The sequence below is a fragment of the Streptococcus sp. SG1 genome (assembly GCF_030439935.1).
Taxonomy (GTDB): domain Bacteria; phylum Bacillota; class Bacilli; order Lactobacillales; family Streptococcaceae; genus Streptococcus; species Streptococcus gordonii.
In genome coordinates this window covers 230687-286655 of record NZ_JAQFJC010000002.1, presented here as the reverse complement: position 1 = coordinate 286655, position 55969 = coordinate 230687, and the positions used below count along the sequence as shown (strand labels likewise).

The window sequence follows — 55969 nt, the reverse complement described above, 5'->3', positions numbered from 1 at the left end:
GTGGGATTTTGAAAATAACAAGGTGGCGAAAGCTATTAATTCCTCTGATTGGATTAGAGTAAATCCAAATTTTCTTGTTAGAGAGCGCCAAAAATTAAGACGAGCGACTGCTAGTAAAAAAATGAAGTCAGATGAATACGCCTATCTAGATATCTTTGATTTAACCAATAAAAAAGCTACTAAAAAAGAAGTTGACGTTTGGAAATTGATGGTCAACTATTTGAAAAATGACAATATTGAGCTACATGGGACCTTACCAACCCTTAGAAGAATAGGTGCCAACGACTATATTGTACTTTCAATAACCGAACAGAAAAAATATCGTTATTTTTTACTAAATCTAAAAACCCTTAAAATAGATGCAGAAAAAACAGAGCAAGAGTTGAATGAGAAAAATAAAATAGATCTCTTGTTGGATACGAAAGAGGCTCTTAGAGCAGGTGTGGAACCTTTTGATAATGGATTTTGGAAATCAGAAGATTATAAAGGGGGCATCAATTTAAAACGTTCAAACTCGTCAGCTTTCACGCTTTTTTCTAAAAAGAATAGTTTTGCTTATAAAGTAATTAATTCGGAGAATGGGATTATTATAAACAGTAAGGATCTCATCAATCTTGAGACAGAATTTTTGAAAACAGGAGCATCTGTTTATGATGGATTATACTTGCCGGGTAAGTGGAGTACTGAAGGGCAGGATACAAAAATCACGAGTTACGAAGATATTCAAAAATATTATAATGGCAAGTTGGTGTCAGAGTAATGAGTATAATCTTGAGCAACATTTCATATCCTAAGCAGAGAACTAAACTACACAAGAGCCATCATCGGCTAAACTCACTACTAATGCCCAGTAATAAATTATAAGTAAATATCAATAGATAAAAGGAGAAAACCATGACATTTGAAGAAATTTTACCAGGTCTTAAGGCCAAGAAAAAATATGTGCGTACAGGCTGGGGCGGGGCAGAAAACTACGTCCAGCTCTTTGACACGATTGAGCAGAATGGGGTGGCTCTAGAAGTGACACCTTATTTCCTCATCAATGTTTCAGGCGAAGGGGAGGGCTTCTCCATGTGGAGTCCGACTCCTTGTGATGTGCTCGCTACTGATTGGGTGGAAGTAGATGACTAAGACAGTACTGGTGACGGGAGCTAGCTCAGGCATCGGCCGAGCTCAGGCTCTGACCTTTTTGGAAAATGGCTACCGGGTTTATGGGGTGGACAAGGATGAAAATCCAGGCTTTCTCAATGAACTACGCTTTATCAAGTTGGATTTGACAGGGGATTTGACGCCACTCTTCACCAGCTTGCCTGAGGTGGATATCCTCTGTAATACAGCAGGTGTCTTGGATGACTATCGTCCCCTGCACGAGACAAGAGACGAGGACTGGGAGCAGCTTTTTGCGCTCAATCTGACCGCGACTATGAAAATCACTCGCTTTTACCTGCAGAAAATGCTGGAGAAAAAGTCTGGTATCATCATTAATATGTGCTCGATTGCTAGCTTTCTGGCTGGTGGCGGCGGTGTTGCCTATACAGCCTCTAAGCATGCTCTGGCTGGCCTGACCAAGCAGATAGCCTTAGACTATGCGGATAAAAATATCCAAGTCTTTGGCCTAGCCCCGGGCGCTGTCAAGACAGCCATGACTGCCACAGATTTTGAGCCAGGCGGACTAGCAGACTGGGTTGCTGAGGAAACGCCGATCAAGCGCTGGCTGGATCCTCAGGAAGTGGCAGACATCAGCCTCTTTCTAGCCAGTGGTAAGGCATCTGCTATGCAGGGCGAGATTATCAAAATCGACGGCGGCTGGAGTTTGAAGTAAGTGAATGAAGGATACGAACAATGAAAAAACCTAAGAACCTTTTCCAAACCTGGACCAAAAATATGGTACTTTACGGTTTGGATGCTGGTCTAGGTCAGTTATTTATGAACGCGCCTGAGACATCCTGCCTTTACCAACTAGGAAATTTCATCTTTCCGGCTGGTCAGGTGGATTCGGATTTGTGGCAGGAATTTAGCATAAAGTACAGCCTGGCTGACAAGGTCATTATCTCCGAGGAGCCCAGCTGGCAAGAGTTTCTGGATAGTCAGAGTGAGTTGCAGCAGTTTACTCGCTATGCTTTTGCGGACAAGGTTGCCTTTGACACAGAGGCTTTGGAGAAATGGCAGAGCAGGATACCTGCAAACTACCACCTTTGTCCGATTGATAAGGATAGTTATGAGCGTTTGGCTGAGGAAGCCTGGTCTCAGGATTTGCAGGGTGATTTTTCTGATTTTGACCATTTTCAAGCGTCGGGTGGCTTTGGTTTTTTACTCTATTCAGATAAGGAAATCATCGCTGGCGTATCGACAGGATTGGTCTATCATAGAGCTCTTGAGATTGAAATTGCTACCAAGCCGGCCTACCAAAGGCAGGGCTTGGCCAAAATCCTAGGTGCCAAGATGATTTTAGAAGCCCAAAAACGCTCACTCTTTCCTCTATGGGATGCGCACAATGAAGCTTCCAAGAAGATCGCAGAAAGCTTGGGCTATCAGTGTCTAGGCGCTTATCCGGCTTATGAATGGAAAGGGACTTTTGACCAATGAAGAAAAACCAAACCTATTTCTTAAAAGACATCGTTGAGGCTGTAAAATCGGAAGAGCTAGATGATGATTTCTGTTTATATGCTAAGGAAAATGGAGAACTGAATTTTCAGGACAGCTACTTGCTTGCTGATTATCCTCAAGTGGTGGATAATAGGGATGTTTACCCTATACAAGTAAGGGAGCGAGAGCTGGAGCTGATTTATTACGGTGAAGATTTTGCGGATGTTCTCTTGTCAGTCATGGAGCAGAAAGCAGAAGCGACTGATCAAGAGTGTTTACAGGCTCTGCTTTACTATTATGAGCACGATGACTTTATGGATTTTGATAAAGATACAGTTTTGTAGGAAGATTTTTTATAAACAATAATTTTCATTTTAGAAAGACAGGAGAAGTGATGACTCCAAAAGAAATGTGGCAGGCATACAAGAAAATCAATCCAGAGATTGGCGACGAGATTGACGCCTGGGCTTTCGGTGCTTCGGCAGATGAGCTTGCCGACTTAGTGCTATGTGGTGAGAAGACAGCGACGTCTTCGGCCTATGAGCTCTATAAGCTTGAAAATGAGCCCTTGCCTCAGGCAGGAAGCTTTGATGTCATTTTAGACAGTCAGGAAAAGGCTGTTTGTATCGTTGAAATCACCAAAGTCTCTGTTTTACCTTTTAATGAGGTTTCAGCTGATCATGCCTTTAAGGAAGGAGAAGGAGATAAATCCTTGGCATATTGGCAGCAGGTCCATCAGGCATTCTTCACAGAGTGTCTAGCGGAATCTGGTTTGGAGTTTTCCCAAGAAATGGGTGTCGTCTTAGAAGAATTTCGCAAGGTTTATCCCTTGAATGAAGAGTAGAGTTTATTTTGAATTCGCATAGTATTTTTAAAAATTTTCTTTTAGTGGTATAATAATGGTACTATCTTACAGAAAAGAGTTGTTTTATGACAAATTATGCAATTATTTTGGCTGCGGGTAAAGGTACTCGTATGAAGTCAGATTTACCAAAGGTACTGCACAAGGTGGCAGGAATTTCTATGCTAGAGCACGTTTTCCGCAGTGTCAATGCCATTAATCCAGAAAAGACTGTGACAGTTATCGGTCACAAGGCCGAGCTGGTGGAGCAAGTTTTGGCAGGTCAGACTGAGTTTGTTCGTCAGACTGAGCAACTGGGAACGGGACACGCCGTTATGATGGCTGAGCCTGTTTTGGAAAATCTGACTGGTCAGACGCTAGTCATTGCTGGCGACACTCCCCTGATTACAGGAGAAAGCTTGAAAAACCTGATTGACTTCCATATCAACCACAAGAATGTTGCGACCATTTTGACAGCAGAAGCAGACAATCCTTTTGGCTACGGCCGTATCGTTCGCAACCAGCACGGAGAAGTCTTGAAAATTGTGGAACAAAAAGATGCTTCTGATTTTGAGCAGCAAATCAAGGAGATCAATACAGGGACTTATGTCTTTGACAATGCCCGTCTCTTTGAAGCCCTCAAAAATATCAATACCAATAATGCTCAAGGGGAATACTATATTACGGATGTTATTGGCATTTTCCGCGAAAATGGAGAAAAAGTCGGTGCTTATACGCTCAAAGACTTTGATGAAAGTCTGGGTGTTAATGACCGCGTGGCTTTAGCTACAGCTGAGAGTGTCATGCGTCGCCGGATTAACCAGCAGCATATGGTCAACGGTGTCAGCTTTGTCAATCCAGATGCTACCTATATCGATGTGGATGTGGAAATCGCGCCTGAAGTTCAAGTTGAAGCAAATGTGACCCTAAAAGGTCAAACCAAGATTGGGGCAGAGACGATCCTGACTAATGGTACCTACATCGTGGACTCTGTCATTGGAGAGCGGACTATTATCACCAACTCTATGATTGAGGAGTCAAGTGTTGCAGACGGAGTAACGGTCGGACCTTACGCTCACATTCGTCCAGGTTCTAGTCTGGCCAAGGATGTCCATGTTGGCAACTTTGTAGAAGTTAAAGGATCGTCAATTGGAGAAAATACCAAGGCTGGTCATTTGACCTATATTGGAAACTCTGAGGTCGGTGCTAATGTCAACTTTGGTGCAGGTACGATTACGGTCAATTATGATGGCCAGAAGAAGTACAAGACTATCATCGGTGATAATGTCTTTGTTGGTTCCAACTCGACCATTATTGCCCCAGTTGAGCTGGGTGACAACTCATTGGTTGGTGCGGGCTCCACTATCACCAAAGACGTACCAGCAGATGCCATTGCTCTGGGACGTGGCCGTCAGATCAATAAGGAAGATTATGCTAAGCGTCTTCCTCATCACCCTCAAAATAAGTAGGTTTAGTCATGGAATTTGAAGAAAAGACTGTCCAACGGACGGAGATTTATCAGGGACCGATTTTTAAAGTGGTTCAGGACCAGGTAGAGCTACCAGAAGGGAAAGGCCAAGCTCAACGGGATTTGATTTTTCATAATGGAGCAGTGGCTGTGATTGCCCTTACTCCAGAAAACAAGCTGATTCTCGTTAAGCAGTATCGCAAGGCCATTGAGGCAACTTCTTATGAAATTCCAGCTGGTAAGCTAGAAGTGGGAGAAAATGCTGATCCGCATGCAGCTGCCCTGCGAGAATTAGAGGAAGAAACTGGTTACACTGGTCAGCTAGAGTTAGTTTATGATTTTTATTCTGCTATTGGTTTTTGCAATGAAAAGATCAAACTATATAAAGCTAGCCAATTGACAAAAGTAGAGAATCCTCGTCCTCAGGACGAAGATGAAACCTTGCAACTTTTTGAAGTCAGTCTGGAGGAGGCAAATCAGTTGCTGCAAAACGGTGACATCTGCGATGCCAAGACCATCATGGCTCTTCAATATTGGGAAATGCAGGAAAATCAAAGATAGGGGGAAAACCTATGGGAAGACCTTTATTAACTGATGAAATTATCGAGCGGGCTAACCGTGGTGAAGTCATATCGGATCCTCCTCTCGTGGATGATGAGGAAACTAAGATAATTAGAACTGATCAAGGAAGATTTGGTTATGCTACACCGCAAGGAGAGTTTAATCAGGACACCATGCAAATTGAAGTTGATCGGGAAGTTGTGAAAAGCCGACGCATTGAAAATCAGAAGCGAGGGGTCTTTCAAGCTAAACTCAATAAAATTTTGTTGTGGATTATTCTCCTGTTGGTGGTTTTGATTGCAGCCATTATTTGGCTATAAAAATAAGCGATAAGCCTAAGGCTTTCGCTTTTTTAGAAAAGGTTGGAAATAATGAAAATTGGAATTATCGCGGCTATGCCCGAAGAGTTAAAAGTATTGCTGGAGCATTTAGAAAATCCAGAAAAGCATCTTCGATTGGGACATGTCTATCATACGGGTTCTATTGGCCGTCATGAAGTAGTATTGGTTGAGAGCGGAATTGGAAAGGTCATGTCTGCGATGAGTGTGGCTGTTCTGGTCAATGATTTCAAGGTTACTGCTGTCATTAATACAGGCTCAGCTGGAGCGGTGGCTGAAGGTCTGGCTATCGGAGATGTGGTGGTTGCAGACCGTCTGGTATACCATGATGTGGATGTGACGGCCTTCGGCTATGACTATGGTCAGATGGCTCGCCAGCCACTCTATTTTGAGGCTAGTCGCTATCTGGTCTCTGAAATGAAGAAAATTTTAGACAAGACCCATCAAAAGGCAAGGGTAGGTTTGATTGCGACAGGTGATAGCTTTGTTGCTGGTCAAGAAAAGATTGATCGTATCAAGGAACATTTTCCAGATGTCTTAGCTGTCGAGATGGAAGGTGCAGCTATTGCTCAAGCCACACATTCGATTGGCCTGCCTTTTATGGTCATACGTGCAATGAGCGACACAGCTAGTCATGATGCAAATGTCACTTTTGATGAATTCATTCTTGAAGCTGGTAAACGCTCGGCAGAAACCCTGATTCAGTTTTTAAAAGAGTTAATCTAGAGTAAGATCGACCTAGTCGGTCTTTTTCTATTCTTGCCAAAAAATCCCTTTTGATGGTATAATCAAGAAGTTGCAATCAATGATAGAGGAGAAAAAGATGAGTATTTTAGAAGTAAAAAATCTTAGCCACGGTTTTGGTGACCGGGCTATTTTTGAGGATGTATCTTTCCGCTTGCTCAAGGGTGAGCACATTGGCCTTGTTGGTGCTAATGGCGAGGGGAAATCAACCTTTATGAGCATTGTGACGGGTAAAATGCTACCGGACGAAGGTAAGGTCGAGTGGTCCAAGTATGTGACTGCTGGCTATCTGGATCAGCATGCTGTTCTAGAAAAAGGTCAGACTGTCCGTGATGTTTTGCGCACAGCCTTTGACGAACTTTTCAAGACAGAAAGCCGCATCAATGAAATCTATATGAGCATGGCAGAAGAAGGAGCCGATGTTGATGCCCTTATGGAAGAAGTGGGTGAGCTGCAGGACCGCTTGGAGAGTCGAGATTTCTATACCCTAGATACTAAGATTGACGAAGTTGCGCGGGCACTAGGTGTTATGGACTATGGTATGGAGAGTGATGTGACGGAGCTATCTGGTGGGCAACGGACCAAGGTTCTCTTGGCTAAGCTACTTCTGGAAAAACCTGATATCCTGCTTTTGGACGAGCCGACCAACTATCTGGATGCGGAGCATATTGACTGGCTTAAGCGCTATCTCCAAAACTATGAAAATGCCTTTGTTCTCATCTCGCATGATATTCCTTTCCTGAATGACGTGATCAATATCGTCTATCATGTAGAAAATCAGCAACTGACCCGTTATTCTGGTGATTATTACCAGTTCCTAGAGGTCTATGAGATGAAAAAATCTCAGCTGGAAGCGGCCTACGAGCGCCAGCAGAAGGAAATTGCGGACCTCAAGGACTTTGTGGCCCGTAATAAAGCTCGCGTGGCGACCCGTAATATGGCTATGTCCCGCCAGAAAAAGCTGGATAAGATGGATATTATTGAGCTACAAAGTGAGAAACCAAAGCCATCCTTTGACTTCAAACCTGCTCGGACACCTGGCCGCTTTATCTTCCAAGCCAAGGATTTGCAGATTGGTTATGACCGACCTCTGACCCAGCCCCTCAACCTGACTTTTGAACGTAATCAGAAGGTAGCGATTATCGGGGCAAACGGGATTGGGAAAACAACCCTTCTCAAGAGTCTGCTTGGTATTATCCCACCTATCGCAGGTCAAGTTGAGCGAGGGGACTATCTGGAGTTGGGCTATTTCGAGCAGGAAGTTGAAGGTGGCAGTCGTCAGACACCGCTGGAAGCAGTCTGGAACGCCTTTCCGTCCCTCAATCAGGCGGAAGTGCGAGCGGCTCTAGCTAGATGTGGCTTGACTTCTAAGCACATCGAGAGCCAGATTCAAGTCCTTTCAGGTGGAGAGCAGGCCAAAGTCCGCCTGTGTCTTCTCATGAACCGAGAAAATAATGTTCTGGTGCTGGACGAGCCGACCAACCACCTGGATGTCGATGCCAAAGAAGAGCTTAAGCGAGCTCTGAAAGAATACAAGGGTAGCATCCTCATGGTCTGCCATGAGCCTGATTTCTACGAAGGTTGGATGGATCAGATTTGGGACTTCAATCAATTGACATAAAGATTTTTTTCTGTAGAAAAAGTATTTTGTTTTTTAGATAAAAGAGAAAGAGGCTGGTCATATACTGACCAACCTCTTTTTGAACTTAATAATTTAAATATTCATTAATATCTTGTTTTTCAATCTCTTTGCCATATTCGCAGACAGGGCAGAGTACATAATATTTTCTACCATAAGGGATGAGAGGAATCCAGTAGAGGGAAAATTTCCGACCTGTTTCAATAAGATCCCAAGGAGCAGTTTGTTGACAGTTTCCACATTGGATAGCAGACTGAGTGTGTCCTAGTTCTTTTTTATATCCTTTGTAACCCCAAATAATCATATGAATTTATTCCTTTCTTAGTTAAACTAGAGGATTATTTTTTAAAGTTGTAATCCTTGATCACTTCGATCTTTTGAATCTTGATCTCGTTTTTAGGTTTATTGTTTTCATCAGTTTCGCTTTCGGCAATCTTATCAACAATATCCATGCCGTCTATGACTTGGCCGAAGACTGTATAATCACCATCTAAAGAAGGATTTCCACCTTTCTTGTATGCCTTAATAATCTGAGCTGGATATTTGCTTTCAGATAATTTGCTTGAGCTGTCTGTCTGGTTTTGGTTGATAAAGAATTGACTGCCGTTAGTATTATCAGATGCTGCATTGGCCATAGATAGAGCCCCGCGGAGGTTGTATAGGTAGGCAGAAGTTTCATTCTTAAAGCCTTTTCCTGAGTCAATTTTTTGATTCTTTCCATGCCATATTGACTCTCCACCTGTACCGTTTCCTTTAGGGTCACCACTTTGAATCATGAAGCCTTTAATGACGCGATGGAAGATAACTCCATCATAATAGCCTTCTTTAGCATGAGTTAGAAAATTTTCAACTGCTAGAGGTGCATATTTGGGAAAGAGTTTGAGAGTGATGTCACCAGCTGTCGTTACGATTTTAACTTTTGCTTCATCTTTGGCAACTTTGGTTGATAGTTGAGGGAAGTTGGCATTTTTATTTGTCAATGCTTCCTTGGTTTCAGCTTCTTTTTTGCTAGCTTCAGCACTGCTTGCACTAGCTGCTAGACTAGAGTCTACATATTCATCGCCCCGCAAGACGCGTTGGATACTAGTACAGCCTGCTAACAAAAGGCTGGCTGAAAGACCCAAAATTAATAATTTTTTCATCATGATCCTTTCTGAAATAGAAACTACTCACATTTTACTATAAAGATCAACGATTTTCAAATCTTGTTAGAAAAGAGAGAATTCTTACTTGCAAGTCTTTGGGTCTGAATGGGAGATGGGGAAAGTCAGAAAGATTAATCCACCTAGCTTCATATAGGTTTTGAGAATGACTGCGTTCCTTTTCCTCACCACCTATCGTTAAGTTTTCTAAGCCCATATAGATTGTCCAGAAATAAATGTGTTGATTATCGTCAGAGTCATAAGAGAAGGCAGGTTTTAGGTCTTCTGGCTTAAACGTAAGCTGGACTTCTTCTTTGATTTCTCTTATAGCTGCTTCGATTTGACTCTCACTCTCTTCAATTTGCCCACCTGGAAGGACATAGTAGCATTGTCCATTTTTATATCGATAAATGGTCAGAATGCTATTTAGTTTGGGATGATAGATAAGTATGCCAGCTCTCATAAGCAACTCCTTTATCTTTTTATTCATCAAGTTTAACAAAATAATGTTTAGAATACTAGATTGGAAACATATTATCGAAAAATTACGATTGTGAAATCCAGCTAATCACTAGGACTTTTATTTAGTTGGTCATTATTTTTGTTTTATTCCTAAAATCTTTCTGACGCTATTTAGGGAAGGAGAGTGTGAGATTTTTGATGACAGGGGTAAGAGTCTAATTAGAATCTAATGTAAGGCGATGTGATGCTAGTTCCTATCTTTACCTGAGAGGTTGTGCATACAAGAAGATTATGGTAAAATGAAAAAAATAAAAATTAATAGGAGCACTTTCCATGGAGAAAAGACTTACACGAGATACTAAGAATCAAAAAATTGCTGGTGTTTGTGCTGGTTTAGCTAAATATTTTAACATAGATCCTACACTTGTTCGCGTACTGTGGATTATTTCAGTGTGTGCTCTTGGAACAGGGGTTCTTGCTTATGCAGTTTGCTGGTTCGTTATGCCAGAAGAGGGAGCAACCCAAGACTAAAGGAAGACTTGATCTTTTAAAATCCAAAGCCAGCTAAGCTGGTTTTTTTCTTTTCGTAAGAAGTATTAAAGGTGAAGATTAAGTGTGTCAAAGAGTAAAAATTATCGTTTCTTGTCTATAGTTATTGTGGTATAATACAAGTTATGGCAAATAGTAAAAATAAGAAAAAAGGCCGAACAACTCGTCGGCCAACAAAAGCAGAATTAGAAAGACAAAGAGCTATTAAAAGGATGTTATTGAGCTTTGGTTTGGCCTTCATCCTTCTTTTTGCCGCCTTAAAACTAGGTGTTTTTGGGGTGACTATTTACAATCTGATTCGATTAGTTGTTGGTAGCTTAGCATACTTAGCAATTATAGCGACTTTGATCTATCTTTTCTTTTTCAAATGGTTAAGCAAGCACGAAGGTCTGATTTCAGGTTTTATCAGCATTTTTGTTGGTTTACTTCTAATCTATCAAGCTTACTTTGTAGATGTCTTATCACTCAAAGGTCAAGTCTTGTCCAGCACTCTAGCGAGAATCTTTGCTGATTTAACTGCTTTTAAAGTCAGTTCCTTTGCAGGGGGTGGTTTATTAGGATCCATTCTGCACTTACCAATTTCCTTTCTTTTTTCTAATTTCGGTTCCTACTTTATTGGTATCCTCTTCATTTTAGTAGGTGCGCTGCTAATCAGTCCTTGGACCATTTACGATATTTCTGAAAAGCTGGTTGAAGCATTCCACCGTCTTAGTGAAAAACGTGAAGAAAAGCGGCAACAGCGTTTTATTGAAAAAGAAGAACAGGCTGCTTTGGAAGCAATGCAGGCGATTGAAGTGGAGCAAGAAGGACCTGAAATCGATCTGGAAACAGGGGAAATTTTGGATGATGAAAATCAGGCAAGAACTCCTGTTGCCATTGAAACAGAGGAATATGAAGATTTGGGAGAATTTGAACTTGAAGATGCTCAAGATTTCAAAATTCAGCAGGAGTCAGAAGAAGCGGATGCTGACACAGATGTTGAGGTAGACTTCACAGCCAAAGAAAGTTTGGATTATAAGCTACCGACCATCAACCTCTTTGCGCCCGATAAACCTAAAAACCAGTCTAAAGAGAAGCGGATTGTTCGTGAAAATATCAAGATCTTGGAAGAAACTTTTGCGAGTTTTGGCATCAAGGCCACTGTTGAGCGGGCTGAAATCGGCCCTTCTGTCACCAAGTACGAGGTTAAGCCAGCTGTCGGTGTCAGGGTCAATCGGATTTCCAATCTGGCAGATGACTTAGCTCTAGCTTTGGCTGCTAAGGATGTACGGATTGAAGCGCCGATTCCTGGAAAATCTCTTGTCGGAATCGAAGTGCCCAACTCTGAAATTGCAACTGTAACCTTCCGAGAACTATGGGAACAGTCGAAGACGGATGCCAGCAAGCTCCTGGAAATCCCACTTGGTAAGGCTGTCAACGGATCTGTTCGCTCCTTTGACTTGGCTAAGATGCCTCACCTCTTAGTAGCGGGTTCTACTGGATCCGGTAAATCTGTGGCTGTCAATGGTATTATAGCTAGTATCCTCATGAAGGCTAGACCCGATGAAGTCAAGTTTATGATGGTGGATCCTAAGATGGTGGAGCTGTCTGTTTATAATGATATTCCCCACTTGCTTATCCCAGTCGTAACCAATCCTCGCAAGGCCAGCCGTGCGCTTCAGAAGGTTGTAGACGAGATGGAAAACCGCTATGAACTCTTCTCCAAGGTTGGTGCCCGTAACATTGCCGGCTACAATGCTAAGGTTGCTGAGTACAATGCTCAGTCAGAGTACAAGCAAGTGCCCCTGCCTTTAATCGTCGTCATCGTGGACGAGTTGGCTGACCTTATGATGGTGGCTAGTAAGGAAGTAGAGGACGCCATTATCCGTCTAGGACAAAAGGCGCGTGCGGCTGGTATTCACATGATTTTGGCTACCCAGCGACCATCAGTAGACGTTATTTCGGGTCTGATCAAGGCCAATGTGCCATCTCGGATTGCCTTTGCCGTGTCCAGCGGGATAGATAGTCGTACCATTCTAGATGAAAATGGAGCAGAGAAGCTCTTGGGGCGTGGGGATATGCTCTTTAAGCCAATTGATGAAAACCATCCGGTTCGTCTGCAGGGCTCCTTTATCTCAGATGAAGATGTGGAGCGAATTGTAGCCTTTGTCAAGAACCAAGCTGAAGCGGATTATGACGATAGCTTTGATCCGGGCGAAGTATCTGAAAGCGATATGGAGTCTGGTGGTAGCGATGATGGAGGAGATCCGCTCTTTGAAGAAGCCAAGGCCTTGGTCATCGAGACTCAGAAGGCCAGCGCTTCTATGATCCAGCGTCGACTCTCGGTTGGCTTTAACAGGGCTACTCGACTCATGGAAGAGCTAGAAGCAGCTGGTGTTATCGGTCCTGCCGAAGGAACGAAGCCGAGAAAGGTTTTGCAGACGAATTGATTCTAATTTCACTAGTCTGTTAGCAAGAAAATCATTCTATAAAAATAAATCTGCCAGCAACCAGCCGGCAGATTTTCTCTACTCACTCAACGGAAAGGAAAGAAGGTATGAAACTGGACACTATTCACCACATAGCTATTATCGGTCATGATTATGCCAAGACCAGAGAGTTTTATGTAGACAAGCTGGGCTTTGAGCAGCTGGATGAGCACCACCGGCCAGATAAGCAGGATATTCTCTTTAATGTCCGCAAGGGAAATCTAACTCTAGAGATTTTCATCAAGAAAGAAGCACCCAAGCGGCCAGCCTTGCCGCATCCTGAGCATACAGGTCTGCGACACCTGGCCTTCCGAGTGACAAATGTCGAAGAATACTTAGCGGAATTTGACCGTTTGGAGATTCCTCATACAGAGTTGCGCTATGACGACTTCGACGGTCGTAAGATGGCTTTCTTCTTTGATCCGGATAGCCTACCTCTGGAAATTCACGAATGAAAATGTAATTCTATTTTACAAGGGCAATTTTAAATATCCATACTTCAGCCTAAAGTCTGAAGAAATGTTGCCCTGTTTTTGCTACAATAAGTAAAGCAAATTCAATAAGGAAAACTCTATGCATCAGAATCAATTTCAAGGACTTAGTCAAGCACAAGTTGAAGAACGTCGCCAAAAAGGTCTGACTAATCAGGTTACCATCTCTACAGAAAGAACGACCTGGCAGATTGTTCGGTCTAATATTTTCACCTATTTTAATTTTATTTTTCTTGTATTGGCTATTCTTTTGGTTGTAGTTCAATCATGGAATAATCTCCTCTTTGTTCCTATCGTTGTCATTAATTCTTTGATTGGGATTTTTCAGGAATTGAGGGCGAGAAAAGTTCTCAACCAAATGAAATTCTTGCATACCTTCTCAGCAAATGTGATTCGAGATGGGAATGAGCAAATAGTTTCAGTTGAAGAACTTGTTCAAGATGATATTGTTAAATTTTCTGCTGGAAATCAGATTTACGCCGATGGACAGATTCTATCAGGAAGTTTGAAAGTAAATGAATCCCAGCTGACGGGTGAGGCTGATGAAATTGAAAAAAATCCGGGAGATGAGGTCCTGTCTGGTAGCTTCGTAGTTGCTGGTCAAGCCTATGCTCGACTGGACAAAGTAGGAGACCAGGCTTACATAAACCAGCTAGCTAAAGAAGCCAAAGAAATAAGCGGTGTAGAAGAATCCAAGATGGTTCATGCTGTCAATCGCCTAGTGCAGATCATTGGGATATTGATTATTCCTTTAGGACTCTTGCTTTTCTTCCGCAGTTTTATCAGTAATCAAGAAACTTTGCAAGTCAGTGTGACCTCAACAGTCGGTGCTATTGTGGGAATGATTCCGGAGGGACTCTATCTACTGATGACACTTGCCCTAGTTCTAGGGGCTGTTCGCCTAGCAAAACAGCAGGTTCTTCTAAACAGTATGAAGGGAATTGAGACTCTGTCGCGTGTAGATGTCCTTTGTGTAGATAAGACGGGGACCATCACAGAAAATAGCATGACAGTAAGTCAGTTGATTCCAGTAGGGGATCAAAAAGAAGTTGCCTTGGAAGCACTGAGTCACTATCTTGAGGCTAGTCAGGACACCAACGATACAATTGAAACCTTGCGTGCTTGTCCTAGGATTGAAAAAAGTGGACAAGCCTGGTCTATTAAACGGCAGTACCCTTTTAGCTCTAAAAACAAATACGCAGCAGTATCGTTTGACCAAGGGACCTTTGTTTTAGGAGCTCCAGAGTATGTCCTTCGACAAGATTTAGAAAATTATCAATCATATTTTCAGGATGCAGCAGAAGAAGGGAGCCGAGTGCTAGTGTTTGGTCTCTATGAGGGCTCAAACTTGGAAGCTAGCTTGGAGGCGCCTGTTAGCCCGCTTCTGTTTATCCTTTTGGAAAATCCTGTCCGAGAGAATGCTACAGAGACTTTTTCATATTTTGAAAGACAAGGTGTGACAGTTAAGGTCATCTCAGGAGATAATCCTATTACAGTAGCCGCAGTTGCTAAGAAGGCAAATATTCCACATGCAGCAAACTATGTCGATGCTAGAAGTTTGGATTCGGATCAAAAGATCATTCAAGCTGCAGAAACGTATACGGTCTTTGGTCGAGTTAGTCCAGAACAGAAGCAAAAATTGATTCAGGCATTACAAGGTCATGGGCATAATGTTGCCATGACAGGCGACGGTGTCAATGACATTCTTGCCATGAAAAAGGCTGATTGTAGTATCGCGATGGAATCTGGGAATGATGCAACCAAGCGGATAGCGCAAGTGGTCTTGCTGGACTCAGATTTCTCACATATGCCCCACATCGTTGCAGAAGGACGGCGTGTAGTTAATAATATTCAGAGATCGGCCAGTCTTTTTCTAGTTAAAAATATATTTTCTATCTTACTAGCCCTGACTTCGACCATATTTGCTTTCACATATCCTTTGCAAGCTTCGCAGATGTCCTTGATCAGTGGTTTTACAATTGGGATACCCGGATTCTTGCTGGCTTTAGAACCCAATAAGGCACGGATTAGAGGACGTTTTTTAGAGACGGTTTTGAAAAATGCCTTGCCAGCTGCAATTGTAGATTATCTAGCGGTTTTAGTGGCAGTATATTGTGGTCATTGGCTTGGACTCTCTCCTAAGGAAATCAGTACAAGTTCGATTATTCTTCTCGCAGTGGTAGGCTTTATCATAATGTACAAGCTTATTCGACCTCTTAATCGCATTAAGATTGGCATTATGCTCCTGAATATTACAGGGATGAGTCTTGCTGCTTTGCTTTTACCTCGCATCTTCAATTTAAGTGGCCTTTCAATCGAAGCAATTCTAATGACTGTCTTGCTTTCATTACTTTTGGAAAGACTGATATGGTTCTTTCAATTTCTAACTAACAAGGCAGTAGCTCTATGCAAAAAACGTAAATAAAATGAAGTTGGGATTTTCCAACTTCATTTATTTTGATAAAAAGAGGCCAATGACCATTGCCAGGTATAAAAAGAATGTCAACATAAAGCCAGCCCGCCAAAAAAATTTTAAGAATTTTGGATAGTAGAAAGTCTGCTTTTTCTTGAGAAAATAGACCGTAATTCCGATCGCCAAGGCAGATAAAGCCAGTACCAGCTGTGGCAACATGCTATGGTAGTATGCTCGGTCAGAAATAATATAGAATTCCAAAAAGAACATTGGGAAGGCTAGATCTGCAAAGTTAAGACCAAAGCGTTTTAATCGTAAAAATTTTATTAAAATAATAGATAAAGCAATAGTTAAAAAAATAAATAAAACGGAAGCAATTCTTAATAACATCATAGCTATATTTTATCACAAAAAAAGTTAAAAAAGAAGAGAATTATCCTTGCATTTTTAATTCTTTAGTGTATAATAGAAAGGTATGCGATAAGCATGCTTGTGGGAGGTAATGCTCAAGTTTTATTGAGTAAATTCTACCGCCTAACCACAAAGGAGGATTTAAAATGGCTAAAAAAGTCGAAAAACTTGTAAAATTGCAAATCCCTGCTGGTAAAGCTACTCCAGCTCCACCAGTTGGTCCTGCGCTTGGTCAAGCCGGTATCAACATCATGGGATTCACTAAAGAGTTCAACGCTCGTACAGCTGATCAAGCTGGTATGATCATCCCAGTTGTTATCTCAGTATACGAAGACAAATCATTTACTTTCGTTACTAAAACTCCACCAGCTGCTGTTCTTTTGAAAAAAGCTGCAGGTGTTGAAAAAGGTTCAGGTACACCTAACAAAACAAAAGTTGCAACTGTTACTCGTGCACAAGTACAAGAAATTGCTGAAACTAAGATGCCAGATTTGAACGCAGCAAACATTGAGTCTGCAATGCGTATGATCGAAGGTACTGCTCGTTCTATGGGATTCACTGTTACTGACTAATAGTAATAATCCTATTTGCCCGCAATACACTTGATCATGAGACGAGTGACGTGGGAGATGAAAATCGATATGACCACATTACAAGGAGAAAGATAAAATGGCTAAAAAAAGCAAACAACTTCGTGCTGCTCTTGAAAAAATCGACAGCACAAAAGCATACAGCGTAGAAGAAGCTGTAGCTCTTGCAAAAGAAACTAACTTTGCAAAATTTGACGCAACTGTAGAAGTTGCATACAACTTGAACATTGACGTTAAAAAAGCTGACCAACAAATCCGTGGTGCAATGGTATTGCCAAACGGTACTGGTAAAACAGCTCGCGTTCTTGTTTTCGCACGTGGTGCTAAAGCAGAAGAAGCAAAAGCTGCTGGTGCAGACTTCGTTGGTGAAGATGACCTCGTTGCTAAAATCAACGACGGTTGGTTGGACTTCGATGTAGTTATCGCTACACCTGACATGATGGCTCTTGTTGGACGTCTTGGACGTGTCCTAGGACCTCGTAACTTGATGCCAAACCCTAAAACTGGTACTGTAACTATGGATGTTGCTAAAGCAGTTGAAGAGTCTAAAGGTGGTAAAATCACTTACCGTGCGGACCGTGCAGGTATCGTACAAGCTATCATCGGTAAAGTTTCATTTGACGCTGATAAATTGGCTGAAAACTTCAAAGCTTTCAACGAAGTTATCCAAAAAGCAAAACCTGCTACAGCTAAAGGAACTTACGTAACTAGCTTGACAATCACAACTACTCAAGGACCTGGTATCAAGGTTGATGTAAACTCACTTTAAAAATAATAAAAAACTCTGGTTTTACCAGAGTTTTTTTCTAGAGAAAAATCAAAATATTTTACTTGGTGCATGAAAGTTTATTCAAATTTTAACAATGTTAGCAGACTAAATGTATAAGAGAGGCTAAGAAATATCATGCTAAAACTGGCTGTTCTCCCAATAAGCCTAGTTACAAGTCCAGATAAACATGATATAATATGGTGAAACAATTTATTTATATAAAAAGGAGACGATGCGATGAAAAAAGATCAGAATCAGCTTACTTGGCTGATGGTGTCCCTGATTGCCTTTAATATGGTTTGGGGGCTTGGAAATGTCGTCAATAACTATTCCCAGCAAGGAATCTCTGTTATTGTTTCCTGGATTCTTATCCTAGCTCTATACTTCATTCCTTATGCACTGATTGTAGGACAACTGGGTTCTACATTTAAGGAAAGTGGGGGAGGTGTCAGTGACTGGGTTGAGAAGACTTCTACCAAGCGCTTGGCTTATTTTGCTGCCTGGACCTATTGGGTAGTGCATATTCCCTACTTGGCGCAAAAGCCTCAAGGAGTTTTGATCCCACTTGGTTGGGCTCTTCAAGGGAATGGTAATTTTTTAAGTAATCTCGACATTCATTGGATCGTGATTTTGAGTTTGCTAATTTTCGGAGCCTTTCTCTACTTGTCTACCAAGGGACTGTCAACCCTCAAGGTAATTGGTGGTCTAGCAGGAAGTGCTATGCTCATCATGTCTATCCTTTTTGTTCTTTTAGCTGTAGGTGCGCCTTTTATCAAGCCTGATATGCAATTTGCAACGGCTAATATGGATAAGCTTAGTACCTATATTCCTAATTTTGACTTTTCATATTTTACTACAATTTCCCTCTTGGTCTTTGCGGTTGGTGGAGCTGAGAAAATTTCCCCTTATGTTAACCAAACCCGCAATCCCGCAAAGGAATTTCCAAAGGGGATGATTGTCATGGCTGTTATGGTTGGAGCTTCTGCTATTTTAGGGTCTCTAGCTATGGGGATGCTATTTGATGGAAGTAATATTCCAGACGATTTGATGCGTAATGGTGCTTACCAAGCCTTCCAAAAACTTGGAAATTACTGGGGTGTAGGTAATCTTTTGGTTGTAATTTACGCCTTGACAAATATGGTCGGACAAATTGCTGCCCTGGCATTCTCTATCGATGCACCTCTGCAGATTTTACTTAATAATGCTGATGCTGAATTTGTTCCAAGCTGGTTGCGTAAACGCACTTCAAAAGGTGTATTGATTAATGGTTATATCTTAACAGGGATTTTGGTGAGTCTCTTGATTATCCTGCCAATCTTTGGAATAAAAGAAATTGATGGTTTGGTTAAATGGATGACCAATCTTAACTCTATCGTTATGCCAATGCGTTATCTCTGGGTTTTCCTTGCCTATATGTTGTTAAACAAGGCTTGGAAGAAGTACAAAAATGCGGAGTATAAATTAACAAAAAATCCTAAAGTTGGCTTTGTTATTGGAGCTTGGTGCTTCCTCTTTACAGCTTTCGCTTGTATTCTGGGGATGGTTCCAAAAGTGGATTATGCTCAAGATCCAGCTGGTTGGAAATTCTCTCTCTTGACTAATGTTTTGACTCCTCTTGTTCTGATTAGTTTGGGAATTATTTTACCTTTACTAGCTAAGCGTGAGAAAAGACAAGCCCGTCGGCAAGAAATCGCTGAAAAATAAATTAAGTAATAGATAAATCGGCCCTATCTGATGATAGGGCTGATTTTAATAGAGGCAGATAGTTGATAATCGAGACGTGAAGGAGAGTAGTGAAGATTTCATACTTAAATTAGGATGAATAGAAAGGTTGTTGAGGTATCTTACTTCAATCAAGGCAAAATTTGTTGAAAGCTCCGTGTACTTATGGAGTGTTTGAATTAAACAAGCGAATTCGCTATAATGTAGATACTATAATAAGACTAGCAAATAGGGGAATGATGAATTAGATGAAAAGTATTGTTTTAGCAGGAGATTATGGTTATATTCGTCAAATTGAGACAACTATAAAATCTTTATGTTGCTACCATGAAGATCTGCTTATCTATGTTTTTAATCAAGATATACCACAAGAATGGTTCATTAATACTCGAAAAAAAGTAAAAGGGACAGGAAATAATTTACTTGATATCAAGCTTTTACGAGATGATTTAAGGATGAAGTGGGAAGAATCAACCTACTCTCATATTAACTACATGGCCTATGCTCGTTATTTTATTCCAGAGTATGTGAAGGCTGATCGAGCTCTTTACCTTGATTGCGACTTGGTTGTCACTCAAAACTTGGATCACTTATTTGATTTGGATCTGGAAGGTTACTATATTGCAGCAGTAAGAGCTACCTTTGGTTTGGGGATTGGCTTTAATTCTGGAGTCATGCTTATAAATAACGAACGTTGGCGGAGGGAAAATATTTCTCAGCAATTAGTTGAGCTGACTGACAGGGAAATTGAAAGGGTCTTAGAAGGAGATCAGAGTATTTTAAATATGCTCTTTAAGGAGCAGTACTTAGAGCTAGAGGATAGCTATAATTTCCAAATTGGTTTTGATATGGGAGCTGCTCAGTATGGACATGATTTTGTCTTCGACATTCCTCTGTCTCCTCTGCCAGCTATTGTTCACTATATTTCCGCTCTAAAACCATGGAACCTTCTAACAAATATGAGACTGAGGGAAGTTTGGTGGTTTTATAATGACCTTGATTGGACAGCTATCATTGCGAGCAAAGCTCTGAAAGGTGTAGAAAAGCATGGTCAAGATCTAGACCAAGTCTACAAGAAAGAATTATTGACCTTGACCAATAGTGACTCTTTGGAGCGCATCAAAGAATTGATTCAAGCTTTGCCAGATTGTCTTTTCCATATCGCCGCTTACTCAGATATGTCAGATCGTTTGATCAGTCTTTTGTCTTACGAGAATGTTCGCCTGCACCGCTTGGTTCTACCGATTCCGTTGAAGCAGTTAGGTGTGGCTTGCGATCTTTATCTAGACATTAATCATGACCACAAGTTTCTAGATTTTTTAGAGATGATCGAAAAGCAAGGAAAGCCGATTTTTGCTTTTGAGACTACTCAGACAGAAGGAATTACGGAAAGAATTTTTGCCACTGACAAATACCAAGAAATGATAGAAGCTATTCGCCAATATCCTTCTTAAGGAAAAAATCATCTAACATATTTGTTTATCTCTTGAATTAAGCTAGTCTTATCCCTTGATAAGGCTACTTTTTCTTTGCTACTGATTGAGCGGGATGCCGATTTATCAAAAAAGAAAATTTTAAAAGATTTAACTATATAAAAATCATAAAATGTGGTAAAATAGTACAGATAAAATAAGGAGTGTAAAAATGGTAGAACCCAAGTATAAACGTATTCTAATCAAGTTGTCCGGCGAAGCTCTTGCTGGTGATAAAGGTGTTGGTATCAATATTCAGACCGTTCAAAAAATGGCTGAAGAGATCAAGGAAGTTCACGATTTAGGAATCGAAATTGCTCTTGTTATCGGTGGTGGTAATCTCTGGCGTGGAGAACCGGCTGCCGAAGCTGGAATGGATCGTGTACAAGCTGACTATACTGGTATGCTGGGGACTGTTATGAACGCTTTGGTCATGGCTGACTCTTTACAGAGAGTAGGAGTTGATACTCGCGTTCAGACTGCAATTGCCATGCAACAAGTTGCAGAGCCGTACATTCGAGGCCGTGCACTCCGTCATTTACAAAAAGGACGTATTGTTATTTTTGGAGCTGGTATTGGATCACCCTACTTTTCAACCGATACAACAGCCGCCCTTCGTGCTGCAGAAATTGAGGCAGATGCAATTTTGATGGCTAAGAATGGTGTTGATGGGGTCTACAATGCGGATCCTAAGAAAGATAAGACTGCTGTTAAGTTTGACGAATTAACTCACCGTGATGTCATCAGCAAGGGATTGCGAATCATGGATTCTACAGCTTCTACCCTTTCAATGGACAACGATATCGATTTAGTTGTCTTTAACATGAACGAAGCCGGAAATATCAAACGTGTTGTCTTTGGAGAGCAAATCGGGACAACAGTATCAAATAATTTATAAGAAATTGGAGATAAAAAACTTATGGCAAATGCAATTGTAGAAAAAGCAAAAGAAAGAATGAGTCATTCGCATCAAAGTTTGGCGCGTGAATTTGGAGCTGTCCGTGCGGGTCGTGCAAACGCAAGTTTGTTAGACCGTATCAGTGTTGAATACTATGGTGTAGAGACTCCGCTCAACCAAATTGCTTCAATTACTATTCCTGAAGCTCGTGTTCTTTTGGTGACACCTTTTGATAAATCTTCTCTTAAAGATATCGAACGTGCTATTAATGCGTCTGATCTTGGTATTACACCAGCTAGTGATGGCTCTGTTATCCGTTTGGTTATTCCTGCTTTGACAGAGGAAACTCGTCGCGACCTGGCTAAAGAAGTGAAAAAAATTGGCGAAAACGCTAAGATTGCGATTCGAAATATCCGTCGTGATGCTATGGATGAAGCTAAGAAGCAAGAAAAAGCAAAAGAAATCACTGAAGACGAATTGAAGACTTTAGAAAAAGATATTCAAAAAGTAACAGATGACGCCGTCAAGCATATTGATGAAATGACTGCGCACAAAGAAAAAGAACTATTAGAAGTTTAAAATTTTATCAAATGAACACTCAGTTGGCACTGCTGACTGAGTTGTTTTAACATAAATATCCTTGCCCTTCAAAAAAAGCAAGGTAGAAGAAGGAATCAATGAATACAAATCTTGCTAATTATATTGTGGGCTTGGTTATAGATGAAAACGATCGTTTTTACTTTGTCCAGAAGGATGGCCAGACCTACGCCCTAGCTAAGGAAGAAGGCGAGCATCAGCTGGGCGAGTCCGTTAAGGGATTTGCCTACACTGATATGAAGCAAAAATTACGCCTGACAACTCTAGATGTAACAGCAACCCAAGAAAGCTTTGGCTGGGGAACAGTGACTGAAGTGCGTAAGGACTTGGGTGTCTTTGTCGATACTGGACTTCCTGATAAGGAAATTGTTGTATCACTGGATATTTTACCTGAGTTGAAGGAACTTTGGCCCAAAAAGGGTGATAAGCTCTATGTACGCCTGAGTGTAGACAAGAAAGACCGAATCTGGGCTAATCTGGCCTATCAGGAAGACTTCCAACGTTTGGCTCGTCCGGCCTATAACAATATGCAAAATCAAAATTGGCCAGCTATTGTCTATCGCCTGAAGCTTTCAGGTACCTTTGTTTACCTTCCGGAGAATAATATGCTGGGTTTTATCCATCCAAGTGAGCGTTATACAGAGCCACGTTTGGGGCAGGTCTTAGATGCGCGGGTCATTGGTTTCCGTGAAGTAGACCGTACTCTTAATCTTTCTCTTAAACCTCGCTCTTTTGAGATGCTGGAAAATGATGCCCAGATGATTCTGACCTACCTAGAAAGCAACGGTGGCTTTATGACTTTGAATGACAAATCCTTACCAGAAGATATCAAAGCCACTTTTGGTATTTCTAAGGGACAGTTCAAAAAAGCTCTGGGTGGTCTGATGAAGGCAGGAAAAATTAAGCAAGATCCGACTGGCACTGAGCTACTTTGAGGAATCATTTAAAACTTATAAAATTGGAAAGAAGCCAAGCGAATTTACCCCTTTTCCAATGATAAGATTCTCCTCCATCAGGAGACATTCCTCTTATAATCTGGGCTTCTTTCCCAGATTATTTTTTATCTTTTTGTGGTAGAATAGAAGAAACTTTTACTAGAATGAGAGAAAATATGTCTAAGAAAGAAAGAAAATTTGATAGCCATTCTATTCCGAGACGCTTAAATCTCCTATTTGGAATGGTGATTATATTATTTGTGACTTTGATTGGCCGTCTGGCTTATATGCAAGTCCTCAACCAAGATTTTTATACTAAAAAATTAGCAACTGCTAGCCAAACAAAGATAAAACTAAGCTCGGTTCGTGGGCAAATTTATGACGCATCTGGGAAGCCTTTGGTTGAAAATGCAACCAAACAAGTTGTTTCCTTTACTCGCAGTAATAAGATGACTGCTGCCGATATCAAAGAGACTGCCAATAAGTTACTTGATTATGTGGATGTGACAGATGTAGACTTAAGAAAGCGCCAGATTGCTGATTATTATCTAGCGGATCCAGAGATTTACCAAGAAGTAGTTGCCAAGCTACCGAAGAAGAAGAAGTTTGACTCAGATGGAAATCGCTTGTCTGAATCAAAGATTTACAACAACGCTGTAGAGAGCGTGGATGTGTCTAGTCTTAACTATAGTGATCAGGAAAAAAAGGCTATTTTTCTCTTTAGTCAGATGAATGAGATTGCTAATTTCGAGACGGGAAATATTCGTACGGACGATTTATCAACAGAACAAGTGGCTCTAATTGCGTCTAGTGGCAAGGAATTAACTGGAATTAGTATTTCAACTGCCTGGGAGCGCAAGGTCTTGGATACTCCCTTGGCTTCTATTATTGGTAGTGTTTCAAGTGAAAAAGCAGGTATTCCCGCTGAGGAAGTAGATGCCTATTTGAAGAAGGGCTATTCTTTGAAAGACCGTGTGGGAACCTCTTATCTTGAAAAAGAATATGAGTCGGTTCTACAAGGAGAACGGGCGATTAAGGAAATCCACCTGGACAAGAACGGGAACATGGAAAGTATTGACACAATTTCTGAAGGAAGCAAGGGAAAAAATCTCAAGCTGACTGTAGAAATGGCTTTTCAAAATGGTGTAGATGAGATTCTAAAAAACGCTTTTGTCGCGGAATTAACAGCAGGGAATGCCACTTATTCTGAAGGAGCCTATGCTGTTGTCATGAACCCGGACACTGGAGCTATTCTTGCTATGGCCGGAGTTAAGCATGATTTGAAATCAGGAAATGTCAGCTCAAACTCTTTGGGAACTGTGACAGATATCGTGGTACCAGGATCAGTAGTTAAGGCGGCCACTTTGACAGCAGGCTGGGCTAATAATGCTATCTCAGGCAATCAGACCTTGACGGACCAACCAATAGTCTTCGGTCAGGACTCATCATCGATTACATCATGGTTTACTAGCTATGGTAATCGCGATATTACAGCTGTGGAAGCCTTGGAGTACTCATCAAATACTTATATGGTGCAAGTTGCCCTCAAGATGATGGGGACACCTTATACTCCGAATATGGGAGTGGATTTGAAGAATTTAGACTCTTCCATGGAAAAACTGAGAGAGACTTTTGCAGAATATGGTTTGGGTGCTAAAACGGGAGTGGACCTTCCAACTGAATCTCAAGGCTATACCCCTAAAGAGTTCACTTTTGCTAACTACTTGACCAATGCTTTTGGTCAGTTTGATAACTACACACCTTTGCAATTAGCTCAGTATGCAGCTACAGTCGCGAATAATGGTAAACGGGTTGCCCCGCATTTAGTTGAAGGTATTTATGCTAACGACAAAAATGGTGGCTTGGGAGACTTGATTGAAAAGAAAGAAACCAAGGTTTTGAATCAAGTAAACATTTCTGAAGAGAATATGAAATTGATCAAGGAAGGTTTCTACCAAGTTGTTCACGGAGGAAGTGGTTTTACGACAGGTAGAACTATTTCTCAAGGTGAGTCAGTTCCAATCAGTGCCAAGACAGGAACGGCTGAAACCTTTGTTAATAATGGTCAGCAGGCTATCAACACTAATGTTGTAGCCTATGCACCAAGTGATAATCCTAAGATCGCAGTGGCGGTTGTTTTCCCACATAATACCAATCTATCATCAACGGTTAGCCACAGCGTTACTCGGGATATTATCAATCTATATAATCAACTACACCCTATGAATTAGAAAGGATGCTATGTTATATCCAACCCCTATCGCTAAGCTCATTGATAGTTTCTCAAAACTGCCTGGTATCGGTATCAAGACAGCTACACGTTTAGCCTTTTACACCATTGGAATGAGTGATGATGATGTCAACGAATTTGCTAAAAATCTTTTGGCAGCTAAGCGTGAACTAAGTTACTGCTCAATTTGTGGTAATCTGACGGATGAAGATCCCTGCGCTATTTGTCGAGACGAATCGCGTGATCAATCTACAATCTTAATTGTTGAGGATAGTAGAGATGTCTCAGCCATGGAAAATATTCAAGAATACCACGGGCTTTATCATGTCCTGCATGGCTTGATTTCACCTATGAACGGTATTGGACCGGATGATATCAATCTTAAAAGCTTGATTATTCGTCTGATGGATAGTGAGGTGACAGAAGTTATTGTTGCGACCAATGCGACAGCAGACGGAGAAGCAACCTCTATGTATATATCAAGAGTCTTGAAACCTGCTGGCATTAAAGTTACTCGACTAGCGCGTGGTTTAGCAGTTGGCTCCGACATTGAGTATGCAGATGAGGTAACCTTGATTCGTGCAATCGAAAATCGGACAGAATTATAAAAATAAGGATTCTTCTATTTTTGAAGAATCTTTTTTCTATTCAAAAAAAATCGGAATTATGATATACTAAAACGGTCTAAAGAGAATCAATCTCAAGTATAAAATCTTTAAAGAATAGGATAGACGAGATGGCAAAGAAAAGTTTAATTTTGTTGTACGGTGGTCGTAGTGCAGAGCGGGAAGTATCAGTCTTGTCGGCAGAAAGTGTTATGCGGGCTATCAATTATGATCTATTTTCTGTAAAAACATACTTCATCACGAAAGAGGGCGACTTTATCAAGACTCAGGAATTTGAAGCAAAGCCAGTAGCTGATGAAAAGCTGATGACCAATGCCACAGTGGACATGTCTCGGAAGATTAAGCCAAGCGATATTTACGAAGATGGAGCAGTGGTCTTTCCAGTCCTGCATGGTCCCATGGGCGAAGATGGCTCGATTCAAGGCTTCCTAGAAGTCCTCAAAATGCCTTATGTCGGCTGTAATATTCTATCTTCTAGCCTGGCCATGGATAAAATCACGACCAAGCGAGTTCTGGAATCAGCAGGTATTGCTCAAGTACCTTATGTAGCGGTGGTTGATGGTGAGGATCTAGAGCAAAAAATCCAGGAAATCGAAGAGAAATTGTCCTATCCAGTCTTTACCAAACCTTCTAATATGGGCTCCAGTGTCGGCATTTCAAAATCTGATAATCAGGAAGAACTGCGTGCTTCTCTGGAACTGGCCTTTAAATACGATAGTCGGGTACTAGTCGAGCAAGGTGTAACAGCTCGTGAGATTGAGGTCGGACTTCTTGGTAACGCTGATGTCAAAAGCAGTCTTCCAGGGGAAGTTGTTAAGGACGTGGCTTTCTATGACTATCAAGCCAAATATATTGACAATAAAATCACCATGGCAATCCCAGCTCAGCTTCCTGAAGGTGTTGTGAATACTATGCGTCAAAATGCCGAGACAGCTTTTCGTGCTATTGGTGGTTTAGGACTATCTCGCTGTGATTTTTTCTACACAGAAGATGGTCAGGTCTTTCTCAACGAGCTCAACACTATGCCAGGTTTTACCCAGTGGTCAATGTATCCACTACTCTGGGAAAATATGGGGTTAGCCTATCCTGACTTGATTGAGAAGTTAGTCAGACTTGCTGAAGAGGCGTTTGCCAAGAGAGAGGCGCATCTTCTCTAAAATATGATATAATAGAGGGGCTGAAAATTTTCGGTCCTTTCTTTTTGCGAGCAAACCGAAAAACGAGGAAGAAGTATGAAATTAGATTTATATGAAATCGCAGAAGTCCTATCTGCGAAAAATGATGTGACTCAGTTTGAAAATGTCGCACTTAGAAATGCTGAGTTTGACAGCCGTTTGATTGAGTCAGGTGACCTTTTTGTGCCCCTCAAGGGAGCACGTGACGGCCATGACTTTATCGCAACAGCCTTTGCTCAGGGAGCTGTTGCCACCCTATCTGAGCGTCCAGTGGCAGAGGGTCCGTATATCTTAGTTGACGATGTCCTAACAGCCTTTCAGCGCTTGGCCCAATATTATCTGGAAAAGATGCAGGTGGACGTGCTGGCAGTGACAGGTTCCAATGGTAAAACGACGACCAAGGACATGCTGGCTCAGCTACTAGCAACCAGCTACAAGACCTATAAGACACAAGGTAATTACAATAACGAAATCGGCCTGCCTTATACGGTTCTTCATATGCCTGAAGATACAGAGAAACTTGTCTTGGAAATGGGGCAGGACCACTTGGGCGATATCCATCTCCTGTCTGAACTGGCCAAACCTAAGACGGCTATTGTAACTCTGGTTGGAGAAGCCCATCTGGAATTCTTCGGCAGTCGAGCTGAGATTGCCCAAGGCAAGATGCAGATTGCGGACGGTCTAAGAGAAAATGGTCTCTTGATTGTTCCAGTTGATAAGATTGTCAATGAATTTCTGCCAGCAGATTGCAAACTGGTTCGCTTTGGTCCTGATGCAGATATCTTCCTGACGCGTCTGGAAGAGCGCAAGGACAGTTTGAGTTTTGAATGCAACTTTTTAGAGCAAAGGATTGACCTGCCTGTGACTGGTAAGTACAATGCAACCAACGCCATGATTGCGGCCTATGCAGCTCTGCAGGAGGGTGTATCTGAGACAGCTATTGCACAGGCTTTTTCTAAGCTGGAGCTGACCCGCAATCGAACAGAATGGAAGAAAGCTGCTAATGGCGCAGATATTTTATCGGATGTCTACAATGCCAATCCAACAGCTATGCGCTTGATTCTTGAGACTTTCTCGATCATTCCGGCTAATCCAGGCGGACGAAAATTGGCAGTGCTGGCGGATATGAAAGAGCTGGGAGCGGACTCTAAGTCTATGCACGGCTCTATGATTACCAGTCTCAATCCAGAAATTGTGACCGACCTTTTCCTCTATGGACAGGACATGGAAGCCCTCTATGACTATGCCAAGGAAATCTACCCGCCAGGAAGAGTCCATTACTTTATCAAAAATGACGAGAAAGACCAGTTTGAACAGCTGACCAAAGCTGTCAGAGAGAAGCTGACTCCTGCCGACCAAATCCTTCTCAAAGGCAGCAATTCCATGAATCTGGCGAAGCTGGTAGAGGACTTGGAAGATGGAAACTAAAGAAGCTGCAAAAATCATTCAACGTCTCCTTTCTATTACAGAGACAGGACTGGCATTTAGTCGTGATGAATTTGATCAAGAGCGTTACTTAGAACTCCGTCAGCTTTTGGGACACCTCCTGGCTGATTGGTCAGATTTGGATGGGAAAGAATTGACAGAGCTGTTGCGCCCAACGGATTTTTACGCCACTCCCTTGATTGATGTCCGAGCTGTACTGGTTCGAGACGGAAAAGTCTGTTTGGTCAAGGGGAAAAATGAGAATACTTGGGCTTTACCTGGCGGCTTTTGTGAAGTCGGCCTATCTCCTAAGGAAAATATCGTCAAGGAAGTCCAAGAAGAAACGGGATTTAATGTTTCAGTTTCTCGTCTGCTTGCAATCTTTGATACTAATAAATTTCAATTTCAGAGTAAGCAATATGCTAAACTGGTCTTTGAGTGTCAGATAGAGGATGGAGATTTTCAGCCTAATGCAGAAATAGAAGAGTTAGCCTTCTTTGATATTCAATCTTTACCAGAATTATCTTCTAAGAGGACTACAAAAGAACAGTTGGAAATCCTTTGGGAGATTTATCAAGGAGACAGAGAACAGTATTTGGATTAGTTGAAAAATTAGTCAAAGACTATTAAATACTTTATTATTAATTTTAAAAATAGGAGATGAGAATGGGAGATTTTTTTACAAGTCAAAAAACAGAACCGCCCGTATTAACACCTCTGGGATTAGTGCTCATGCTACTTGCTTTATTTATTGTGATCTATAGCGCAAGTAGATTTTACAAACAAAAAAGCTTTCAAAGAATTTTTCAAGGACTGCAGATTGTCCAATTGGTTCTTTTGTATGGTTGGTACATGGCTACTCAGGCTCCCTTGACTGAGAGTTTGCCTTTCTACCATTGTCGGATTGCTATGTTTGCAGTCTTGCTCTTGCCAAGGAGAACATCTTATAAACAATACTTTGCCTTATTGGGGGTATTTGGACCGATTTGTGCCTTGCTTCACCCAATTTTTGATCCTTACCCGCTTCCGCATATTACCTTATTTTCTTATTTAGTTGGGCATTTGGCTCTTTTGGGAAACTCTATTGTTTATTTGATGAATGAGTACGACTATAAAATTTTATCCAATCGTCGGATTATTGAAATAACTTTTGGCATGAATGCTGTCATTTTCCTTGTGAATCAGCTAACTGGTGGAGACTATGGATTCCTCAAAAATCCTCCTTTAGTTGGTGACTATGGTATGTTAGGAAATTTCCTCTTAGTATCTACAGTATTAGTTGTAGCTCTGTGTGGTTTTTCCCTTCTTTTTAAACGCTTAAAAGAAGCTCAGGAAAACAGAATATTCCTTTTAAAAGATTGGAGAGAATGAGATGCTTCCATTTTTAACGACAAATCAGACAGCTCCGCCTTTGATCTCGGCTCTTGCCTATGCTTTGATGATTTCTCTTGTCGCCTTATCCATTTATGGTGCAGTAAAATATCACGATAATCCAGGCTTTGTTAAGGCGTTTAAGTGGATTCAGTTTGTTCAGCTTTTGGCTCTTTATGCTTGGTATATCGGTTTCCGTCTTCCTTTGGCCAACAGTCTTCCTCTTTATCATTGTAGACTAGCCATGTTTGCCATGATTTTCTTACCAGATAAATGGAAGATAAAGCAGTATTTTGCTTTACTTGGAGCTAGTGGTGCTATTTTTGCCTTGGGTTACCCTGTATTTGATCCTTATGACTTTCCACATATTACAAGCTTTTCATTTTTGATTGGTCATTATGCACTTTTAGTTAATTCTTTGATTTATCTATTTAATCATTATGATAAACGTTTACTAAAAAAGTCCGAGATTATTGCCTATACCTTGATGTTAAATCTCTTCTTGATAGGGGTCAATCAAATGACAGGAGGAAATTATGGCCTTCTAGCTAGACCTCCTTTTATCAGTGGGGACAACCTCTTGATAAACTATTCTTTGGTCTCTTTTATTCTGATTCTGGCCTTGCTTCTCTTTGACGAATTATTTAAAAGAAATATTTTCAAAAGAAAACTTTTTAGAAGAAAAAGGTCGGCTTAAGAGGGCTTGAAAAGAAGTGGGTTTCTTTAGAATTTAAATATTAAAAGCAGCTCTTCAAGGGCTGCTTTTGTTTAAGTCTTTATGATTTGGTATCAAGAATTGTCAAGGCATCTCGCAGTTCATCTGCCAGGTGTTTTTTCTTATAGTCAAGAAATTCTTCTAAATCTTTAATTGTGTTATAACGCTTGTGAAGACGATACATCTGTGAAATCTTATACTGAGGAAAGTCATTAAAAAAGTTTTGAGTCAGTTTCCATTCACGAACATAGCCCAAAGGACGCATGTGATAGCGAACACCATCAATGACTCGGCTATGGTGACGATGATGAAGATGGCCAAAAACGACATCTTTCACCCCATATTTGACAAAGAGCTGGTGAAAAGCTTGGCTACCTAGGAAGGCGTTGAAGCGTTGGAAATATGGGTGGTCATAAAGAAATTCTTGATGAGGGACAAAATGCAGAGCAATAATAATGGGACCATCCAAAGAAGCAAGTAGTTTTTCTAGCTGGAGGAGGCTATGAGCTGTAAGGCTAGGATCGTCCAGTTCCCGATCTAATCTACGATCAAACCAGAAGTTATTTTTTGTTCTCAGGTGCTCTTCCTTGCTTTTTTCTGGAACAAAGCTGTAATCATACCAGCCAGAAAAGCTAACGAGTTTGGTCTGACCAAACTGTTGGACCTGAAAATCATAGTTAGAAATCTCTTGCTCAGAAAGTCCCAGCATATCGTGGTTGCCGAGATTAAAAGAGGTGGGAAGTTCTTGCATCAAGTCTTCAATAAAGGGCAAACTAATATGGGCTAGATCATTAGATAAATCCCCTGCAATGTGAAGATGGTCAATTCTCTCTTTTTTTAAAACCTCCTTAAGTGTCTCTAGTTCAAAGTGTCCAAACTGATTGGAGTCCAGATGGAGGTCGCTCATAAATCCGATTCTTGTCATGGTTTTAGTCTAGCACAAAATTGTTTACATGAACATATATAAGTTTAATTAGTTTTGCAGAGCTGATTTTAAGGGATATTCAAAGTAGAGTGGTTAAGATATTAGGAAAAGAATAGACCTTTTTCATGTCGTAAAATTTACTTTTCTAACAATTTTGTAACAAGGAGTCCCTTGACTTGCTATTCATTAAAAAGTATCATACACTGGATTCTGGACTTCTTGAATTTTATTTCAAAAAATAGTCAAACGTGTATAAGTATGGTATAATTAAACGATATGTGAAAAGAGGTAGTTATGGATATTTCAGAAATTCGTCAAAAGATTGACGCAAATCGTGAAAAATTAGCTTCTTTCAGGGGGTCTCTTTGACTTAGAAGGTCTGGAAGAAGAAATCGCCATCTTAGAAAATAAGATGACAGAACCTGACTTTTGGGATGATAATATTGCCGCTCAAAAGACATCTCAGGAATTAAATGAACTCAAACAAACCTATGAAAATTTCCACCAGATGACGGATCTTTTTGATGAATCAGAAATTTTGCTTGATTTTCTAGCTGAGGACGATTCGGTTCAAGAGGAGTTAGAGGAAAAGCTGGCAGAACTCGAGAAAATGATGACCAGCTATGAAATGACTTTGCTTTTGTCTGAACCATATGATAATAATAATGCGATTCTCGAGATTCATCCAGGCTCTGGAGGTACAGAGGCTCAGGATTGGGGAGACATGCTGCTCCGTATGTATACACGTTTTGGCAATGCCAAGGGCTTCAAGGTAGAGGTTCTAGACTATCAGGCAGGTGATGAAGCTGGTATTAAATCAGTCACTCTTTCTTTTGAGGGGCCGCATGCCTATGGTCTGCTTAAGTCGGAAATGGGAGTTCACCGTTTAGTTCGAATTTCTCCATTTGACTCAGCTAAACGTCGCCATACGTCCTTTACTTCCGTAGAGGTTATGCCTGAATTGGATGATACCATTGAGGTAGAAATTCGAGAAGACGATATTAAGATGGACACCTTCCGTTCGGGCGGAGCTGGTGGTCAGAACGTCAATAAGGTTTCTACTGGTGTGCGACTGACGCATATTCCTACTGGAATTGTGGTGCAGTCTACCGTTGATCGGACTCAGTATGGAAACCGTGATCGTGCAATGAAGATGCTTCAGGCTAAGCTGTATCAACTTGAACAAGAGAAAAAGGCAGCTGAAGTTGACTCATTAAAGGGCGATAAAAAAGAAATTTCGTGGGGAAGCCAAATTCGCTCTTACGTCTTTACACCTTATACTATGGTTAAAGACCACCGGACCAGTTATGAAGTGGCCCAGGTTGATAAGGTAATGGACGGCGATTTAGATGGCTTCATCGATGCTTATTTAAAATGGCGTCTCAACTAACAGAAGGGAATTTTAGTAATAAATGTCTATTATTGAAATGAGAGATGTTGTCAAAAAATACGACAACGGAACAACAGCCTTGCGAGGTGTGACGGTAAAAGTAGAGCCAGGGGAGTTTGCCTATATTGTAGGACCCTCAGGTGCAGGGAAATCAACTTTTATTCGCTTGCTCTACCGTGAAGTTGCACTTGATAAGGGTGCGTTGACAGTTGCTGGCTTCAATTTGGCTAAGATAAAAAAACGTGACGTACCAATGCTTCGCCGTAAAGTAGGAGTAGTCTTCCAAGACTATAAACTGCTTCCAAAGAAGACAGTATATGAAAATATTGCTTATGCCATGGAAGTAATTGGTGAACGCAGAAGTCACATTAAGAAACGGGTTATGGAAGTATTAGACCTAGTAGGACTTAAGCATAAGGTCCGTTCTTTCCCTAACGAACTTTCTGGGGGAGAGCAACAGCGGATTGCTATCGCTCGTGCAATTGTCAATAACCCTAAGGTTTTGATTGCTGACGAGCCAACTGGGAACTTGGACCCAGATAACTCTTGGGAAATTATGAACTTATTAGAGCGGATTAACCTGCAAGGTACAACAGTTCTAATGGCGACCCACAATAGCCAAATTGTAAATACTTTACGCCATCGCGTCATTGCGATTGAAAATGGCCGTGTGGTACGTGATGAAGCGGAAGGAGAATACGGATACGATGATTAGTAGATTTTTCCGTCATTTGATAGAGTCGCTAAAAAGTTTGAAGCGAAATGGTTGGATGACGGTAGCCGCAATCAGTACGGTAATGATTACTCTTAGTTTGGTTGCTATTTTTGTTTCGGTTATTTTGAATACGACAAAATTAGCCAATGACTTGAAAAACAATGTTCGAGTGATGGTTTATGTTCGTAAAGACATTGAAGACAATAGTATGACGGTTGTTAAAGAAGGTCAGACTGTTGATAATGAAAATTATCATAAAGTCTATGATGCTTTGAAAAAAATTGACCATATTGAAAAAATCACTTTTTCAAGTAAGCAAGAGCAATACGAAAAATTGACAGAGACTATGGGAAGCGATTGGAAAATCTTTGATGGTGACGCAAATCCCCTATATGATGCCTACATCGTTGAGACAACCGATCCAAAATATGTTTCTTCAGTAAAGGAAGAAGCCCAGAAAATCGACGGGGTCTCAGATGTACAAGATGGTGGAGCAAACACCAAGCGGATTTTCTCTTTGGCTGACTTTATTCAGACTTGGGGCTTAATCTTGGCTGGTATGTTGATATTCATTGCTATCTTCTTGATTTCCAATACTATTCGGATTACCATTATTTCTCGGAGTCGGGAGATTCAAATTATGCGATTGGTAGGAGCAAAAAATAGTTATATCCGCGGACCTTTCTTGTTAGAAGGTGCCTGGATTGGTCTACTTGGAGCTGTTATGCCAGCAGCCCTGGTTTATTTTGCATATAACATTGCCTATCGATCAGTCAATAAAGGTTTAGTGGCACAAAATCTCTCAATGATTGCACCTAAATTATTTATTCCAATCATGATTGCCTCTCTCTTTGTTTTGGGAATCATTATTGGCTCAATTGGATCTGTCTTCTCAATGAGACGTTTCTTGAAGATATAAACAAAAGGATTAGCTTAGCTAATCCTTTTCATTCTGTTCGTTTATTTTAAAAATGGATTGAACATTTTTTCATGGGCAATTGTCGTAGCCGGTCCGTGGCCTGGATAGACATCATATTCCTTTGGTAAATGAAGCAATTCTTGTTTGATACCAGTAATCAGCTGGTCAAAATTTCCAGTTGGAAGGTCTGTGCGTCCAATAGATTCTCTAAAGAGGGCATCACCAGAGAGAACGAAATGACCTTCAGGGAAAACAAGTGAGACCCCTCCGATAGAGTGTCCTGGTGTAGGTAGAACATAAAATGTGAAACCATCCAAGTCATATTTTTCATAATAAATAAAGAAATGCTCAGCTGGTTTCAAGACAAGTGTTTCGATATCGTTATGGCGATCGAGCCCTGAAAGATTCAACTCAGGTGTATAGAGCCAGCTGGCTTCGCTTTCAGCTACATAGACTGGAGGATATCCGAATGATTCTCGAACCAAATCTAGGCTCATGATATGGTCATAATGGGTATGGGTTAGTAAAATTGCTGAAATAGGCTTTCCGATTTCAGTGATTTTCTTTTGGATTGCTTGAAAGTTACTACCGGGATCAACTAGGATCAGATGACTATCATTTTCTATATAATAGGTATTTTCGTAAGCTAAAGGATTTAATGTTTTATGTACTTTCATGATTTTTCCTCTCTATCTATGATGAGTGTATCAAAAAAATTAAGTTTTAGCAGAAATGAAGCTCAATAATGGAATATCTATCTCTTGTTAAAGCTAGATTGCCTAATCTAGAAATCATCTAAGTACTCTCTGGCTTTCATTATTCTAGTCTCGCATCTTGACTGCAAACATGGTATAATTTTGATAAGATGAAACGAAAAAATATGAAGTATGCTATTGTCGATTTGGAAGCGACAGGAACAGGTAGCACCGCAAAAATTATTCAAGTAGGAATTGTCATTCTAGAAAATGGAGAGATTAAGCAGACCTATCAAACAGATATTAATCCTCATGAGGCTTTAGAAGAACATATCAAACAGCTAACAGGTTTGTCTGATCAACGCTTGAGCCAGGCGCCTGATTTTTCTCAGGTGGCGCGTGAGATCTATGAACTAATTGAAGATGCAGTTTTTGTAGCCCATAATGTTAAATTCGATGCAAATTTATTAGCAGAATCCCTTTTTTGGGAAGGTTTTGACTTATTGTCTCCTCGTGTCGATACTGTAGAGTTGGCTCAAGTCGTGTTTCCAACTTATGAAAAATATGGGCTATCCAGTCTCTGTGAACTACTAGAAATTCCTTTGGAACAAGCCCATACCGCTATTTCAGATGCTATGGCGACAGCCCTGCTATTTTTAAAAATCCAAGAAAAAATTCAAAGTTTACCCAAGCCCTTACTAGAACGCCTTCTTGTTTTGTCTGATAGCTTGATTTATGAGTCTCGCTTGGTGCTGGAAGACTGTTTTGAGAAGATGCCAGATGGAAGAGCAGATGATTGGTTTGATTGTCACGGCATTTATTTAAGAAAGCAGACTAAGATTGGTAAAGAAAGATGTCTATCTAGTGATTTTGCTAAAAATATTTCTTTGCTTGGACTAGAAGAAAGACCTGAACAGCAAAAGTTTGCTTCTCTCATAGAAGAGGCTATGAAAAACCCTTTGCCTAATTTCTTACAAGCCCAGGCTGGCTTAGGAAAGACCTATGGTTATCTGCTACCTCTTTTGGCACATTGTCAGGAAAAGATCGTAGTCAGTGTACCGACTAAAATTTTGCAGGATCAAATTGCAACTGGAGAAGGAAGAGCGATTGAAGAGGTTTTTCAAGTAGCTTTTCATAGTTTAAAAAGTCCAAAATCCTATATCAAGTTGGATGCTTTTTACCAGAGTTTAGAGCGCTTGGATTATAATCGCTTGCTTAACCGTTGCAAGATGCAGCTTTTAGTTTGGCTTACTGAAACTAAAACAGGAGACTTAGAAGAAATTGGTCAAGCTCATCGTTATCAAGCTTTTTTTGAGGAGATTGGACATGACGGCCAATTGAGCAAAAAATCTTTGTTTTACGGTGTAGATTTTTGGCAGATTGGACAGGAAAAAGCAAGGGAGAGTAGAGTATTATTGACTAATCACGCTTACCTCCTCACTCGTTTAGAAGATGATAAAAGTTTGATTGAAGGACGTATTTTAGTAGTAGATGAAGCTCAGAAGCTCTTTTTGGCTTTAGAAAGCTTTTCTCAGAAAGCTCTCAAGATGAATCAGCTACTGCAGACAATTCAGCAAGAAATTCTTCGTGTGGATTCCCTGCTGGAACAACGTCTACTTGAAAGTCTGCAGTTTGAGTTAGCACAGCTAGTGGAAGTTTTTCATAACGAAAGAGTGAGTGAAGTAAGGGAGAAAACCTTGCTTAAGCTGAGACAGGATCTGTCTGAGCTTCCAGCTCACTATCTTCCGGAATTGCGCGAGATTTTGGATCAAAGGTATGAACAATTTTGGTTGGAAGATGAATATTTCGAACAACATCGAGTAACTAGTCTTCATGCAGCTAGATTATCTTTAATGAATTTTCAGGATTTTCTGCCTGAAAGGGTCCAGCTCTTTTTCATATCTGCAACCTTAGAAATCAGCCGAAAGGTGAATCTAGCTCAGCTACTTGGCTTTCAAGCCTATCAGTTTTATCATTTGCCAGCTAAGAATTATCACCAGCAGAGAATTTGGGTCGATAAAGACTTTCCAGATTTGGCTGATTTGCCACTTCCCCACCATGCCCAATTGATTTTTGAGAGGATTGAAAGTTTATATGATCTAAACCTTCCGATTTTAGTTCTCTTTACTTCTAAGGAGCTCTTGTTGGAAGTATCAGAAAATTTGTCTTTGCAGCATCTAGCTCAGTATAAAAATGGTGATGCTAGTAACATTAAACGTCGTTTTGATCGAGGAGAAGCCCAAATATTACTAGGTACAGGTAGTTTCTGGGAAGGAACGGATTTTTCTAGTCAGGACAAAATGATTCAAATCATTACACGTCTACCTTTTGACAATCCGCAAAATGTTTTCACGCAAAAGATGAATCGACGACTTCGACAAGAAGGGCAGAACCCCTTTTATGATTATAGTTTGCCGGTTGCGATTCTACGTTTGAAACAAGCTTTGGGACGGACGGTTCGCCATCGCAAACAGCAATCTGCTGTTCTTATCTTGGATAATCGTGTCTATACCAAGCGATATAGTCGCCAGATCAGAGGAGTCTTATCTAAGACAGCACCAATTGAGCAGTCTTCTTTTCATCAAATTCGACAAGATATAGGACTTTATTTTAAGAAAAAGATTGTAAAAAAGAAAAACGAGTAACTTGTGTTTGGAGATCAAAGAATATTTAAAAACTTTTAACACTCACTCAACTCAAGTTTCTAAATTTTGCTATAATAGAAACATTGAAAAAAAAGAAGGTTCTGATTAATCATGTTTAAAAAATACATTCCAGGTTTGGGTTTATCTTTAGCCATAGCTGCGCTTGCTACTTTTTTGGGCAAAGCTTTTCCTTTGTTTGGCTCCAGTGTATTTGCAATTTTACTTGGTATTCTGTTGAATCATTTTTGGAAAATTCCTCAGAAATTTCATTCTGGCTTGGTTTTTTCGGGTAAGAAACTCTTACAGTATTCTATTATCTTGCTAGGTTTTAGTTTGTCTATTTCAAAAGTTTCTGAAACAGGCTTATCATCTTTAAAAATCAGTATTCTTACGATTTTACTAGCCTTTTTATCCGCTTATCTTATAGGCCGTTTTTTGGAAATGGGACGAGTCTTAACCTTGTTGATTGGATTTGGAACGGCTATTTGTGGGGGTTCTGCTATTGCGGCAGCTTCACCTATTTTAGAAGCTAAAGAAGAAGAGATTGCTCTTTCGATTTCAACTATTTTCTTCTTCAATATTTTGGCAGTTTTCATTTTCCCTTTTCTTGGGCATGTCATGCAGATGTCGGCCGAAACCTTTGGAACCTGGGCAGGGACAGCTATCAATGATACTTCGTCTGTAGTAGCTGCTGGTTATACCTATGGACAGACTGCTGGTGATTTGGCAACTATTGTTAAATTAAGTCGAGCTCTGATGATTGTGCCAGCTTGTCTCATTTTTGCAGGTGTTCGCTATATTAAGTCCCAGTCATCTAAACAAAAAGTAGATTTAAAGAAAATTTTCCCTTGGTTTATTTTATGGTTTGTCTGTGCATCTCTGATTAGTAGTACGGGTGTTTTACCTGCTTCCTTTATTTCCTTTACAAAAATTCTATCTCAATGGCTGATGGCAATGGCCTTGGCAGGAATAGGCTCTCGGGTCTCTTTTGCCCAGTTTAAACAAGCGGGAGCAGCTCCACTTTTAACTGGTGCCTTTGCTTGGTTTGTTGTTGCAGTATCTAGCTTGATTATTCAGTATTTTTTCTAGATAGGAGTGAGTATGTCTTATTTTAAACCCTCGATTGATTCTCGAGTGGATTATAGTTTAATTTTACCAGTTATTTGTTTATTGATTTTTGGCATCATGGCCATTTATATAGCAGTGAATCATGACTACCCTGCTAGTGCCTGGGCAATAGTTGGACAGCAAATTGCTTGGATAGCTTTAGGGATTGTGATTAGTTTTGTCGTTATGTTTTTTAACACCAAATTTCTTTGGAAGATCACTCCCCTTCTCTACGTTTTCGGTTTAGGTCTCATGGTTCTACCCCTGGTCTTTTATAGCCCGTCTCTTGTTGCTTCGACAGGAGCTAAAAACTGGGTAACTATTGGTGGTACGACTCTCTTCCAGCCGTCAGAGTTTATGAAAATCTCTTATATTCTGATCTTATCGCGTTCAGTTGTTCAATTCAGCCAACGAAATAAAGACAAGATTAGGACGATCAAAATGGATTGGCTATTGATTTTAGAGCTCTTTCTCTATACTGTGCCAGTCTTGATTTTGCTGACCTTACAGAGTGACTTGGGGACGGCTCTTGTTTTTATGGCCATTTTTTCAGGAATTGTTCTCTTATCTGGAGTCTCTTGGAAAATTATTCTTCCTATATTTCTAACGGGCGTTTCACTTTTTCTAGCTTTTATGCTAATTTTTACCTGGGAAGGTGGTAGGGCATTTCTTCACAATCTAGGCATGCCTACTTACCAAATTAATCGGATTTTAGCATGGCTTCATCCTTTTGAATATGCCCAAACAACTACTTATCAACAAGCTCAGGGCCAGATTGCTATCGGTAGCGGTGGAATCTGGGGGCAAGGTTTTAATGTATCCAATTTATTAGTGCCGGTGCGAGAAAGTGATATGATCTTTACGGTAATTGCGGAAGACTTTGGTTTTATGGGCTCTATCTTTCTGATTGCCCTCTACCTTTTGCTTATTTATCGCATGTTAAGGATTACTCTGAAATCGAACAATCAATTTTATACCTACATTTCTACTGGGCTCACTATGATGCTGATTTTTCATATTTTTGAAAATATTGGAGCTGTGACGGGCTTACTTCCTTTAACAGGAATTCCCCTGCCCTTTATTTCCCAAGGAGGCTCCTCTATTATCAGTAACCTAATTGGAGTAGGTCTCTTGCTTTCTGTTAGTTATCAAAATAATCTTTTAGAAGAGCAACAGACAGGATATTCTAGAAGACGAAAGAAAATTATTCTGAAAAAATTAAAATAGGAGGATAGGATACATGGCGAAAGTTGCTGTTATACTGGCTAATGGTTTTGAAGAAATAGAAGCACTCACAGTTGTGGATGTTTTGCGTCGAGCCAATATTGCCTGTCATATTCTTGGATTTGAGCAAGTAGTGACAGGTTCTCATGGAATCAGTGTTCAAGCTGACCGATTGTGGCAAGGAAATTTAGATGATTATGACATGGTTGTTTTGCCGGGTGGAATGCCTGGATCTGCTAATCTTAGAGATGATCAGGACCTAATGAAAGCTCTAGCTAAGATGCAGGTAGAAGATAAGTGGATTGCTGCAATCTGTGCCGCTCCCATAGCACTTGAAAAAGCAGGAGTACTGGAGAATAAAAAATTCACCTGTTATAATGGCGTTGAGGAGAGCATTAAGAGCGGGAATTACCTGAAGGAAACGGTGGTTACTGATGGCAAACTTATTACAAGTCGAGGTCCCTCAACTGCGCTTGCTTTTGCTTATGCCATAGTGGAGGAGCTAGGTGGTGATGCGGATTCCTTACGCCAGGGTATGCTATATACAGATGTTTTTGGAAAATAAACTAGAAAACCCATTTATCAATAAGTGGGTTTTTGTGTTTAAAAAATAAATGCGAAATTGATTCTTTATTTTTATTTGGATTAAAAGGATTCTTAACAGTATATTTGACCAATATTAGCGCTTTTTCAGGAAAAATATGGTATAATAAAAGCTATGGATTATCAAGATTATATCTGGGATTTAGGCGGTACGCTTCTCGATAATTATGAAACTTCCACAGCTGCTTTTGTACGAACCTTAGCGTCATTAGGCATAGAAGCCAGCCATGATGAAGTATATCAAGCTTTAAAAGTGTCAACGGATTATGCAGTACAACAGTTTGCACCGGGAGTGAACGATTTTTTGAGGTCTTACAAGGCCAATGAAGCTAAGGAACTTCAGCATCCTGTTTTATTTGACGGAGCAAAAGAGCTACTTGAGATCATAATTGAGCAAGGTGGTAGAAACTTTTTAGTCTCCCACCGGGACAATCAGGTTTTAGAAATTATCTCTAAAACAGGAATTGATTCCCTCTTTACGGAAATTGTCACAGCTGATAATGGTTTTAAGAGAAAACCTGACCCAGAATCCATGAATTATCTCAAGGAAAAGTACAAGATTAGCTCCTGCATAGTTATTGGTGATCGCCCATTAGATATAGAGGCTGGTCAAGCGGCAGGTTTTGCTACTTATCTTTTTGATAGTATGGAACATCTAAAGAACTATTTACATTTAAATACAGAAAAGGAATAAAATGACAGAAGAAAAGCAACAAGACATCCAATCTCAAGAATATGATGCCAGCCAGATTCAGGTCCTTGAAGGACTTGAAGCAGTTCGTATGCGTCCGGGTATGTATATTGGATCAACTTCTAAAGAAGGTCTGCACCATTTGGTATGGGAAATCGTTGATAACTCTATTGACGAAGCCTTGGCTGGTTTTGCTAGTCATATTCAAGTCTTTATCGAAAAAGACAATTCTATTACAGTTGTCGATGATGGACGTGGTATTCCAGTGGATATCCAAGAAAAAACTGGCCGTCCTGCTGTTGAAACTGTCTTTACGGTCCTTCACGCTGGAGGGAAATTCGGCGGTGGTGGCTACAAGGTTTCAGGAGGTCTTCACGGTGTAGGTTCTTCTGTTGTAAATGCTTTATCTACCCAACTAGATGTTAAAGTATATAAAAATGGTCAAATTCACTTCCAAGAATACACTCGTGGTCAGGTCGTGGCTGATTTGAAAGTGATCGGCGAAACAGATCGGACAGGTACAACAGTTCATTTTACGCCAGACCCAGAAATCTTCACCGAGACTGTTGAATTTGATTTTGAAAAACTCAATAAACGGATCCAAGAACTTGCCTTTCTCAACCGAGGCTTGTCTATCTCGATTACTGATAAACGAGATGGTATGGAACAAAGTAAAGACTACCATTACGAAGGTGGGATTGCTAGTTATGTCCAGTACATCAATGAAAATAAGGAAGTAATCTTCGACAATCCTATTTATACAGATGGAGAAATGGAAGATATAACCGTGGAAGTAGCTATGCAGTATACGACAGGCTACCATGAAACAGTGATGAGTTTTGCTAATAATATCCACACACATGAAGGTGGGACACATGAGCAAGGTTTCCGTACAGCCCTAACTCGAGTCATCAATGACTATGCTAAGAAGAATAAACTTCTCAAAGAAAACGAAGATAATCTCACAGGTGAAGACGTTCGAGAAGGCTTGACAGCAGTTATCTCTGTTAAACACCCAAATCCTCAGTTTGAAGGACAAACCAAGACCAAACTGGGAAATAGCGAAGTTGTTAAAATTACCAACCGTCTATTTAGTGAAGCATTCTCAGATTTTCTTTTAGAGAATCCTGCAGTTGCTAAGAAGATTGTCGAAAAAGGAATTTTAGCTTCTAAAGCAAGAATTGCTGCCAAGCGAGCTCGGGAAGTAACCCGTAAGAAATCTGGTCTGGAAATTTCGAATTTGCCAGGTAAACTGGCGGATTGTTCGTCAAATAATCCTGCTGAAACAGAACTCTTTATCGTAGAGGGAGACTCAGCTGGAGGTTCAGCTAAGTCAGGACGGAACCGTGAATTTCAGGCAATTTTGCCAATTCGAGGTAAGATTCTCAATGTTGAGAAGGCCAGCATGGATAAAATATTGGCCAATGAGGAAATCCGGAGCCTTTTCACGGCTATGGGAACTGGTTTTGGTGCTGATTTTGATATTAGCAAGTGTCGTTACCAAAAATTGGTTATCATGACTGATGCCGATGTCGATGGAGCTCATATTCGTACCTTGCTTTTGACTTTGATTTATCGCTATATGAAGCCGGTCTTGGAAGCAGGCTATGTTTATATCGCTCAGCCACCTATCTATGGTGTTAAAGTTGGAAGCGAAGTAAAAGAATATATTCAGCCAGGTGCTGATCAAGAAATAAAACTTCAAGAAGCCTTAGCTAGGTATAGTGAAGGTCGCTCTAAGCCTACAATTCAGCGTTATAAAGGTTTGGGAGAAATGGATGATCACCAACTGTGGGAAACAACCATGGATCCAGAACACCGCTTGATGGCGCGTGTTTCAGTTGACGATGCTGCAGAAGCAGACAAAATCTTTGATATGCTGATGGGAGATCGGGTAGAACCACGTCGCGAATTTATCGAAGAAAATGCTGTTTACAGTACATTAGATGTATAGAAATGAAGAAATTATATACAAGACTAATGAAATTATGATATAATCATTATGTTTATTCTCAAGTAATAATACGAAGGAGTTTTATATGTCTAACGGACTAATTATTCTAATCATAGTGATTGCAGTAGCTTTAATTCTTGCTTATGTAGCTGCTGTTGTCCTAAGAAAGAGAAATGAGACTCTACTTGATAGTTTGGAAGAACGCAAAGAGAAACTATATAATCTTCCTGTGAATGATGAAGTAGAGGCGATTAAGAATATGCATCTCATCGGTCAAAGTCAGGTGACTTTCCGTGAGTGGAATCAAAAATGGGTCGATCTTTCCCTTAATTCTTTTGCAGATATTGAAAATAATATCTTTGAAGCAGAAGGTTATAACAATTCCTTTCGCTTTCTAAAGGCAAAGCATGCGATTGATAACATTGAAAGTCAGATTAATCTGGTTGAAGAAGATATTGAGTTAATCCGTGAGGCCTTAGCAGATTTAGAAAAGCAAGAAGCAAAAAATAGTGGACGTGTTCTTCATGCTTTGGAATTGTTTGAAAATCTACAAGTTAAAGTAGCTGAAGATACTGAAAAGTATGGACCAGCAGTTCAAGAGATTCAAAAGCAACTGCAAAATATTGAATCAGAGTTCTCCCAATTTGTTACCCTTAATTCTTCTGGGGACCCAGTAGAAGCTGCGGATATTTTGGATAAAACTGAGAACCATATCCTTGCTTTAACTCATATTGTTGATAAGGTGCCAAGTATTGTCACTGAACTAAGAGAAGTTTTACCAGACCAGCTGGAAGATCTTGAATCTGGTTATCGGAAATTGGTGGAAGCTGGATATCATTTTGTTGAAACGGATATCGAGTCTCGCTTCTCACAACTCCATTCTAATATCACTCAAAACTATGAGAATATTGCTGCTTTGGAGTTGGATAACGCCCAATATGAAAATACTCAAATTCAAGAAGAAATCAATGCTTTGTATGACATCTTTACGCGAGAGATTGCTGCTCAGAAAGTTGTTGAAAAATTACAAGAAAACTTACCAGCTTATTTGAAACACACAAAAGAAAACAACCAACACCTTCAAAGTGAGTTGGATCGTTTGTCTAAGATGTATCTTCTATCTGATGAAGAAGATGAGAAAGTTCGTGATTTACAAAGTGAATTGTCTGCATTAGAGGCAGTTGTTTTAGCTACTGTAGAAGACTCAGCTGAAAATAAACAAGCTTATTCGTTAACTCAGGAAGCACTTGAAGCAACTCAAGAGCGCTTGAAAGAAATTGAAGACGAACAAATCACTCTTGGTGAGCGTTTAGAGAGAATTGAAAAAGATGATGACAATGCTCGTCAAAAAGTCAACATCTACATCAACAAGCTTCACACAATTAAGCGCTATATGGAAAAACGCAATTTACCAGGAATTCCAAAGAGTTTCTTAAGTCTCTTCTTTACAGCCAGTGATCATACAGAGGCCTTGCTTACAGAGTTGGAGCAGTTGCGCGTAAATATTGACAATGTTAATTTGTTACTTGAAAATGTTACAAATGACATTCATGATTTGGAAACTGAAACCTATCAGATCGTTCAGTACGCAACTTTGACAGAACAGCTTCTTCAGTATTCTAATCGTTATCGTTCCTTTGATCAAAGTATTCAGGAAGCTTTTAATAAAGCTTTGGATATCTTTGAAAATCAATTCGATTACGAAAGTTCATTCGAAGTGATTTCTCAAGCTCTCGAAGTTGTTGAGCCTGGGGTAACAAGTCGTTTTGTTACATCTTATGAGAAAACACGCGAGAATATTCGTTTTTAAAAGAAGTTCCTTCGGGAACTTTTTTCATTCTCAGCAAAAAGGCTCTTATGTTATAATAGAGGGACAAATGAAAGTGGAAAGTCTATAAAAGAAATGAAAAAGATTAAAAAATATATTACTCTCATTATTCTCGGAGGTGTAGCCGTTTTATCGATAGCATTGATGAATGGTTGGCGTTTGGATGATTATACTATTCCAAAAAACAGAACAAGAGAACAGTATGATTTTGAAGGCACTTTTGAACCGATGTTTAAGTTTTTAGAACAAGAGAAAAAGGATTTTACTGGATTAAAACTTTATACAAGTAGTGTTTATATTAAAGACGGAGACGAAGTGAAAGATTATGAGATTAGATTAGATACTACCCAATCTGACATTAAAGGTGACTATATAATAAAGATAGGGGATAATAAAGAGAGTGTTCCTGTTACTTATTCTAACGGCAAACTAACTTACAGCTCAGAGATAAGTCCTTTATTTGATGAAGAGATTCTTAACTTAGTTGTTCAAAGAAATTATTTTGAATCTTTAGATGTGAAAGAGACTTTTAAGAGTGCAGAAACAGAGCTTCGTGATATCATCTACAAGCCAGAAAATCACTCTGAGCTCTTCAAACATCTCAAAAACAAGTATGATCTACCAGAGGATACTACCTGTCGAATAAGATTAAAACACTCTAGTGGAACAATCTATGGGATTTCAATACTAATGAAATCGAAAGATAAGGCTGTTCAAATAGATTTAATGATATTTAAACAATAGGGAGGATAATTAATAAGTCGGAAGGAGTAAGAGATGAAAACAGTCAAAGGCTTGTTAGTCATGGATGTAGACAGCACCTTAATCATGGAAGAGGGGATTGACCTGCTAGGAGAGGAAGCGGGTGTAGGAGCTCAGGTTGCGGCCATTACCGAGCGTGCCATGCGAGGAGAGTTGGACTTTGAAGCTGCCTTACGTGAGCGGGTCGCCCTTTTAAAAGGTCTGCCAGAGGATATTTTTGCTCGAATTGCTGAAAGGATCCACTTCACACCAGGAGCCGAGGACTTGGTCAAGGAGCTGCATAAACGTGGTTATAAAGTAGGCTTGGTGTCAGGTGGTTTTCATGAGACGGTGGACAGACTGGCTGAGCAGCTTGGAATTGACTATGTCAAGGCAAATCGTTTGGAAATTCAACAGGGTCTTTTGACAGGCCGAGTCTTAGGAGAGATTGTCACTAAGGATACCAAGCTTGCCATGCTAAAAGCATGGGCAGCTGAAAACAATTTAGAATTAAATCAAACGATTGCTATGGGGGATGGTGCCAATGATCTGCCTATGATTCAGGCGGCGGGGATGGGAATTGCCTTTATGGCCAAGCCAATCGTGCGCGAGCAGGCTCCTTACCAGATTCAAGAACGCAACCTCTATCGGGTTATTGATCTTTTAGACAATAGAAAAGAATAGGAGAGAAGTATGCATATCCTAATTGCACCAGATTCTTTTAAGGAAAGTTTATCAGCTGCTCAGGTTGCTCAGGCTCTGCAGAACGGATTTTCTCAGGCCTTGCCAGATGCTAGCTTTGACTTGCTGCCGGTCGGTGACGGGGGCGAGGGGACAATGGCTGCGCTGACATCAGCCTTGGGCTGGACTGAATTTTACCACACTGTGACTGGCCCTTTTGGCCAGCCAGTAAAAATGCCTTATGCTAGGAACGGTCAGCAAGCACTATTTGAGATGGCTGACTTGGTCGGACTCGCCTCTATTCCTCATGAAAAACGAAATCCCTTGGCCATAGAGACCAAAGGATTGGGAGAATTGATTTTGTACCTAGCTGAAGACGGTGTCAGAAAAATTTTAGTGGGTGTTGGAGGTTCGGCCAGTAACGACGGTGGAATTGGATTGGCAGCTGGATTGGGCTATGAATTTTTCGATGTGGGCAATCATAGATTGCGCCCCATTGGCTCGTCTTTGGGAAAGGTCGCTCGAATATCAGCTAAGCAGGTTCCTGCTTTCTTGAAAGAAGTTGAGATTGAGATTTTGACTGATGTTGACAATCCTCTTTGCGGTGAGCGTGGTGCGACAATTGTTTTCGGAGGTCAGAAAGGTCTAGCACCCTTATTATTCTCTCAAGTGGATCAAGCTATGGCAGATTTCTATCAGTTGGTTGATCCTCAGGTGATTGATATGGCTGGAGCTGGAGCCGGAGGCGGAATGGCTGCAGGACTGGTTGCTTTTGCTGGAGGAAAAATCGTTTCGGGTATAGAAACCTGTTTAGATTTACTGGATTTTGATGACAGAGTTAAAAAAGCGGACTTGGTCGTCGTTGGCGAAGGACGAATGGACCGTCAGTCTTTGGCGGGTAAGGCACCTGTTGGGGTCGCAAGACGAACACCTGAAGGTATCCCTGTACTGGCGATTTGCGGAAGTCTGGAAGATGATTTACCGGATTTCCCAGTTGGGAATATCCAGGCAGCTTTTCCGATTATTGCGCGAGCAGATAGTTTAGATAAGATACTAGAGCAGGCGGAGCAAAATTTGATTCGAACAGCCAGAAATATTGGGAATCTACTGAAGATGAAAAAAAGCGGCTAGTCCGCTTTTTTTAGTAGGTATTCAATTTCTTTAACAATCATGCCATTTTCAAAGAAAAAGATGTCACAAGACAGGTCACCAAAATCATTTTTTAAGATGGTCACAATCTGATTCAGATCGGGATTAAGCTGATAATAAATGCAACGAAACTGGACGGGATTGTTTTGGTAGACTTTTTGAATCTTAGTTAGGTAGTCCGCCTTACCTCTTATGATTTCGATTGTGTCACCATGTAATTCCCAGCTAACTTGATCAGAAAGAAAAGTCTGATAGGTTTGCCAATCTCGCCGATTTTCTGCATCAAAAAAAGCAAAAAGTTTCTCTATATTAGTCATCTTATCCAAACCACTTTTTCCAGATAGTTCGCTTTTCCTTTACAGGTTCTTCTACTGGTTGAAACAAGCTAGCAAACTGTTGGTACATATCTTTCTCATCTACCTGGACAAGATGGTCACTGTGGATAATGAGTCCAAATGGAGAAGTTTGGTAATCACCAGAAACAATTGTTGCCTCACAACAAAGATCTTTAGATATTTTCAAATAAAAGATTTGATTGCTAGACTCCACTTCTGGTGAAATTTTGACTAGGACAGGCTGATATTCTTCTACAATTTTGCTGAGTACTTCTTTGAAGTGACTACGAACGAGAGAAGTGTTTGCTTGCTCAATAGAGCAAGAGGCCAGTACTCGTTCCTCAAAAGTTCCTAAAAATTTACGTTGCTCATCAGGGTTAAGTTTGGCACCCCCTTGGGCTTTCTCCATGATTACTTTATTAATATCTGTCATAGGTTTAGTATAGCATAAAGTCGTAGGGGCTGCAAAAATACTTATTTTCATAATATTTCATAAAAATAGAAAAAGCATGCAAAGTGTAAGCGGTTGCTTGATAAATCTAGATTTTTTAAGGTTAAGAGACGATTTTTTCTTGAAAAAAACGCTTATTTAGAGTATGATAGAAGAGTAAATAAAAAAACTCAAAGGAGAGTAAGAAATGTCAATTATTACTGATGTTTACGCTCGCGAAGTCCTAGACTCACGCGGTAACCCAACACTTGAAGTAGAAGTTTATACTGAATCAGGTGCATTCGGACGTGGAATGGTTCCTTCAGGAGCTTCTACAGGTGAACACGAAGCAGTTGAACTTCGTGATGGCGACAAATCTCGTTACGGTGGTCTTGGTACACAAAAAGCAGTTGATAACGTAAACAATGTTATCGCTGAAGCTATCATCGGTTACGATGTTCGTGACCAACAAGCTATCGACCGTGCAATGATCGCTCTTGACGGTACTCCTAACAAAGGTAAATTGGGTGCAAACGCAATCCTTGGTGTGTCTATCGCTGTAGCTCGTGCTGCTGCTGACTACCTTGAAATCCCTCTTTACAGCTACCTTGGTGGATTCAACACTAAAGTTCTTCCAACTCCAATGATGAACATCATCAATGGTGGATCTCACTCAGATGCTCCAATCGCATTCCAAGAGTTCATGATCTTGCCAGTTGGTGCTCCAACATTCAAAGAAGCTCTTCGTTACGGTGCTGAAATCTTCCACGCTCTTAAGAAAATTCTTAAATCTCGTGGTTTGGAAACTGCCGTTGGTGACGAAGGTGGATTCGCTCCTCGTTTTGAAGGAACTGAAGATGGTGTAGAAACTATCATCGCTGCTATCGAAGCTGCTGGTTATGTTCCAGGTAAAGATGTATTTATCGGATTTGACTGTGCATCATCAGAATTCTACGATAAAGAACGTAAAGTATACGACTACACTAAATTTGAAGGTGAAGGCGCTGCTGTTCGTACATCTGCAGAACAAATCGACTACCTTGAAGAGTTGGTTAACAAATATCCAATCATCACTATCGAAGATGGTATGGATGAAAATGACTGGGATGGTTGGAAAGCTCTTACTGAACGTCTTGGTAAGAAAGTACAACTTGTTGGTGACGACTTCTTCGTAACAAACACTGACTACCTTGCACGTGGTATCAAAGAAGGTGCTGCTAACTCAATCCTTATCAAAGTTAACCAAATCGGTACTCTTACTGAAACTTTTGAAGCGATTGAAATGGCTAAAGAAGCTGGATACACTGCAGTTGTATCACACCGTTCAGGTGAAACTGAAGATTCAACAATCGCTGACATCGCAGTTGCAACTAACGCAGGTCAAATCAAGACTGGTTCACTTTCACGTACAGACCGTATTGCTAAATACAACCAATTGCTTCGTATCGAAGATCAACTTGGTGAAGTTGCTCAATACAAAGGTCTTCAATCTTTCTACAACTTGAAAAAATAATTCATTCAGATTGAATGAAGTAAGGATCCCTCAAGCTTGACTTGAGGGATTTTTGAATAAAGTAAAGGGAGACTCGGGAGATGATTTATTTTCTTCTATATATTCTAAGTAGAGAGTGGCCAGCTCTTATTCTCTTGATTGTTGGACTTCTTGTAGCTCATCGATGGAAGTCTAGGAATCTGGCACTTTTAGCGGTTCTTTTATTCTTTTTGGTCACCAGTATATTGTGGAAACCTCAGTTGAGTCCGTGGCTTGCTTTTCTCTTTTTATTCCTCGCTTTCTATTTATTGATTGAAAGATACAAATGGGTTCTTTATCCTGCTCTTACTTTAGGTTTGTTGCTGTTGGCAGTTTCTCCTATAATTGGCTTTCTTTTTACAATTTATGTTCCAGTAAGCCATTATGCCTATCTTGAGGAAAAAGGGCAGACAGTAGTAGTTCGAGAAGACTACTATGGAGCTTTTTTTAGTGATAGTAATATAGAGATTATAACTTATGGCGAAGGGAAGCTTATACCAGTAAATGTAAAGCAGTATGATAATGTTCCTATGCATGAATTTAATGAAGCCAAAGATGTTAACGAAGATGCTTTTCTTGCTCAATCGCTAACAAGAGAACGATTGGAAGAATTAAAAGGCTTTATTAATAAAAGAAATCAGCAAAGACAATAGATTAGCTAGAATCAGAGTATTTATCGACTTCTTGGGGACTTTCCTTGCTTGAATCGATGAAAAGTAGTATGATAAGACACAGATTGTGAGGAGAAATAAATGAAAGATTTTCACTTTGATGCGATTTCAGCATTTGAGAACTACGAAATTGAAAAAATGGAGGATGGCCAAGTCATTGTTACGACCGAAGTGGTGACGTCTTCTCTAAACTATTATGGTAATGCTCACGGTGGCTACCTTTTTACTCTCTGTGATCAGATTTCTGGTCTAGTCTTGATATCACAAGGTTTAGATGGAGTAACGCTCCAGTCTTCAATTAACTACCTGCGAGCAGGACATGCTGGTGATAAGCTTACTATCTCAGGGACCTGTGTTCATCCAGGACGTAAAACGAGAGTAGTAGATGTGGTTATTAGCAATCAAGAAAAAGAAAATGTCTGCAAGGCAACATTTACCATGTTTGTTACAGGGCAAAGAAAAGAAGAAAGTCAGATTAATATTTAGTACTGAAGTCCCAGTTTTTAAATAGAAACTGGGATCTATTTTTTAAAATGCCTAGCCAGTATCTGAAATTTGTGTATATATAAAAAAGCATCTCTCAATGAGGATGCTTTTTTTAGTTTGCTTAAAACAAACCTTTGATTTTATCGATAGCGTCACTGGCCATTTCATTTCCAGCTACTAATTTTTTGGCTTGGTCTAGGTATTCGCCAAGTTTGTCTTTATTATCTTCAACAAACTTTTTAGCTGCATCGAAATCTTTCTTTTCGATCATTTCTTTTACTTGGTTAAATAAATCTAGGGGATTCATAACAGGCTCCTTAGTCATTTTTTCATACGGTAATAATTTAATCAAACTTTTAAATAGAAAGCAAGGAATCTGCTTACTTAAAGGTGACACAGACAGATTCAGGAACATAAAAGTCATGAGAGATTTCTGTTAATTTACCGCTTTCTATATCACGTTTGAAAACTGTCGCATTGTCAGAATCTTGGTGAACAGCAATAATGTACTTTTGATCAGGTGTGATATTAAAATCTCGTGGATTCTTTCCATTGGTTGGTGTAATTTCGACTAATTCCAAGCTGCCATCCTTGAGAATTTTATAGACAGCGATTGAATCATGTCCGCGATTTGATCCATAGAGAAACTTGCCATCTGCAGAAAGTCTAATAGCAGCAGTACCATTTGCTCCAGTGAAGTCTTCAGGTAGGGTCGAGATAGTTTGTAGGTGGTCAAATTGGCCAACACCATCATAGATAAGAACTTCAATCGTTGAGTTTAGTTCACAAATGAGATATGCCATTTTGTAATAATTATGGAAGACTAGATGGCGTGCTCCAGCACCAGGCGCGCAAGTGTAAGTATCTAATTTTTCCAGTTTCCCATCTTCTGAAAGGTCATAGGTTACCACTTGGTCAGTTCCTAAATCGCATGTAACTAGGTATTGATCAGGTGTTAAGTCAGTGAAGTGAACATGAGCAGAAGCTTGATTCTCATGTGGACCAGATCCTTCATGTGTATCTGAATCTGCTAGCTCCAAACTGCCATCAGATAAACGCTTGTAGACTAAGACTTGGCCCTTATGGTAGTTGGCTCCATATACCAAATCACGCTTTTCATCTACTGCAACATAACAGAGTGGAGCTCCTTCTTCAACGACATGATTTAAAAGCTTGAAATCCTTATCATATGCAGCAATTCCTCCTTGCCCATTTTCAGCCCCCACAGTATAGAGATGATCAGCAGCGTCAAATGCAAGATAGGTTGGACTGGCTTCTTCGGCCACTAGCGCTAAGTTTGACAAAATTCCATTATTTGAGTCAAAATCGGCCTTGTAAAGACCTTTTGACTCCCGTCGGGTATAGGTACCAAAGTAAACTGTTTGTGTCATAATCTTACCTCGTATTGGTGTTTATTAAAGATATTGTCATTATATCATAAAATAGCTTGGATTGGTTTTCATGATAGGATATGCAAAAAATTCAAAAGAATAGTATCAGTTTAAAAAACACAAAAAAAACAGATGGCAGGTAGGAGGGTCTTAGATAGCTTTGTTAGAATAGATTTGTTCAAACAAAACAAAAAGGTTAAAAAGCTGTTTATCTTTGTTGATAAAAACATTTACAACAGATTTTAACCCAATAACTTACTAAAAAGGAGAACATCATGAACTTTAAAAAATTAGCTACTCTTATCGCAGTCTTAGGACTCTCAATTTTATTTTTGGCAGCTTGTGGAAATAAGGATAAGCAAAAAACAGAGACCTTAGATGGCAAGCCAATTGATTACAAGAAGGATGCTGTAGATAAGAAAAACAAAGTGGTTGATGGGAAAGAAGTGACAGAATATACTATGCCAGATGGTAATATTGTTCAAATTCCAGTTGATAATGAAGAAGATACAGATACAGCAGATTCAAGTGCAGAATAATAATGAGTGGTCGTGAGACTTGGAGGCAGTATGTTACGAGGAAAAAAGAAAAATTCTAAAATTATTTTAATCAGTAGTGTAGCTTTATTGACTTGTGCAGCTGTGGGAGGGTACTTCCTTTTGCAGCCAGGTCAAAATCAATCTGTTGTTGTTAACAACAAAGTTGACTCTAAAACAGTTCAAGAAGCTGTGGATGAAGCTAAGAAGAAAAGCTTGGTTTTATCTGGTGAAGTTGCACCGAATAATAGCAGTAAGGTTAAGATCGATCCATCAAAAGGTGAGGTCAAGGAAGTATTCGTCAAAAATGGCGACACTGTCACACAGGGACAGCCTCTCTTTTCCTATGTAACGTCCCAAGAGCTGACGGCTCAATCAGCTCAATATGATGCCCAGGCTAAGTCTAATAGTATTAGTACGGCGCAAAGTAATGCCTCAATTAAGTGGGAGACTTATAATCGTAAATTAGCCCATTTGAACAGTTTGCGTGAAAAATACAATGCGAATAATGATGAGTCTCTACTAGAGCAGATCAAATCTGCAGAAGATGAAGTTGCTCAAAGTTTAAGCGATGCGAATTCAGCTGATAATGAAGTAAAGAATGCTCAGATAGAAGCAGAAAAAGCTCAGGCAACAGCTCAAACTGAATCAGACCGAATGAAATATGATACAGTAACAGCAGATACAGCGGGCACTATCACTTCTATGAATGAAGACTTACCGACTCAATCAAAAGCTAAGAAAGAAGAAGAAAACTTTATCGAAATCATGGACAAGTCCAAGACTTTTGTAAAAGGGAACGTTAGTGAATTTGATCGTGAGAAATTACAAGTTGGACAAAAAGTTGAAGTAGTTGACCGTAAAAATCCTAAGAAAAAATGGACAGGCACAGTAACCCAAGTCGGTACTCTTACAGCGGATGCAGCAGCAAATGGTAACAAACAACAACAGGAAAATCCAAATCAAGCTAAATACCCATATAAAGTAGAGTTAGACCAAGCCGAAAATATGCCTTTGATTGGTTCTCATACTTATGTCAATGTTATTGAAAATGCGCCTGAAGCTGGCAAGGTTGTTGTGAATAAATCTTATGTGTTCACAGAAAACGGTAAATCTTATGTTTGGAAAGTTGAAAACAAAAAGATCAAAAAACAAGAAGTTAAGACCAAGGCCCTTAAGGGTTCGCTTGTTGAAATCACAGAAGGTTTGAAGATGGAAGACAGTATCTCTAGTGTGAAGACAGGTATGAAAGAGGGCATGGAGGTAGGAGCAGATGTTAAAGCTTAAAGAAATTCATAAGTCTTACCAGCAAGGAAGTCAAGAGTTTCCGATTTTGAAAGGAATTGACTTACATGTGGAAGAAGGAGATTTTCTGGCTATTATGGGGCCATCTGGATCTGGTAAATCAACCTTGATGAATATCATTGGATGTCTGGACAAGGCTAATGCTGGAACTTATCATATTGAAGGTACAGATGTATCCAATCTATCAGACAATCAATTGTCAGATTTACGAAATCAAAAGATTGGTTTTGTATTTCAGAACTTCAATCTGATGCCAAAATTAACAGCTTGTCAAAATGTGGAATTGCCTTTAACTTATATGAAGATTCCCAAAAAGGAAAGACGGGAACGGGCAATGGAAATGTTATGTTTGGTAGGCTTAGAAGAGCGAAGCGAATTTAAGCCGATGGAATTATCAGGGGGACAAAAGCAGCGGGTAGCCATTGCCCGCGCTTTGGTTACTAACCCAAGTTTTATTCTTGGAGATGAACCGACTGGGGCCTTGGATACCAAGACCAGCGTACAAATCATGGAACTTTTTAAGCAGTTTAATGAAGCTGGAAAGACAATTGTGATTATTACCCATGAACCAGAAGTGGCTCAAATGTGCAAGAAAACAGTTGTTTTACGTGATGGAAATATTGAACACAAAGCGGTAGAAAGGAATTAAGACATTTATGGAAGATATTTTTGTAGCTCTAAATTCCATTTTATCGCATAAAATGCGCTCAATGCTGACCATGCTAGGAATTATCATTGGGATCGGTGCCATCATTGCTATCTTTTCAATTATCGAAGGAAATACAGAAAATACCAAGCGACAGTTGATCGGTGGCAGTAATAATACCATCAAAGTGGTCTATGACAAGAAAAATGTGATTGACCCTAGTATACCTGAAAAGGCTCAGGCAAAAAAACCTGGCTACATCCCTTTCATGGGTGAAGATATACTAAATAAGATTCGAGAAATCCCTGGTGTTAAAAATGCTCTTTTAACCTATGGAACGGATGACAAGATTTACCATCTGGAACAAAAAACATCTGGTAAGGTACAGGCTGTTTCTCAAAATATTGCAGAAATCAAGAAAATGCGGACCGTTGAGGGTGCAGATTTTTCGGATCCTGCTTTCCAAAACCAAGAGCAGGTTACTTATCTGGAAAAATCTCTCTATGATAGTCTTTTCCCAAATGGAAATGGGATTGGAAAATACATTGAAGTTAAGGGAAGTCCTTTCAAGGTAATTGGTGTTTTTGAGTCTACGGAACAAAGTGGCTTGACAGCGGGAGCTGATCGGGTTGCCTACATTCCACTCCAACAATGGCACAGGCTTTTTGAGGAGTTGAATGTCAATCCTGAGGTGACAGTTCAAACCTATAAAGCAGATGATCTGAAGAAGGTA

The 55969-nt window shown here is 40.2% G+C and carries 59 protein-coding genes (2 of these 59 cut by a window edge); 49 read left to right on the top strand and 10 right to left on the bottom strand.

Translation table 11 applies throughout. The features are described 5' to 3' along the window. The 11 genes from PCY06_RS02900 to PCY06_RS02850 form a co-directional block, all read left to right on the top strand. Nucleotides 1–760: the 3' portion of a hypothetical protein gene (locus PCY06_RS02900; RefSeq protein WP_082307510.1), read on the top strand. The gene continues 197 nt to the left of window position 1, outside the view; the window shows 760 of its 957 coding nt (coding positions 198–957); its start codon lies beyond the left edge, outside the window; the stop codon is at nucleotides 758–760. Nucleotides 761–894: 134 nt separating this feature from the next. Continuing rightward, the gene (locus tag PCY06_RS02895) at nucleotides 895–1131 is read left to right on the top strand and encodes a DUF2829 domain-containing protein (protein WP_002899859.1); all 237 of its coding nucleotides are present in this window, start codon (nucleotides 895–897) and stop codon (nucleotides 1129–1131) included. Next, nucleotides 1124–1822, top strand: a complete 699-nt coding sequence (locus PCY06_RS02890) for a 3-oxoacyl-ACP reductase (protein ID WP_082307511.1) — start codon at nucleotides 1124–1126, stop codon at nucleotides 1820–1822. Before PCY06_RS02895 ends, PCY06_RS02890 begins: the two co-directional genes overlap by 8 nt. Before the next feature lie 20 nt (nucleotides 1823–1842). Continuing rightward, the gene (locus PCY06_RS02885; RefSeq protein ID WP_082307512.1) at nucleotides 1843–2586 is read left to right on the top strand and encodes a GNAT family N-acetyltransferase; all 744 of its coding nucleotides are present in this window, start codon (nucleotides 1843–1845) and stop codon (nucleotides 2584–2586) included. Further along, on the top strand, nucleotides 2583–2930 hold the full coding sequence (locus tag PCY06_RS02880) for a hypothetical protein (RefSeq protein WP_082307513.1): 348 nt from the start codon (nucleotides 2583–2585) through the stop codon (nucleotides 2928–2930). Before PCY06_RS02885 ends, PCY06_RS02880 begins: the two co-directional genes overlap by 4 nt. A 50-nt stretch (nucleotides 2931–2980) precedes the next feature. Next, nucleotides 2981–3430 carry an ASCH domain-containing protein gene (locus PCY06_RS02875; RefSeq protein ID WP_061601324.1) on the top strand — a complete coding sequence of 150 codons (450 nt, stop codon included), beginning with the start codon at nucleotides 2981–2983 and terminating at the stop codon, nucleotides 3428–3430. Nucleotides 3431–3516: 86 nt separating this feature from the next. Continuing rightward, nucleotides 3517–4896 (top strand): bifunctional UDP-N-acetylglucosamine diphosphorylase/glucosamine-1-phosphate N-acetyltransferase GlmU, encoded by a 1380-nt coding sequence (gene glmU, locus PCY06_RS02870; protein ID WP_082307514.1) that lies wholly within the window; start codon nucleotides 3517–3519, stop codon nucleotides 4894–4896. Nucleotides 4897–4904: 8 nt separating this feature from the next. After that, the gene (locus PCY06_RS02865) at nucleotides 4905–5456 is read left to right on the top strand and encodes an NUDIX hydrolase (protein ID WP_082307515.1); all 552 of its coding nucleotides are present in this window, start codon (nucleotides 4905–4907) and stop codon (nucleotides 5454–5456) included. Between the two features lie 11 nt (nucleotides 5457–5467). Then, the gene (macP, locus tag PCY06_RS02860; RefSeq protein WP_020992595.1) at nucleotides 5468–5776 is read left to right on the top strand and encodes a cell wall synthase accessory phosphoprotein MacP; all 309 of its coding nucleotides are present in this window, start codon (nucleotides 5468–5470) and stop codon (nucleotides 5774–5776) included. 51 nt (nucleotides 5777–5827) lie between these two features. Then, entirely contained in the window at nucleotides 5828–6520 is a 693-nt protein-coding gene (locus tag PCY06_RS02855) for a 5'-methylthioadenosine/adenosylhomocysteine nucleosidase (protein WP_082307516.1), read from the top strand. A gap of 97 nt (nucleotides 6521–6617) precedes the next feature. Beyond that, the gene (locus tag PCY06_RS02850; protein WP_082307517.1) at nucleotides 6618–8159 is read left to right on the top strand and encodes an ABC-F family ATP-binding cassette domain-containing protein; all 1542 of its coding nucleotides are present in this window, start codon (nucleotides 6618–6620) and stop codon (nucleotides 8157–8159) included. Nucleotides 8160–8244: 85 nt separating this feature from the next. Here the strand turns inward: PCY06_RS02850 and PCY06_RS02845 are convergent, their stop codons facing one another. Genes PCY06_RS02845 through PCY06_RS02835 form a run of 3 tightly spaced genes read right to left on the bottom strand, consistent with a single transcriptional unit; the run spans nucleotide 8245 to nucleotide 9782 of the window. Further along, a complete protein-coding gene (locus PCY06_RS02845; protein WP_008809403.1) occupies nucleotides 8245–8481 on the bottom strand; it encodes a zinc-ribbon domain-containing protein in 237 nt (78 codons plus the stop codon). A gap of 34 nt (nucleotides 8482–8515) precedes the next feature. Further along, nucleotides 8516–9319 (bottom strand): peptidylprolyl isomerase, encoded by an 804-nt coding sequence (locus PCY06_RS02840; RefSeq protein WP_046165342.1) that lies wholly within the window; start codon nucleotides 9317–9319, stop codon nucleotides 8516–8518. Between the two features lie 46 nt (nucleotides 9320–9365). Then, the gene (locus PCY06_RS02835; protein WP_082307518.1) at nucleotides 9366–9782 is read right to left on the bottom strand and encodes an NUDIX domain-containing protein; all 417 of its coding nucleotides are present in this window, start codon (nucleotides 9780–9782) and stop codon (nucleotides 9366–9368) included. Between the two features lie 332 nt (nucleotides 9783–10114). Between PCY06_RS02835 and PCY06_RS02830 the strand changes: the two genes are divergently transcribed. From PCY06_RS02830 to PCY06_RS02815, 4 genes are all read left to right on the top strand, one after another. Beyond that, complete coding sequence (locus PCY06_RS02830; protein WP_045773208.1) at nucleotides 10115–10312, top strand: PspC domain-containing protein; 198 nt, start codon at nucleotides 10115–10117, stop codon at nucleotides 10310–10312. A 143-nt stretch (nucleotides 10313–10455) separates the two neighbouring features. Beyond that, nucleotides 10456–12759, top strand: a complete 2304-nt coding sequence (locus tag PCY06_RS02825) for a DNA translocase FtsK (RefSeq protein WP_082307519.1) — start codon at nucleotides 10456–10458, stop codon at nucleotides 12757–12759. A 107-nt stretch (nucleotides 12760–12866) separates the two neighbouring features. Then, nucleotides 12867–13253: a VOC family protein gene (locus PCY06_RS02820; protein WP_082307520.1), complete on the top strand. Its 387-nt coding sequence runs from the start codon at nucleotides 12867–12869 to the stop codon at nucleotides 13251–13253. Between the two features lie 118 nt (nucleotides 13254–13371). Continuing rightward, nucleotides 13372–15714 (top strand): HAD-IC family P-type ATPase, encoded by a 2343-nt coding sequence (locus tag PCY06_RS02815; RefSeq protein WP_082307521.1) that lies wholly within the window; start codon nucleotides 13372–13374, stop codon nucleotides 15712–15714. Nucleotides 15715–15741: 27 nt separating this feature from the next. Here PCY06_RS02815 and PCY06_RS02810 read toward each other — a convergent pair whose 3' ends face one another. Continuing rightward, nucleotides 15742–16095 (bottom strand): DUF3397 domain-containing protein, encoded by a 354-nt coding sequence (locus tag PCY06_RS02810; RefSeq protein WP_008809396.1) that lies wholly within the window; start codon nucleotides 16093–16095, stop codon nucleotides 15742–15744. Between the two features lie 164 nt (nucleotides 16096–16259). Between PCY06_RS02810 and rplK the strand changes: the two genes are divergently transcribed. From rplK to PCY06_RS02740, 14 genes are all read left to right on the top strand, one after another. Next, complete coding sequence (gene rplK / locus PCY06_RS02805) at nucleotides 16260–16685, top strand: 50S ribosomal protein L11 (protein WP_082307522.1); 426 nt, start codon at nucleotides 16260–16262, stop codon at nucleotides 16683–16685. A gap of 97 nt (nucleotides 16686–16782) precedes the next feature. After that, nucleotides 16783–17472, top strand: coding sequence for a 50S ribosomal protein L1 (rplA, locus tag PCY06_RS02800; RefSeq protein WP_008809394.1), 690 nt, complete (start codon nucleotides 16783–16785; stop codon nucleotides 17470–17472). 237 nt (nucleotides 17473–17709) lie between these two features. Then, on the top strand, nucleotides 17710–19176 hold the full coding sequence (locus tag PCY06_RS02795) for an APC family permease (protein ID WP_008809393.1): 1467 nt from the start codon (nucleotides 17710–17712) through the stop codon (nucleotides 19174–19176). A 266-nt stretch (nucleotides 19177–19442) separates the two neighbouring features. Then, on the top strand, nucleotides 19443–20648 hold the full coding sequence (locus PCY06_RS02790) for a glycosyltransferase family 8 protein (protein WP_082307523.1): 1206 nt from the start codon (nucleotides 19443–19445) through the stop codon (nucleotides 20646–20648). A gap of 190 nt (nucleotides 20649–20838) precedes the next feature. Then, the gene (gene pyrH, locus PCY06_RS02785; RefSeq protein WP_008809391.1) at nucleotides 20839–21564 is read left to right on the top strand and encodes a UMP kinase; all 726 of its coding nucleotides are present in this window, start codon (nucleotides 20839–20841) and stop codon (nucleotides 21562–21564) included. 21 nt (nucleotides 21565–21585) lie between these two features. Further along, nucleotides 21586–22143, top strand: a complete 558-nt coding sequence (gene frr / locus PCY06_RS02780) for a ribosome recycling factor (RefSeq protein ID WP_008809390.1) — start codon at nucleotides 21586–21588, stop codon at nucleotides 22141–22143. A 98-nt stretch (nucleotides 22144–22241) separates the two neighbouring features. Beyond that, entirely contained in the window at nucleotides 22242–23096 is an 855-nt protein-coding gene (gene cvfB, locus PCY06_RS02775) for an RNA-binding virulence regulatory protein CvfB (protein WP_061593302.1), read from the top strand. A gap of 164 nt (nucleotides 23097–23260) precedes the next feature. Further along, nucleotides 23261–25327: a penicillin-binding protein PBP2B gene (pbp2b, locus tag PCY06_RS02770; RefSeq protein ID WP_172858956.1), complete on the top strand. Its 2067-nt coding sequence runs from the start codon at nucleotides 23261–23263 to the stop codon at nucleotides 25325–25327. Nucleotides 25328–25337: 10 nt separating this feature from the next. Beyond that, the gene (gene recR, locus PCY06_RS02765) at nucleotides 25338–25934 is read left to right on the top strand and encodes a recombination mediator RecR (protein WP_082307525.1); all 597 of its coding nucleotides are present in this window, start codon (nucleotides 25338–25340) and stop codon (nucleotides 25932–25934) included. Nucleotides 25935–26062: 128 nt separating this feature from the next. Further along, nucleotides 26063–27109: a D-alanine--D-alanine ligase gene (locus tag PCY06_RS02760; protein WP_061599376.1), complete on the top strand. Its 1047-nt coding sequence runs from the start codon at nucleotides 26063–26065 to the stop codon at nucleotides 27107–27109. A gap of 75 nt (nucleotides 27110–27184) precedes the next feature. Beyond that, nucleotides 27185–28555 carry a UDP-N-acetylmuramoyl-tripeptide--D-alanyl-D-alanine ligase gene (gene murF, locus PCY06_RS02755; RefSeq protein WP_125392429.1) on the top strand — a complete coding sequence of 457 codons (1371 nt, stop codon included), beginning with the start codon at nucleotides 27185–27187 and terminating at the stop codon, nucleotides 28553–28555. Beyond that, complete coding sequence (locus tag PCY06_RS02750) at nucleotides 28545–29156, top strand: NUDIX hydrolase N-terminal domain-containing protein (RefSeq protein ID WP_061593297.1); 612 nt, start codon at nucleotides 28545–28547, stop codon at nucleotides 29154–29156. The genes murF and PCY06_RS02750 overlap by 11 nt, the downstream gene beginning before the upstream one ends. 56 nt (nucleotides 29157–29212) lie before the next feature. Continuing rightward, complete coding sequence (locus tag PCY06_RS02745; RefSeq protein ID WP_037622216.1) at nucleotides 29213–29923, top strand: TIGR02206 family membrane protein; 711 nt, start codon at nucleotides 29213–29215, stop codon at nucleotides 29921–29923. Nucleotide 29924: 1 nt separating this feature from the next. Beyond that, nucleotides 29925–30620 (top strand): TIGR02206 family membrane protein, encoded by a 696-nt coding sequence (locus PCY06_RS02740; RefSeq protein ID WP_061596651.1) that lies wholly within the window; start codon nucleotides 29925–29927, stop codon nucleotides 30618–30620. Nucleotides 30621–30699: 79 nt separating this feature from the next. On the opposite strand, the gene PCY06_RS02735 is transcribed toward PCY06_RS02740, so the two are convergent. Then, nucleotides 30700–31563 (bottom strand): metallophosphoesterase, encoded by an 864-nt coding sequence (locus tag PCY06_RS02735; protein WP_082307527.1) that lies wholly within the window; start codon nucleotides 31561–31563, stop codon nucleotides 30700–30702. Nucleotides 31564–31857: 294 nt separating this feature from the next. On the opposite strand from PCY06_RS02735, the gene prfB reads away from it, so the two are divergent. The 3 genes from prfB (at nucleotide 31858) to ftsX (ending at nucleotide 34587) form a co-directional block, all read left to right on the top strand. Continuing rightward, a protein-coding gene (prfB, locus tag PCY06_RS02730) for a peptide chain release factor 2 (RefSeq protein WP_012130522.1) occupies nucleotides 31858–32953 on the top strand; the annotation gives its coding sequence in 2 pieces (ribosomal slippage) (nucleotides 31858–31929 and nucleotides 31931–32953; 1095 coding nt in all). Between the two features lie 22 nt (nucleotides 32954–32975). Next, complete coding sequence (gene ftsE, locus PCY06_RS02725; RefSeq protein WP_008809379.1) at nucleotides 32976–33668, top strand: cell division ATP-binding protein FtsE; 693 nt, start codon at nucleotides 32976–32978, stop codon at nucleotides 33666–33668. Beyond that, nucleotides 33661–34587: a permease-like cell division protein FtsX gene (ftsX, locus tag PCY06_RS02720; protein ID WP_020992596.1), complete on the top strand. Its 927-nt coding sequence runs from the start codon at nucleotides 33661–33663 to the stop codon at nucleotides 34585–34587. The genes ftsE and ftsX overlap by 8 nt, the downstream gene beginning before the upstream one ends. A gap of 41 nt (nucleotides 34588–34628) precedes the next feature. Here the strand turns inward: ftsX and PCY06_RS02715 are convergent, their stop codons facing one another. Then, nucleotides 34629–35264, bottom strand: coding sequence for an MBL fold metallo-hydrolase (locus PCY06_RS02715; protein ID WP_082307528.1), 636 nt, complete (start codon nucleotides 35262–35264; stop codon nucleotides 34629–34631). 188 nt (nucleotides 35265–35452) lie between these two features. Between PCY06_RS02715 and PCY06_RS02710 the strand changes: the two genes are divergently transcribed. From PCY06_RS02710 to PCY06_RS02665, 10 genes are all read left to right on the top strand, one after another. Beyond that, on the top strand, nucleotides 35453–37927 hold the full coding sequence (locus PCY06_RS02710) for a bifunctional DnaQ family exonuclease/ATP-dependent helicase (protein ID WP_105165130.1): 2475 nt from the start codon (nucleotides 35453–35455) through the stop codon (nucleotides 37925–37927). 111 nt (nucleotides 37928–38038) lie between these two features. Further along, nucleotides 38039–39016 carry a YeiH family protein gene (locus PCY06_RS02705; RefSeq protein ID WP_082307529.1) on the top strand — a complete coding sequence of 326 codons (978 nt, stop codon included), beginning with the start codon at nucleotides 38039–38041 and terminating at the stop codon, nucleotides 39014–39016. 12 nt (nucleotides 39017–39028) lie between these two features. Beyond that, entirely contained in the window at nucleotides 39029–40261 is a 1233-nt protein-coding gene (locus tag PCY06_RS02700; RefSeq protein ID WP_045503701.1) for an FtsW/RodA/SpoVE family cell cycle protein, read from the top strand. 13 nt (nucleotides 40262–40274) lie between these two features. Further along, the gene (locus tag PCY06_RS02695; protein WP_082307530.1) at nucleotides 40275–40823 is read left to right on the top strand and encodes a DJ-1 family glyoxalase III; all 549 of its coding nucleotides are present in this window, start codon (nucleotides 40275–40277) and stop codon (nucleotides 40821–40823) included. A 153-nt stretch (nucleotides 40824–40976) separates the two neighbouring features. Beyond that, on the top strand, nucleotides 40977–41555 hold the full coding sequence (locus PCY06_RS02690) for an HAD family hydrolase (RefSeq protein WP_082307531.1): 579 nt from the start codon (nucleotides 40977–40979) through the stop codon (nucleotides 41553–41555). Between the two features lies 1 nt (nucleotide 41556). After that, complete coding sequence (gyrB, locus tag PCY06_RS02685) at nucleotides 41557–43506, top strand: DNA topoisomerase (ATP-hydrolyzing) subunit B (RefSeq protein ID WP_082307532.1); 1950 nt, start codon at nucleotides 41557–41559, stop codon at nucleotides 43504–43506. Nucleotides 43507–43591: 85 nt separating this feature from the next. Continuing rightward, nucleotides 43592–45316: a septation ring formation regulator EzrA gene (gene ezrA, locus PCY06_RS02680; RefSeq protein ID WP_061584915.1), complete on the top strand. Its 1725-nt coding sequence runs from the start codon at nucleotides 43592–43594 to the stop codon at nucleotides 45314–45316. A 93-nt stretch (nucleotides 45317–45409) separates the two neighbouring features. Continuing rightward, nucleotides 45410–46078, top strand: a complete 669-nt coding sequence (locus PCY06_RS02675) for a hypothetical protein (protein WP_082307533.1) — start codon at nucleotides 45410–45412, stop codon at nucleotides 46076–46078. A 33-nt stretch (nucleotides 46079–46111) separates the two neighbouring features. Then, nucleotides 46112–46759, top strand: coding sequence for a phosphoserine phosphatase SerB (gene serB, locus PCY06_RS02670; RefSeq protein ID WP_082307534.1), 648 nt, complete (start codon nucleotides 46112–46114; stop codon nucleotides 46757–46759). Between the two features lie 9 nt (nucleotides 46760–46768). After that, nucleotides 46769–47887, top strand: coding sequence for a glycerate kinase (locus PCY06_RS02665; protein ID WP_105026562.1), 1119 nt, complete (start codon nucleotides 46769–46771; stop codon nucleotides 47885–47887). Here PCY06_RS02665 and PCY06_RS02660 read toward each other — a convergent pair. Both PCY06_RS02660 and PCY06_RS02655 read right to left on the bottom strand, forming a co-directional pair. Then, nucleotides 47884–48222, bottom strand: coding sequence for a nuclear transport factor 2 family protein (locus PCY06_RS02660; protein ID WP_082307792.1), 339 nt, complete (start codon nucleotides 48220–48222; stop codon nucleotides 47884–47886). The genes PCY06_RS02665 and PCY06_RS02660 overlap by 4 nt on opposite strands. Nucleotide 48223: 1 nt before the next feature. Beyond that, a complete protein-coding gene (locus tag PCY06_RS02655; RefSeq protein ID WP_082307791.1) occupies nucleotides 48224–48673 on the bottom strand; it encodes a DUF1694 domain-containing protein in 450 nt (149 codons plus the stop codon). A gap of 205 nt (nucleotides 48674–48878) precedes the next feature. Here PCY06_RS02655 and eno point away from each other — a divergent pair, with 205 nt between their 5' ends. The 3 genes from eno (at nucleotide 48879) to PCY06_RS02640 (ending at nucleotide 51358) form a co-directional block, all read left to right on the top strand. Then, nucleotides 48879–50183, top strand: a complete 1305-nt coding sequence (gene eno, locus PCY06_RS02650; RefSeq protein WP_045503682.1) for a surface-displayed alpha-enolase — start codon at nucleotides 48879–48881, stop codon at nucleotides 50181–50183. An 80-nt stretch (nucleotides 50184–50263) separates the two neighbouring features. Further along, nucleotides 50264–50854: a hypothetical protein gene (locus PCY06_RS02645; protein ID WP_060970155.1), complete on the top strand. Its 591-nt coding sequence runs from the start codon at nucleotides 50264–50266 to the stop codon at nucleotides 50852–50854. A gap of 99 nt (nucleotides 50855–50953) precedes the next feature. Then, nucleotides 50954–51358, top strand: coding sequence for a PaaI family thioesterase (locus PCY06_RS02640; RefSeq protein ID WP_060970156.1), 405 nt, complete (start codon nucleotides 50954–50956; stop codon nucleotides 51356–51358). A 121-nt stretch (nucleotides 51359–51479) separates the two neighbouring features. On the opposite strand, the gene PCY06_RS02635 is transcribed toward PCY06_RS02640, so the two are convergent. Both PCY06_RS02635 and PCY06_RS02630 read right to left on the bottom strand, forming a co-directional pair. Beyond that, the gene (locus tag PCY06_RS02635) at nucleotides 51480–51665 is read right to left on the bottom strand and encodes a hypothetical protein (RefSeq protein WP_045503673.1); all 186 of its coding nucleotides are present in this window, start codon (nucleotides 51663–51665) and stop codon (nucleotides 51480–51482) included. 73 nt (nucleotides 51666–51738) lie between these two features. Then, nucleotides 51739–52749 carry a lactonase family protein gene (locus PCY06_RS02630; RefSeq protein ID WP_082307536.1) on the bottom strand — a complete coding sequence of 337 codons (1011 nt, stop codon included), beginning with the start codon at nucleotides 52747–52749 and terminating at the stop codon, nucleotides 51739–51741. 275 nt (nucleotides 52750–53024) lie between these two features. Between PCY06_RS02630 and PCY06_RS02625 the strand changes: the two genes are divergently transcribed. The 4 genes in view from PCY06_RS02625 to PCY06_RS02610 are tightly spaced (at most 30 nt apart) and all read left to right on the top strand, a layout consistent with a single transcriptional unit that may run on beyond the window. Next, the gene (locus PCY06_RS02625; RefSeq protein ID WP_053794510.1) at nucleotides 53025–53288 is read left to right on the top strand and encodes a hypothetical protein; all 264 of its coding nucleotides are present in this window, start codon (nucleotides 53025–53027) and stop codon (nucleotides 53286–53288) included. Between the two features lie 30 nt (nucleotides 53289–53318). Further along, complete coding sequence (locus tag PCY06_RS02620) at nucleotides 53319–54572, top strand: efflux RND transporter periplasmic adaptor subunit (RefSeq protein ID WP_082307537.1); 1254 nt, start codon at nucleotides 53319–53321, stop codon at nucleotides 54570–54572. Further along, entirely contained in the window at nucleotides 54559–55239 is a 681-nt protein-coding gene (locus PCY06_RS02615; protein WP_082307538.1) for an ABC transporter ATP-binding protein, read from the top strand. The genes PCY06_RS02620 and PCY06_RS02615 overlap by 14 nt, the downstream gene beginning before the upstream one ends. A gap of 7 nt (nucleotides 55240–55246) precedes the next feature. Beyond that, a protein-coding gene (locus PCY06_RS02610) for an ABC transporter permease (RefSeq protein WP_008809356.1) crosses the window boundary here: on the top strand, nucleotides 55247–55969 show its 5' portion. The gene runs 495 nt beyond the window's last position; the window shows 723 of its 1218 coding nt (coding positions 1–723); the start codon lies at nucleotides 55247–55249; the stop codon falls past the right edge of the window.

What these genes read in the sequence shown, in the direction of transcription:
- PCY06_RS02895 (WP_002899859.1), top strand. Translation starts at nt 895, where the DNA reads ATGACATTTGAAGAAATTTTACCAGGTCTTAAGGCCAAGAAAAAATAT.
- PCY06_RS02890 (WP_082307511.1), top strand. Translation starts at nt 1,124, where the DNA reads ATGACTAAGACAGTACTGGTGACGGGAGCTAGCTCAGGCATCGGCCGA.
- PCY06_RS02885 (WP_082307512.1), top strand. Translation starts at nt 1,843, where the DNA reads ATGAAAAAACCTAAGAACCTTTTCCAAACCTGGACCAAAAATATGGTA.
- PCY06_RS02880 (WP_082307513.1), top strand. Translation starts at nt 2,583, where the DNA reads ATGAAGAAAAACCAAACCTATTTCTTAAAAGACATCGTTGAGGCTGTA.
- PCY06_RS02875 (WP_061601324.1), top strand. Translation starts at nt 2,981, where the DNA reads ATGACTCCAAAAGAAATGTGGCAGGCATACAAGAAAATCAATCCAGAG.
- glmU (WP_082307514.1), top strand. Translation starts at nt 3,517, where the DNA reads ATGACAAATTATGCAATTATTTTGGCTGCGGGTAAAGGTACTCGTATG.
- PCY06_RS02865 (WP_082307515.1), top strand. Translation starts at nt 4,905, where the DNA reads ATGGAATTTGAAGAAAAGACTGTCCAACGGACGGAGATTTATCAGGGA.
- macP (WP_020992595.1), top strand. Translation starts at nt 5,468, where the DNA reads ATGGGAAGACCTTTATTAACTGATGAAATTATCGAGCGGGCTAACCGT.
- PCY06_RS02855 (WP_082307516.1), top strand. Translation starts at nt 5,828, where the DNA reads ATGAAAATTGGAATTATCGCGGCTATGCCCGAAGAGTTAAAAGTATTG.
- PCY06_RS02850 (WP_082307517.1), top strand. Translation starts at nt 6,618, where the DNA reads ATGAGTATTTTAGAAGTAAAAAATCTTAGCCACGGTTTTGGTGACCGG.
- PCY06_RS02845 (WP_008809403.1), bottom strand. Translation starts at nt 8,481, where the DNA reads ATGATTATTTGGGGTTACAAAGGATATAAAAAAGAACTAGGACACACT.
- PCY06_RS02840 (WP_046165342.1), bottom strand. Translation starts at nt 9,319, where the DNA reads ATGAAAAAATTATTAATTTTGGGTCTTTCAGCCAGCCTTTTGTTAGCA.
- PCY06_RS02835 (WP_082307518.1), bottom strand. Translation starts at nt 9,782, where the DNA reads ATGAGAGCTGGCATACTTATCTATCATCCCAAACTAAATAGCATTCTG.
- PCY06_RS02830 (WP_045773208.1), top strand. Translation starts at nt 10,115, where the DNA reads ATGGAGAAAAGACTTACACGAGATACTAAGAATCAAAAAATTGCTGGT.
- PCY06_RS02825 (WP_082307519.1), top strand. Translation starts at nt 10,456, where the DNA reads ATGGCAAATAGTAAAAATAAGAAAAAAGGCCGAACAACTCGTCGGCCA.
- PCY06_RS02820 (WP_082307520.1), top strand. Translation starts at nt 12,867, where the DNA reads ATGAAACTGGACACTATTCACCACATAGCTATTATCGGTCATGATTAT.
- PCY06_RS02815 (WP_082307521.1), top strand. Translation starts at nt 13,372, where the DNA reads ATGCATCAGAATCAATTTCAAGGACTTAGTCAAGCACAAGTTGAAGAA.
- PCY06_RS02810 (WP_008809396.1), bottom strand. Translation starts at nt 16,095, where the DNA reads ATGATGTTATTAAGAATTGCTTCCGTTTTATTTATTTTTTTAACTATT.
- rplK (WP_082307522.1), top strand. Translation starts at nt 16,260, where the DNA reads ATGGCTAAAAAAGTCGAAAAACTTGTAAAATTGCAAATCCCTGCTGGT.
- rplA (WP_008809394.1), top strand. Translation starts at nt 16,783, where the DNA reads ATGGCTAAAAAAAGCAAACAACTTCGTGCTGCTCTTGAAAAAATCGAC.
- PCY06_RS02795 (WP_008809393.1), top strand. Translation starts at nt 17,710, where the DNA reads ATGAAAAAAGATCAGAATCAGCTTACTTGGCTGATGGTGTCCCTGATT.
- PCY06_RS02790 (WP_082307523.1), top strand. Translation starts at nt 19,443, where the DNA reads ATGAAAAGTATTGTTTTAGCAGGAGATTATGGTTATATTCGTCAAATT.
- pyrH (WP_008809391.1), top strand. Translation starts at nt 20,839, where the DNA reads ATGGTAGAACCCAAGTATAAACGTATTCTAATCAAGTTGTCCGGCGAA.
- frr (WP_008809390.1), top strand. Translation starts at nt 21,586, where the DNA reads ATGGCAAATGCAATTGTAGAAAAAGCAAAAGAAAGAATGAGTCATTCG.
- cvfB (WP_061593302.1), top strand. Translation starts at nt 22,242, where the DNA reads ATGAATACAAATCTTGCTAATTATATTGTGGGCTTGGTTATAGATGAA.
- pbp2b (WP_172858956.1), top strand. Translation starts at nt 23,261, where the DNA reads ATGAGAGAAAATATGTCTAAGAAAGAAAGAAAATTTGATAGCCATTCT.
- recR (WP_082307525.1), top strand. Translation starts at nt 25,338, where the DNA reads ATGTTATATCCAACCCCTATCGCTAAGCTCATTGATAGTTTCTCAAAA.
- PCY06_RS02760 (WP_061599376.1), top strand. Translation starts at nt 26,063, where the DNA reads ATGGCAAAGAAAAGTTTAATTTTGTTGTACGGTGGTCGTAGTGCAGAG.
- murF (WP_125392429.1), top strand. Translation starts at nt 27,185, where the DNA reads ATGAAATTAGATTTATATGAAATCGCAGAAGTCCTATCTGCGAAAAAT.
- PCY06_RS02750 (WP_061593297.1), top strand. Translation starts at nt 28,545, where the DNA reads ATGGAAACTAAAGAAGCTGCAAAAATCATTCAACGTCTCCTTTCTATT.
- PCY06_RS02745 (WP_037622216.1), top strand. Translation starts at nt 29,213, where the DNA reads ATGAGAATGGGAGATTTTTTTACAAGTCAAAAAACAGAACCGCCCGTA.
- PCY06_RS02740 (WP_061596651.1), top strand. Translation starts at nt 29,925, where the DNA reads ATGCTTCCATTTTTAACGACAAATCAGACAGCTCCGCCTTTGATCTCG.
- PCY06_RS02735 (WP_082307527.1), bottom strand. Translation starts at nt 31,563, where the DNA reads ATGACAAGAATCGGATTTATGAGCGACCTCCATCTGGACTCCAATCAG.
- ftsE (WP_008809379.1), top strand. Translation starts at nt 32,976, where the DNA reads ATGTCTATTATTGAAATGAGAGATGTTGTCAAAAAATACGACAACGGA.
- ftsX (WP_020992596.1), top strand. Translation starts at nt 33,661, where the DNA reads ATGATTAGTAGATTTTTCCGTCATTTGATAGAGTCGCTAAAAAGTTTG.
- PCY06_RS02715 (WP_082307528.1), bottom strand. Translation starts at nt 35,264, where the DNA reads ATGAAAGTACATAAAACATTAAATCCTTTAGCTTACGAAAATACCTAT.
- PCY06_RS02710 (WP_105165130.1), top strand. Translation starts at nt 35,453, where the DNA reads ATGAAACGAAAAAATATGAAGTATGCTATTGTCGATTTGGAAGCGACA.
- PCY06_RS02705 (WP_082307529.1), top strand. Translation starts at nt 38,039, where the DNA reads ATGTTTAAAAAATACATTCCAGGTTTGGGTTTATCTTTAGCCATAGCT.
- PCY06_RS02700 (WP_045503701.1), top strand. Translation starts at nt 39,029, where the DNA reads ATGTCTTATTTTAAACCCTCGATTGATTCTCGAGTGGATTATAGTTTA.
- PCY06_RS02695 (WP_082307530.1), top strand. Translation starts at nt 40,275, where the DNA reads ATGGCGAAAGTTGCTGTTATACTGGCTAATGGTTTTGAAGAAATAGAA.
- PCY06_RS02690 (WP_082307531.1), top strand. Translation starts at nt 40,977, where the DNA reads ATGGATTATCAAGATTATATCTGGGATTTAGGCGGTACGCTTCTCGAT.
- gyrB (WP_082307532.1), top strand. Translation starts at nt 41,557, where the DNA reads ATGACAGAAGAAAAGCAACAAGACATCCAATCTCAAGAATATGATGCC.
- ezrA (WP_061584915.1), top strand. Translation starts at nt 43,592, where the DNA reads ATGTCTAACGGACTAATTATTCTAATCATAGTGATTGCAGTAGCTTTA.
- PCY06_RS02675 (WP_082307533.1), top strand. Translation starts at nt 45,410, where the DNA reads ATGAAAAAGATTAAAAAATATATTACTCTCATTATTCTCGGAGGTGTA.
- serB (WP_082307534.1), top strand. Translation starts at nt 46,112, where the DNA reads ATGAAAACAGTCAAAGGCTTGTTAGTCATGGATGTAGACAGCACCTTA.
- PCY06_RS02665 (WP_105026562.1), top strand. Translation starts at nt 46,769, where the DNA reads ATGCATATCCTAATTGCACCAGATTCTTTTAAGGAAAGTTTATCAGCT.
- PCY06_RS02660 (WP_082307792.1), bottom strand. Translation starts at nt 48,222, where the DNA reads ATGACTAATATAGAGAAACTTTTTGCTTTTTTTGATGCAGAAAATCGG.
- PCY06_RS02655 (WP_082307791.1), bottom strand. Translation starts at nt 48,673, where the DNA reads ATGACAGATATTAATAAAGTAATCATGGAGAAAGCCCAAGGGGGTGCC.
- eno (WP_045503682.1), top strand. Translation starts at nt 48,879, where the DNA reads ATGTCAATTATTACTGATGTTTACGCTCGCGAAGTCCTAGACTCACGC.
- PCY06_RS02645 (WP_060970155.1), top strand. Translation starts at nt 50,264, where the DNA reads ATGATTTATTTTCTTCTATATATTCTAAGTAGAGAGTGGCCAGCTCTT.
- PCY06_RS02640 (WP_060970156.1), top strand. Translation starts at nt 50,954, where the DNA reads ATGAAAGATTTTCACTTTGATGCGATTTCAGCATTTGAGAACTACGAA.
- PCY06_RS02635 (WP_045503673.1), bottom strand. Translation starts at nt 51,665, where the DNA reads ATGAATCCCCTAGATTTATTTAACCAAGTAAAAGAAATGATCGAAAAG.
- PCY06_RS02630 (WP_082307536.1), bottom strand. Translation starts at nt 52,749, where the DNA reads ATGACACAAACAGTTTACTTTGGTACCTATACCCGACGGGAGTCAAAA.
- PCY06_RS02625 (WP_053794510.1), top strand. Translation starts at nt 53,025, where the DNA reads ATGAACTTTAAAAAATTAGCTACTCTTATCGCAGTCTTAGGACTCTCA.
- PCY06_RS02620 (WP_082307537.1), top strand. Translation starts at nt 53,319, where the DNA reads ATGTTACGAGGAAAAAAGAAAAATTCTAAAATTATTTTAATCAGTAGT.
- PCY06_RS02615 (WP_082307538.1), top strand. Translation starts at nt 54,559, where the DNA reads ATGTTAAAGCTTAAAGAAATTCATAAGTCTTACCAGCAAGGAAGTCAA.